This is a genomic window from Brevibacillus sp. AY1 (assembly GCF_029870785.1).
Lineage (GTDB): Bacteria > Bacillota > Bacilli > Brevibacillales > Brevibacillaceae > Brevibacillus > Brevibacillus invocatus.
The window spans coordinates 1-57671 of record NZ_JAFLPN010000021.1 but is presented as its reverse complement, the minus strand read 5'-3'; the positions used below and the strand labels follow the sequence as shown (position 1 = coordinate 57671).

60 protein-coding genes and 1 pseudogene (1 of these 61 running past the window's edge) are annotated in these 57671 nt (G+C 47.9%); 15 read left to right on the top strand and 46 right to left on the bottom strand.

Features of this window, described 5'->3' with window-relative positions:
* Positions 1 to 689, top strand: partial view of a DUF2515 family protein gene (locus JZI27_RS16510; RefSeq protein WP_280208319.1) — the 3' portion only. Its footprint begins 361 nt before the window's first position; only the last 689 of its 1050 coding nucleotides appear in the window; its start codon lies off the left edge, out of view; it ends in the stop codon at positions 687 to 689.
* A gap of 27 nt (positions 690 to 716) precedes the next feature.
* On the opposite strand, the gene JZI27_RS16505 is transcribed toward JZI27_RS16510, so the two are convergent.
* From JZI27_RS16505 to JZI27_RS16475, 7 genes are all read right to left on the bottom strand, one after another.
* Positions 717 to 1361 carry a hypothetical protein gene (locus JZI27_RS16505; protein ID WP_122909347.1) on the bottom strand — a complete coding sequence of 215 codons (645 nt, stop codon included), beginning with the start codon at positions 1359 to 1361 and terminating at the stop codon, positions 717 to 719.
* 123 nt (positions 1362 to 1484) lie between these two features.
* A complete protein-coding gene (locus tag JZI27_RS16500; protein ID WP_122909348.1) occupies positions 1485 to 1982 on the bottom strand; it encodes a DinB family protein in 498 nt (165 codons plus the stop codon).
* Positions 1983 to 2131: 149 nt separating this feature from the next.
* On the bottom strand, positions 2132 to 2764 hold the full coding sequence (locus JZI27_RS16495; RefSeq protein WP_280208317.1) for a DUF1444 family protein: 633 nt from the start codon (positions 2762 to 2764) through the stop codon (positions 2132 to 2134).
* Between the two features lie 26 nt (positions 2765 to 2790).
* Positions 2791 to 3912 (bottom strand): DUF3900 domain-containing protein, encoded by a 1122-nt coding sequence (locus tag JZI27_RS16490; protein ID WP_122909350.1) that lies wholly within the window; start codon positions 3910 to 3912, stop codon positions 2791 to 2793.
* A 169-nt stretch (positions 3913 to 4081) separates the two neighbouring features.
* Positions 4082 to 4237, bottom strand: coding sequence for a hypothetical protein (locus tag JZI27_RS16485; protein ID WP_183185058.1), 156 nt, complete (start codon positions 4235 to 4237; stop codon positions 4082 to 4084).
* Positions 4238 to 4300: 63 nt separating this feature from the next.
* Positions 4301 to 5584: a DEAD/DEAH box helicase gene (locus JZI27_RS16480; protein WP_280208315.1), complete on the bottom strand. Its 1284-nt coding sequence runs from the start codon at positions 5582 to 5584 to the stop codon at positions 4301 to 4303.
* 116 nt (positions 5585 to 5700) lie between these two features.
* Positions 5701 to 5844, bottom strand: coding sequence for a hypothetical protein (locus tag JZI27_RS16475; protein ID WP_183185060.1), 144 nt, complete (start codon positions 5842 to 5844; stop codon positions 5701 to 5703).
* 115 nt (positions 5845 to 5959) lie between these two features.
* Between JZI27_RS16475 and JZI27_RS16470 the strand changes: the two genes are divergently transcribed.
* The gene (locus JZI27_RS16470) at positions 5960 to 7045 is read left to right on the top strand and encodes a phosphodiester glycosidase family protein (RefSeq protein ID WP_280208313.1); all 1086 of its coding nucleotides are present in this window, start codon (positions 5960 to 5962) and stop codon (positions 7043 to 7045) included.
* A gap of 40 nt (positions 7046 to 7085) precedes the next feature.
* Here the strand turns inward: JZI27_RS16470 and JZI27_RS16465 are convergent.
* The 3 genes and pseudogenes from JZI27_RS16465 to JZI27_RS16455 all read right to left on the bottom strand — a co-directional run bounded on the left by JZI27_RS16465 (position 7086) and on the right by JZI27_RS16455 (position 10419).
* A pseudogene (locus JZI27_RS16465) lies at positions 7086 to 7827 on the bottom strand (VOC family protein).
* Positions 7828 to 7957: 130 nt separating this feature from the next.
* Complete coding sequence (locus tag JZI27_RS16460) at positions 7958 to 9529, bottom strand: ABC-F family ATP-binding cassette domain-containing protein (protein ID WP_122909353.1); 1572 nt, start codon at positions 9527 to 9529, stop codon at positions 7958 to 7960.
* Between the two features lie 26 nt (positions 9530 to 9555).
* Complete coding sequence (locus tag JZI27_RS16455; RefSeq protein WP_280208311.1) at positions 9556 to 10419, bottom strand: HEPN domain-containing protein; 864 nt, start codon at positions 10417 to 10419, stop codon at positions 9556 to 9558.
* A gap of 172 nt (positions 10420 to 10591) precedes the next feature.
* Between JZI27_RS16455 and JZI27_RS16450 the strand changes: the two genes are divergently transcribed.
* Positions 10592 to 10741 carry a small acid-soluble spore protein P gene (locus JZI27_RS16450; RefSeq protein WP_122909355.1) on the top strand — a complete coding sequence of 50 codons (150 nt, stop codon included), beginning with the start codon at positions 10592 to 10594 and terminating at the stop codon, positions 10739 to 10741.
* A 146-nt stretch (positions 10742 to 10887) separates the two neighbouring features.
* Positions 10888 to 11619: a hypothetical protein gene (locus JZI27_RS16445; protein WP_122909356.1), complete on the top strand. Its 732-nt coding sequence runs from the start codon at positions 10888 to 10890 to the stop codon at positions 11617 to 11619.
* A 15-nt stretch (positions 11620 to 11634) separates the two neighbouring features.
* Here JZI27_RS16445 and JZI27_RS16440 read toward each other — a convergent pair whose 3' ends face one another.
* The 5 genes from JZI27_RS16440 to pdhA all read right to left on the bottom strand — a co-directional run bounded on the left by JZI27_RS16440 (position 11635) and on the right by pdhA (position 16961).
* Entirely contained in the window at positions 11635 to 11799 is a 165-nt protein-coding gene (locus JZI27_RS16440) for an aspartyl-phosphate phosphatase Spo0E family protein (protein ID WP_251244910.1), read from the bottom strand.
* 161 nt (positions 11800 to 11960) lie between these two features.
* A complete protein-coding gene (gene lpdA / locus JZI27_RS16435; protein WP_122909358.1) occupies positions 11961 to 13370 on the bottom strand; it encodes a dihydrolipoyl dehydrogenase in 1410 nt (469 codons plus the stop codon).
* Positions 13371 to 13376: 6 nt separating this feature from the next.
* The gene (locus JZI27_RS16430; protein ID WP_280208308.1) at positions 13377 to 14786 is read right to left on the bottom strand and encodes a dihydrolipoamide acetyltransferase family protein; all 1410 of its coding nucleotides are present in this window, start codon (positions 14784 to 14786) and stop codon (positions 13377 to 13379) included.
* A 105-nt stretch (positions 14787 to 14891) separates the two neighbouring features.
* Positions 14892 to 15872, bottom strand: coding sequence for an alpha-ketoacid dehydrogenase subunit beta (locus JZI27_RS16425; RefSeq protein ID WP_122909360.1), 981 nt, complete (start codon positions 15870 to 15872; stop codon positions 14892 to 14894).
* Between the two features lie 3 nt (positions 15873 to 15875).
* Complete coding sequence (pdhA, locus tag JZI27_RS16420) at positions 15876 to 16961, bottom strand: pyruvate dehydrogenase (acetyl-transferring) E1 component subunit alpha (protein ID WP_122909361.1); 1086 nt, start codon at positions 16959 to 16961, stop codon at positions 15876 to 15878.
* Between the two features lie 326 nt (positions 16962 to 17287).
* Between pdhA and JZI27_RS16415 the strand changes: the two genes are divergently transcribed.
* Positions 17288 to 18022 (top strand): alpha/beta hydrolase, encoded by a 735-nt coding sequence (locus JZI27_RS16415; RefSeq protein ID WP_251244913.1) that lies wholly within the window; start codon positions 17288 to 17290, stop codon positions 18020 to 18022.
* A 12-nt stretch (positions 18023 to 18034) separates the two neighbouring features.
* Here the strand turns inward: JZI27_RS16415 and JZI27_RS16410 are convergent, their stop codons facing one another.
* Together JZI27_RS16410 and ltaE are read right to left on the bottom strand one after the other, a co-directional pair.
* On the bottom strand, positions 18035 to 18226 hold the full coding sequence (locus JZI27_RS16410) for a hypothetical protein (RefSeq protein WP_183185062.1): 192 nt from the start codon (positions 18224 to 18226) through the stop codon (positions 18035 to 18037).
* A gap of 109 nt (positions 18227 to 18335) precedes the next feature.
* Positions 18336 to 19376 (bottom strand): low-specificity L-threonine aldolase, encoded by a 1041-nt coding sequence (gene ltaE, locus JZI27_RS16405; RefSeq protein WP_276330115.1) that lies wholly within the window; start codon positions 19374 to 19376, stop codon positions 18336 to 18338.
* Between the two features lie 111 nt (positions 19377 to 19487).
* Here ltaE and JZI27_RS16400 point away from each other — a divergent pair, with 111 nt between their 5' ends.
* Positions 19488 to 19790 (top strand): HesB/IscA family protein, encoded by a 303-nt coding sequence (locus JZI27_RS16400; protein WP_122909364.1) that lies wholly within the window; start codon positions 19488 to 19490, stop codon positions 19788 to 19790.
* Between the two features lie 56 nt (positions 19791 to 19846).
* Here the strand turns inward: JZI27_RS16400 and JZI27_RS16395 are convergent, their stop codons facing one another.
* The 4 genes from JZI27_RS16395 to yneA form a co-directional block, all read right to left on the bottom strand.
* The gene (locus JZI27_RS16395) at positions 19847 to 22087 is read right to left on the bottom strand and encodes a HelD family protein (RefSeq protein ID WP_280208303.1); all 2241 of its coding nucleotides are present in this window, start codon (positions 22085 to 22087) and stop codon (positions 19847 to 19849) included.
* 36 nt (positions 22088 to 22123) lie between these two features.
* Positions 22124 to 22498 (bottom strand): fluoride efflux transporter CrcB, encoded by a 375-nt coding sequence (gene crcB, locus JZI27_RS16390; RefSeq protein WP_280208302.1) that lies wholly within the window; start codon positions 22496 to 22498, stop codon positions 22124 to 22126.
* 110 nt (positions 22499 to 22608) lie between these two features.
* Positions 22609 to 22806 carry a DUF896 domain-containing protein gene (locus JZI27_RS16385; RefSeq protein ID WP_122909367.1) on the bottom strand — a complete coding sequence of 66 codons (198 nt, stop codon included), beginning with the start codon at positions 22804 to 22806 and terminating at the stop codon, positions 22609 to 22611.
* Positions 22807 to 22882: 76 nt separating this feature from the next.
* Positions 22883 to 23266, bottom strand: coding sequence for a cell division suppressor protein YneA (gene yneA, locus JZI27_RS16380; RefSeq protein ID WP_280208300.1), 384 nt, complete (start codon positions 23264 to 23266; stop codon positions 22883 to 22885).
* Positions 23267 to 23454: 188 nt separating this feature from the next.
* On the opposite strand from yneA, the gene lexA reads away from it, so the two are divergent.
* Complete coding sequence (gene lexA, locus JZI27_RS16375; protein WP_122909369.1) at positions 23455 to 24078, top strand: transcriptional repressor LexA; 624 nt, start codon at positions 23455 to 23457, stop codon at positions 24076 to 24078.
* A gap of 167 nt (positions 24079 to 24245) precedes the next feature.
* Here lexA and JZI27_RS16370 read toward each other — a convergent pair whose 3' ends face one another.
* Entirely contained in the window at positions 24246 to 24728 is a 483-nt protein-coding gene (locus tag JZI27_RS16370; protein WP_122909370.1) for a DUF456 domain-containing protein, read from the bottom strand.
* 224 nt (positions 24729 to 24952) lie between these two features.
* On the opposite strand from JZI27_RS16370, the gene JZI27_RS16365 reads away from it, so the two are divergent.
* Positions 24953 to 25591, top strand: a complete 639-nt coding sequence (locus tag JZI27_RS16365; protein ID WP_251244918.1) for a LysE family translocator — start codon at positions 24953 to 24955, stop codon at positions 25589 to 25591.
* A 155-nt stretch (positions 25592 to 25746) separates the two neighbouring features.
* Here JZI27_RS16365 and JZI27_RS16360 read toward each other — a convergent pair whose 3' ends face one another.
* The 7 genes from JZI27_RS16360 to JZI27_RS16330 form a co-directional block, all read right to left on the bottom strand.
* The gene (locus tag JZI27_RS16360) at positions 25747 to 26424 is read right to left on the bottom strand and encodes an SOS response-associated peptidase (RefSeq protein ID WP_280208331.1); all 678 of its coding nucleotides are present in this window, start codon (positions 26422 to 26424) and stop codon (positions 25747 to 25749) included.
* 1100 nt (positions 26425 to 27524) lie between these two features.
* Positions 27525 to 27902 (bottom strand): PH domain-containing protein, encoded by a 378-nt coding sequence (locus JZI27_RS16355; RefSeq protein WP_122909406.1) that lies wholly within the window; start codon positions 27900 to 27902, stop codon positions 27525 to 27527.
* A 293-nt stretch (positions 27903 to 28195) separates the two neighbouring features.
* A complete protein-coding gene (gene glnA, locus JZI27_RS16350) occupies positions 28196 to 29530 on the bottom strand; it encodes a type I glutamate--ammonia ligase (RefSeq protein WP_122909372.1) in 1335 nt (444 codons plus the stop codon).
* Between the two features lie 34 nt (positions 29531 to 29564).
* Positions 29565 to 29975, bottom strand: a complete 411-nt coding sequence (locus JZI27_RS16345) for a MerR family transcriptional regulator (RefSeq protein ID WP_122909373.1) — start codon at positions 29973 to 29975, stop codon at positions 29565 to 29567.
* A gap of 190 nt (positions 29976 to 30165) precedes the next feature.
* On the bottom strand, positions 30166 to 31443 hold the full coding sequence (locus JZI27_RS16340; protein WP_251244919.1) for a methionine gamma-lyase family protein: 1278 nt from the start codon (positions 31441 to 31443) through the stop codon (positions 30166 to 30168).
* 7 nt (positions 31444 to 31450) lie between these two features.
* Positions 31451 to 32743, bottom strand: a complete 1293-nt coding sequence (gene hflX, locus JZI27_RS16335; RefSeq protein ID WP_251244930.1) for a GTPase HflX — start codon at positions 32741 to 32743, stop codon at positions 31451 to 31453.
* 49 nt (positions 32744 to 32792) lie between these two features.
* Entirely contained in the window at positions 32793 to 33755 is a 963-nt protein-coding gene (locus JZI27_RS16330; RefSeq protein ID WP_251244920.1) for an AAA family ATPase, read from the bottom strand.
* Between the two features lie 179 nt (positions 33756 to 33934).
* On the opposite strand from JZI27_RS16330, the gene JZI27_RS16325 reads away from it, so the two are divergent.
* Complete coding sequence (locus JZI27_RS16325) at positions 33935 to 34402, top strand: PH domain-containing protein (RefSeq protein ID WP_251244921.1); 468 nt, start codon at positions 33935 to 33937, stop codon at positions 34400 to 34402.
* Here the strand turns inward: JZI27_RS16325 and infC are convergent.
* Positions 34399 to 34887 carry a translation initiation factor IF-3 gene (infC, locus tag JZI27_RS16320; protein ID WP_251244922.1) on the bottom strand — a complete coding sequence of 163 codons (489 nt, stop codon included), beginning with the start codon at positions 34885 to 34887 and terminating at the stop codon, positions 34399 to 34401. The genes JZI27_RS16325 and infC overlap by 4 nt on opposite strands.
* Positions 34888 to 35068: 181 nt before the next feature.
* Between infC and JZI27_RS16315 the strand changes: the two genes are divergently transcribed.
* The gene (locus tag JZI27_RS16315) at positions 35069 to 35578 is read left to right on the top strand and encodes a MarR family winged helix-turn-helix transcriptional regulator (protein ID WP_251244923.1); all 510 of its coding nucleotides are present in this window, start codon (positions 35069 to 35071) and stop codon (positions 35576 to 35578) included.
* Positions 35553 to 36386 (top strand): multidrug effflux MFS transporter, encoded by an 834-nt coding sequence (locus JZI27_RS16310; protein ID WP_276531931.1) that lies wholly within the window; start codon positions 35553 to 35555, stop codon positions 36384 to 36386. Before JZI27_RS16315 ends, JZI27_RS16310 begins: the two co-directional genes overlap by 26 nt.
* Positions 36387 to 36523: 137 nt before the next feature.
* Here JZI27_RS16310 and hfq read toward each other — a convergent pair whose 3' ends face one another.
* The 12 genes from hfq to JZI27_RS16250 form a co-directional block, all read right to left on the bottom strand.
* Entirely contained in the window at positions 36524 to 36763 is a 240-nt protein-coding gene (gene hfq / locus JZI27_RS16305; RefSeq protein ID WP_007719110.1) for an RNA chaperone Hfq, read from the bottom strand.
* A gap of 29 nt (positions 36764 to 36792) precedes the next feature.
* On the bottom strand, positions 36793 to 37752 hold the full coding sequence (gene miaA / locus JZI27_RS16300) for a tRNA (adenosine(37)-N6)-dimethylallyltransferase MiaA (protein ID WP_280208297.1): 960 nt from the start codon (positions 37750 to 37752) through the stop codon (positions 36793 to 36795).
* On the bottom strand, positions 37749 to 38534 hold the full coding sequence (locus JZI27_RS16295) for a class I SAM-dependent methyltransferase (RefSeq protein ID WP_122909380.1): 786 nt from the start codon (positions 38532 to 38534) through the stop codon (positions 37749 to 37751). The genes miaA and JZI27_RS16295 overlap by 4 nt, the downstream gene beginning before the upstream one ends.
* 76 nt (positions 38535 to 38610) lie before the next feature.
* Positions 38611 to 40587 (bottom strand): DNA mismatch repair endonuclease MutL, encoded by a 1977-nt coding sequence (gene mutL, locus JZI27_RS16290; RefSeq protein WP_280208296.1) that lies wholly within the window; start codon positions 40585 to 40587, stop codon positions 38611 to 38613.
* Positions 40588 to 40612: 25 nt separating this feature from the next.
* On the bottom strand, positions 40613 to 43189 hold the full coding sequence (gene mutS / locus JZI27_RS16285) for a DNA mismatch repair protein MutS (protein WP_280208295.1): 2577 nt from the start codon (positions 43187 to 43189) through the stop codon (positions 40613 to 40615).
* Between the two features lie 76 nt (positions 43190 to 43265).
* Positions 43266 to 44555 carry a putative amidoligase domain-containing protein gene (locus tag JZI27_RS16280; RefSeq protein WP_280208294.1) on the bottom strand — a complete coding sequence of 430 codons (1290 nt, stop codon included), beginning with the start codon at positions 44553 to 44555 and terminating at the stop codon, positions 43266 to 43268.
* Between the two features lie 150 nt (positions 44556 to 44705).
* Positions 44706 to 45266, bottom strand: a complete 561-nt coding sequence (gene cotE, locus JZI27_RS16275) for an outer spore coat protein CotE (RefSeq protein ID WP_122909384.1) — start codon at positions 45264 to 45266, stop codon at positions 44706 to 44708.
* Positions 45267 to 45402: 136 nt separating this feature from the next.
* The gene (locus JZI27_RS16270) at positions 45403 to 45846 is read right to left on the bottom strand and encodes a YlbF/YmcA family competence regulator (protein ID WP_280208293.1); all 444 of its coding nucleotides are present in this window, start codon (positions 45844 to 45846) and stop codon (positions 45403 to 45405) included.
* A gap of 4 nt (positions 45847 to 45850) precedes the next feature.
* Complete coding sequence (gene miaB / locus JZI27_RS16265; protein ID WP_280208292.1) at positions 45851 to 47362, bottom strand: tRNA (N6-isopentenyl adenosine(37)-C2)-methylthiotransferase MiaB; 1512 nt, start codon at positions 47360 to 47362, stop codon at positions 45851 to 45853.
* 225 nt (positions 47363 to 47587) lie between these two features.
* A complete protein-coding gene (locus JZI27_RS25065; RefSeq protein ID WP_481752820.1) occupies positions 47588 to 47728 on the bottom strand; it encodes a hypothetical protein in 141 nt (46 codons plus the stop codon).
* 107 nt (positions 47729 to 47835) lie between these two features.
* A complete protein-coding gene (locus JZI27_RS16255; RefSeq protein ID WP_122909388.1) occupies positions 47836 to 48018 on the bottom strand; it encodes a hypothetical protein in 183 nt (60 codons plus the stop codon).
* A 23-nt stretch (positions 48019 to 48041) separates the two neighbouring features.
* Positions 48042 to 48719, bottom strand: coding sequence for an NTTRR-F1 domain (locus tag JZI27_RS16250; RefSeq protein ID WP_280208290.1), 678 nt, complete (start codon positions 48717 to 48719; stop codon positions 48042 to 48044).
* A gap of 290 nt (positions 48720 to 49009) precedes the next feature.
* Between JZI27_RS16250 and JZI27_RS16245 the strand changes: the two genes are divergently transcribed.
* The 3 genes from JZI27_RS16245 (at position 49010) to cbpB (ending at position 51946) form a co-directional block, all read left to right on the top strand.
* On the top strand, positions 49010 to 50260 hold the full coding sequence (locus JZI27_RS16245; protein ID WP_251244928.1) for an S-layer homology domain-containing protein: 1251 nt from the start codon (positions 49010 to 49012) through the stop codon (positions 50258 to 50260).
* Positions 50261 to 50405: 145 nt separating this feature from the next.
* Positions 50406 to 51248, top strand: a complete 843-nt coding sequence (locus JZI27_RS16240) for a lipoate--protein ligase family protein (RefSeq protein ID WP_280208289.1) — start codon at positions 50406 to 50408, stop codon at positions 51246 to 51248.
* A 227-nt stretch (positions 51249 to 51475) separates the two neighbouring features.
* Entirely contained in the window at positions 51476 to 51946 is a 471-nt protein-coding gene (gene cbpB / locus JZI27_RS16235; RefSeq protein ID WP_122909392.1) for a cyclic-di-AMP-binding protein CbpB, read from the top strand.
* A gap of 88 nt (positions 51947 to 52034) precedes the next feature.
* Here the strand turns inward: cbpB and ltrA are convergent, their stop codons facing one another.
* The 4 genes from ltrA to JZI27_RS16215 form a co-directional block, all read right to left on the bottom strand.
* A complete protein-coding gene (ltrA, locus tag JZI27_RS16230) occupies positions 52035 to 53453 on the bottom strand; it encodes a group II intron reverse transcriptase/maturase (protein ID WP_280208288.1) in 1419 nt (472 codons plus the stop codon).
* Between the two features lie 453 nt (positions 53454 to 53906).
* Complete coding sequence (locus tag JZI27_RS16225) at positions 53907 to 54986, bottom strand: YheC/YheD family endospore coat-associated protein (protein WP_122909393.1); 1080 nt, start codon at positions 54984 to 54986, stop codon at positions 53907 to 53909.
* Between the two features lie 163 nt (positions 54987 to 55149).
* Positions 55150 to 55710 carry a tRNA 5-(aminomethyl)-2-thiouridylate-methyltransferase MnmM gene (gene mnmM / locus JZI27_RS16220; RefSeq protein WP_280208287.1) on the bottom strand — a complete coding sequence of 187 codons (561 nt, stop codon included), beginning with the start codon at positions 55708 to 55710 and terminating at the stop codon, positions 55150 to 55152.
* 38 nt (positions 55711 to 55748) lie between these two features.
* Positions 55749 to 56498, bottom strand: a complete 750-nt coding sequence (locus JZI27_RS16215; RefSeq protein ID WP_280208286.1) for an MBL fold metallo-hydrolase — start codon at positions 56496 to 56498, stop codon at positions 55749 to 55751.
* 52 nt (positions 56499 to 56550) lie between these two features.
* Here JZI27_RS16215 and JZI27_RS16210 point away from each other — a divergent pair, with 52 nt between their 5' ends.
* On the top strand, positions 56551 to 57588 hold the full coding sequence (locus tag JZI27_RS16210; RefSeq protein WP_122909396.1) for a YkvI family membrane protein: 1038 nt from the start codon (positions 56551 to 56553) through the stop codon (positions 57586 to 57588).
* The last annotated feature ends 83 nt before the right edge of the window (positions 57589 to 57671 follow it).

Sequence of the window (57671 nt, the reverse complement as noted above, 5' to 3'; positions counted from 1 at the left end):
TCTCTACATTCATGCGTGTGTTCTGGCAAGCGTTTTTAACTACACAGGACAGCGCAAAGCTGACCAAAGCCTTGATTGTGAACGAACAACAGTACATTGAGCAGCGTGTGGTGCAAAAGCCAATCACTGTCCATCGCATCTTTTCAACGCTCACCTATTTCGCGCAGTCATGGTTCTCATTAACCCAGATCTTGTTTCCGTACAAAGAACACCCTACAGACAAACGTCTCCAGCTAGTCGGAATGACAGTCCATGACTTCCCTTCGCTCTCCGCACGTATCACGATCGGGAAGGCCTTGTACGAGCTTCTCTACAAAAATGCGGTCCGCCTAAACAGCATCCGTCAATTTGCATTCCGGATCCCCCACACGGGGTCTCGAGCCGATTATTGGCCACATCTTTTTACTCCGGTAAAACCATCCTCTGTGAACTATGAGCATGTTTATCGCCTCCGACTAAACGGAGATGAACGAAGAGAGGGAGCTTCAAAATTGTATAGCCCATCGTTAACGAAAGCGTGGCCTGATACTGCTCACTCTGCTGCAGATGGGATAGACTGGTTTCGTGATAATGACTGGCTCAAAGTGGTTGATGAGCCGGTTGATCTCCCCTCCATCGATACCGATACCTATAATCAGACGCTACGTTGGATGGAATACGGTGTGAAAGCTGTGTCCCTCTTTGATTAAAACTGAATGTCGAAAGCCGTATCACGATCAAGCCTCAACCATTTTTCCGTGAAGAAGCTGATCCACCCATCTGTAGCAGCGTTCGAGCTGCTCCGCGCTAATTTGCTCAGAGCGATGCTCGAAAACGATTTTAACAGTCGGATTTTCCGTCCGGATGATTTTCAAATACTCTTCAATCGGAGCCCATCCAGCTCCTGGCTGACAGTCTGGAAGGGCGGGAAAATGGTTGTATGCGACTTCATCCCCTGTAATTTTTGTGGTCCACAGATGAATCGTCTCTGCGTACCTCGCGTATTTCTTCAAAACTTTCTTGGCGTCAAAATACGGATCTATCCATTCCTGAAGGAACAATCTACCCGTATCCAGGCATAGCTTTACGCGGGGGTGCTTGAGCAGTAAGTCCTCAACGATCTGCGTATCATACACATAACGGTTGCATGCATCCAGTTCTAAAACAGGAGTGAAGAGATATTCTTCACTTTTTTTGTCTAGCCATGCAAACAGACAGGCACTCTTTTCTGCGAACTCTGCCAAGGAGTACTCGCTTTCATAGACGTATTCTCGCCGATCTGCAAACCTCCACTTCTCCCAATTCACCCTATTATCGAGAATGACCGGTTTTGGATAATGGAACAAGACATAGGCCGGCTTGAGCTCCTTTACGGATTCCAATTCTGCTTGGATCTCCTCAAACGCTGACGTGTGGCATCATCCTGATCCATGAAGAGTGCATCTCGCAAGGACTGTCCTCGTGCTCGAAGCGGATGAAAATGTATTCATAGGAAAAGATCCTCTCTATTTAGGCTGGATCAGCTCATTTAGGAAATGTTCGATCTGTGCTTTATGATGCTGGTCATGCTCGTAGAACTCGTGAACGAGGTATGAGAGCGTATAGGGCACCGCAGTACGAGGGCAATGAGCATCCCCATTTACCAGCACATGCTTGTTTCGGAAGTCAGCTGGCATTTCAAGCAGTTCCAATACCAGTCGATCCCTGACCAGGATCGCTTCCTCGATCAACTCGGTCTTGGATAAGCCGGACCGCACATAATCCGCAGCCCTTTGATTATAGGAATCAAAGGCCGGAAACGAAACCTCCTGCCCTTTCACAACGGATGGAAGAACATCTGAAATCAAATAGCGATCCCAAAACATCAGGTGGGATAAAATTTCGGCAATCGACCACTTCTCAGTCGCTGTCGGCTTTATCCAAATCTCATCGTCTACATCTCGCAATCCCTCTATCCAGTCCGCCATTCCTTGAAAGGAAAGCAGTGTACGATCGTGATCCATAGGCTCAACTCCCAGATATTGTATATTTTCATCCTACCACAATCATCTGTCGAATCTCAAACACCTATCTTGAACCCATAGCAAAAGAAAAACCTGGTATAAGAGGAACGCTTACACCAGGTACTTGAGCCTATATCTGCTCTGACTGCTTATCTTTTTTCGTTTTCAGGACTGCGCTTGATATGCGTCTCATTTCCATGCGACACCACGAGGAATGGAGTCAATTCCCCATCCTCCCAAAAGAATGGCAATACTGAAATCGGCACCTGTCCTTTCGACGCGAAATCATACGTCAATCTCGCAAGCAAGTGTGCGCCGGTATCTCCAACCAGATCGGCTACAATCAACACATCTTGATGAGGGATAGCAACTCCGAGCGTATCACCTGTTTTCTGCCGGTCAAAATCGCGCAAGAGCGGTTCGAGCAAAATTCGACTTGCTGCATATCCGTCAGCCGGACTGATAAAATGAATGCGATTTCCGCCAACCTCCTGTGTCTTTACCGTAAATGGAAGCTGCTGTAAATTGTCCATCGCCAGCCGATGCAGCTCTTCTTCTGACCATCCAGCCTCCTGAAGCATCCGCTGCTCGATCAACGAATATCCATCGCCCTGATCCAGCGCATAGAGCATGACCGTGTCTGCCGTATGGGGTTGGTATACCCAGCGCTCCCTCTCCTTTTGTACCAAACCTGCGTGACGCAAGACCGGATAGATACGTTCGTTCTGTCCGATGAGCGAGGTGTTGATACGCTGCTGCTTCTCATTCTTCCTTTCAGCCATCTATGCTTTCAACTCCCTTTTCGATCTTACTCCCAGGGGGGGCGCTCCTCATCGTCGCTCCGCTTCGTAGGGGGCTCCGGCTGTCTGCTAACAGGACCACGCGCTTCGATCTCCTGCACAATCTCAGACAATGCCTTTGGCTTGACGAATTCCACGGGAGATACTCCACGCTCGAACTGGAGCATTTCCCCCTCGAGCAATACCAAATAACGTCCATTTACCTTTGCGATGTGAAGGCTGCTACCGTAATCAGCCAGCAGCGTTCGTACCTGCATATGGTCCAGCTTGAATTTCAGCTCAACCTCAGGCTGACGATCCGTAATGATTTGCATCGCTTCCATGACGGTCTCGTGCTCCCACTTCTCCGCTAGCTCTCGCTTGGGACTGGCCGCCATGATTTCAATCGCTTCTTCTTCCCGCTGTCTTTCCTCTGTTTGCTCTGGATAAGAATATTCAATATGCTGCCTCGCCAGCGAGATCACCTCTTCGGAGACCATTTGCGTGATCGTCTGCGGGTATTCAATAAACCGCAGAAATTCCTCAAAATATTTGGCGTGCGAAAACTGATGAATCTTCACATGGTATGGATCATTCATCCCAGATTCGATCATGTAAGGGTACATCAGTGACTTCATGTTCTTCGCATTGATGGCCATCTGAACATTGGCGATCAGACTTTTTTCATCCGTGATCACCGCTGTTTTCTGTTCAAAATCACACTTGAGGATAAACAGATAGCGCTCATCCAACAGGTCCAATCGGGTTCTTACGATGATTAGAACGCCGCCTCTAACTTGCGAGGTGCGCAGATAGGATTGAACCAGCTCCTGACAAGGCTCCTTGCTCTCTCCTGTTGTTTCTGCACTCAGCATTCTGGACAAAAGGGCGTAGTTGGGATTGGACTCGAGCGGATGTCCAGGCTCGAGCACAAACTGTCCAAGCTTCGTAGGCGAACCTTCACTCTTCGGATTCAGTTCTACCTTCCTTTTTGCAATACGCGCGAATTCTCCGTCTAAAAAGTCGTGAAGCTCGCTTTTCTCGTAATCATCATGGCTCAGGTACCGAGTCATGCGCACCTGCTTGGGAGAATCCTCGTTCTCTGGCTGCTCGATCAAATAAAAGGATAACCAATCTATGTTAAATTTCATTGTCATTTCGCTCCTCACTTCATCGCAACGAAATGATTATAACAAAATGAGGTTAAACGGTCAGGCTTTTCGTGCAAATTGACTGCTTGACAATAGCAACCTTTTCCTGCGCAAAAAGAGCAGAACTTCTGTAGTGACAACGCACCACTTCCGCACTGCTCTTCTGCCTTTACTCAGAGATTGGCTCTTGTTTCGCCTTCTCCATCTTTTCCTTCAGCTCTCCAGCTTCACGCTTCAACACTTGCCGTTCTTGCTTGGACAGCACTTCTCCGCCAACCGGGCCATTTACCAGCAAATCTTCTTCATACAAGCGATCTTTGCGCATGAAAACCTCCATCATGACAAGAATGAGGTACTCATGTCCTACTTTGTTCCAAAGTCGCCCTTCTTATGTACGTGTCTTACCTGGCTTCCGATTCTTCAGAGCTTCTGGTCTACGCTGACCAGTCTTTGTTCCTTCCGGTTTACCGGGACTTCCTTGTCTGGTCGGCTTGATTTGCTCACTGCCGGCTTTTCCTCGTTGCTCTGGCTTTCGCTCGGCTTTTGGAGCTTCCAAAGCGCCATACGCCATTTGCTTCTCCGTGATGGAGATCCCGGTCTGTTTGGCGAACTTGCGAACGATAAACAGTTCCTGGTTGGTCAAAACAGAAAAGACAAGTCCTGCTCTTCCCATCCGTCCGGTACGTCCGCTTCTATGCACATAGGTATCAGCATCAGGTGCAGGATCGTAGTGGACAACACACTCTACACCGGGGATATCAATCCCTCTGGCGGAGACATCTGTCGTGATCAATACAGGAAAAACTCCGTCGCGAAATTGCTGAATGGTACGTGCACGCTCTTCTTTTGAAGCCTCCCGGTGAAGGAGACGGCATGGCAGATGGTGATAGTTGAGTTTGGATACGATCTCGTCAACCTTTTCAATCTGATTGACGAACACGATTGACGACCGTACATTTACCAGTCGAAGCAACCTTCGCAGTGTATCCACTTTTCTGCGCGGATCTGTCACCAGATACATATGAGCAACTCCTGCGGCTCCTTCTGGTGCAGCAGCGCGAATGACTACCGCATCACGAGATAGGTTCGAGGCTGCCTGAATCACTTCCGTCGGGATTGTAGCCGAAAAGAATAGGCGCTGTGTATCTCGCAGTGTTCGCTTCATTACGTCTGCAACAGGCTTGCCAAAGCCAGCGTCCATCATGCGATCTGCTTCATCGACTACGACGACTTTTACTTCGTGGACCTTTAGTTTGCGCTGATCAATCAACTCCAGCAATCTTCCTGGTGTAGCAACGATCAGAATGGGTTTCTTCTTTAGGCGCTCTATCTGACGTTTGACTTCTACTCCCCCAATCAAAGGGAGAACGGCTGAATCCTGAGACGGGAGCAGTCCTTCTGCTTCTCGGGCGATTTGCATGACTAGTTCATGCGTGGGTGCCAAAACGATCGCCTGTACATCCTTTTTATCGAGATCCATCCTGGACAGGATTGGCAGCAAATAAGCAAATGTCTTGCCTGTCCCCGTAGGTGATTCGATAAAGGCGTCTTTTCCTTCCAATATGACAGGAATCGCTTCCGCTTGAACTGGGGTAGGCGTTTCCATTTTGCGCTCATGTAAAATTTGCAGTAATGATGCTCCAATGTGTAAATCAGCAAACGTGGTACTCACAAGAACCCTCCTGGCTTGAAAATCTTGCATTGGGTAAGCTTACCACACTTTGCCCGGACGGAACAGTGGTCACAACGAAGAGGCGAAATCCAAATGCGGACCTCGCCAGCCATTCATTAACCGTTATTGGAATCCATACGGGTCTCTTGTTTTTCCATCTGGTCGTGTCGATCCCGGCTTGTCGTCTGATTCCGCGTCCCCTTTTCACTCTCCATGTACTCCTCTACTTCTTTTTGAAACTGGTCGTCATATCCACGCACACGCCTCACCTCCTGGAGTTAGCTTGCCCTGCATTCCTTTACGTTCATTCCCTGAAACTTTTTACCCATTTTTACGTCCTTACCTATAGACACAGTTAGGAAATGAGTGAACTCGATGCAGACGTTATCACGGGCCAGGACACATAAGCGAAAGAAAGGCTCTCGGCGACGACCCGTTCGCTGGGTTAAACGTTTTTTACTTGTAAGCACGCTTACTTTCACTTCTTTCGCCCTTATTGGGATGATCTTTCTTTTCGGAACCAAAGTGGGTGAAGAACTGCGCGAATGGGCCGCAGGTACACTTTTGACCACACAGCATGACTATTGGGCACCCTATACCTTTTTATCAGAAGAAAAGCTGAATGCCCTGCGGCAGCAAATCAAGAATCCAGAAGTGATCAATTCAGAGTCGGAGCCCGATCAGCCAGCAATGGCTCTTCCCACTCTCCCTCAGGTAGTGGACCCGGAACCTGAGAAACCCAAGGAACTCATTGAAATAGAAGACATCTATGTGACCAAGAGCAATTATTTCTTCAGGGGAAAAATCATGTACATTCATGACCCCAAACGAGTAGAACTGTTGATTACCAATCGGAAAGATCGCGGAGACCTCTTGGACGAATTCGTAAAGAAAACCAACGCCATCGGAATCGTAAACGCAAGTGGCTTCCACGATCCGGACGGCTATGGCAAGGGAGCGAAAGCGTACGGAGTGGTTATTAAAGACGGCAAGATCCTGCAAAGCTACAATTCCAAAACAGGCGAAACCGCACTGGGGATCACGTACGATGGGAAATTGGTGACAGGCAGCTACAGCGCCGAGCAACTGGTGAAAATGGGGGTTCGTGATGCCATGAGCTTCCGCCCGCAGCTGATCGTCAATGGTAAAAACCTGTTCGCAGACAAGCCCGCCAAGAGCTGGGGCATTCAACCGCGCACCGCGATCGGGCAAAAAGAAGACGGCACCATCGTTTTCGCCGTCATAGATGGACGTCAGCCCAGTCACTCCATCGGAGCCAGTATGAATGACATGGCCGAGTTATTGGCGGAGCGTGGTGTTGTTACGGCAATGGCGATGGATGGCGGGTCCAGCTCGATGATGCTTTATAAGGGTGAAGCTATCACCAGCACTTCCTCTCCCTACCACAGGGGCCGTTATTTGCCGAATGCATGGGCCGTTATGGCGGAGGGTGTGGAATAATATGACCCTAACACGCAGCAGCTCGCTTTCTGCCGCGTGTTTATTTTTCTTCAACAGAAAGTGGTATTTTCAATTTTCTCGGAATATCGGAGGAAAAATTCGGAGTGTACTGTACAGAAAATAAATACCCTTCTAAATAAAAGGATAGTTCACTTTCGCTAGATTCAAAGGGAATATTGCCATTTTCAAGTTTTTTCTGTATTCCCTGCAAAAATGAAAGATCAGGTGTTCCAAATGTGACCTGCATTTTGGGTGGAAGAGCTTTCATTGCAATGGGAATCCAAGGTCTTTCTCTCCAATTCGCAACAATATATGCGGTTCCACTGATCACGAAATTAAATATTTCTCTATCGGATAAGGTTTTCATGCCTAAATTGGTTTTTAACCACTCTCTAAAGGATGGAACACTCTCCACTGGACACATAGTCATGGGCGATGATTTCAAGAAGATTTCCATCCCCATCACGAAAATACAGATTCAATCTGCCATCCTCCTCATCAATTTCATGACCATCTGCCCATTTAGCAATGAGCAGACCAGACTCATGAATCCTTTTGGCGGATTCATAAAACCTTGAATATGGCACTTGAAAAGCAAAATGAGCCGGAGAGATTGGTTCACTTGCCTCTACGAAGGATAAAGAAACATGTGGCGTTACCTTGAAAGTAATCTCTCGATCCGTTTTTGATAAAACTGTGAAGCCGAGACGGTCTGCATACACTTGCTGAACTCCTTGAATAGATACTGTCTGTAATGTCAATTTTGAAAAATGTGTGATCATAAGGCTCACCTTTTCCTTTTGATAATTTTGGCAGTTTAACATTACCATATTCCGGTTGCCCCTTCACCTTAAAGTCCGCAACAAAAACAGGCACTCCCCTTCAGCCGGGAGTGCCTGTTATCTTTACATCCTAGAGTTTAATTGGAGCTTTGGCTTGAGCCTGGCTCCACTCCTCCACATTCCAAACCTGTGTTACCCAATCCTCGTAAAATTCAGGTTCGTGACATACCAGGAGGACGGTTCCCTTAAACTCCTTCAAGGAACGCTTCAGCTCTTCCTTGGCTACAACGTCCAAATGGTTCGTTGGCTCGTCAAAGACCAGCCAGTTGCTTTCCCGTTGAAGCAGTTTGCAGAGGCGGACCTTTGCCTGCTCGCCACCGGAGAGAGCGTTCATGTTCCGGTTAATGTGTTCATTTTTCAGTCCGCAGCGAGCAAGCGCTCCGCGAACCTCGTGGTTGTTCATCGCAGGGAATTCATTCCAGACTTCTTCCAAGGCGGTAAGGGGCTTCGCCTTCACTTCTTGTTCGAAGTAGGCTGGATGCAGGAAATCTCCTCGATCCAACTTGCCTCCTAGTGGTGGAATGATACCCAGCAGCGTTTTCAGCAAAGTAGATTTACCCACACCGTTCATACCGACGATCGCTACTTTTTCGCCTCGCTCCAGCTTGACAGTCAGCTTCGGTAAAAGCGTGTGGCTGTAGCCGATTTCCAGATCCTCTGCTTCAACCACAAAGCGGCTGCTGGCGCGGGATTCCTTAAAGATAAAGGTCGGCTTGGCTGCTGTCTCAGGTTTGTCGATGCGATCCATACGATCCAATTGCTTCTGGCGGCTTTTCGCGCGTCCGGTGGTAGACGCCCTAGCCTTGTTTCTCGCGATGAAGTCTTCCATTTTAGCAATCTCTTCCTGTTGCTTCTCGAATGCGTCAAAATGCTGGGTACGCTTCGTTTCTGACTGCGCCAGGAAAGACTCGTAGTTTCCGGTATACCGATTCAGCTTGGTGAATTCCAGATGGTAAATGACGTTAACTACCTCGTTCATGAAGGAGGTATCATGAGAAATCAGCATAAACGCATACGGATACTCTTTCAGATAGTTTTTGAGCCATACGATATGCTCTTCATCCAGGTAGTTTGTCGGCTCATCAAGCAGCAGAACCGTAGGACGTTCCAGTAGCAGTTTGGCCAGCAGAACTTTGGTTCTTTGTCCACCCGATAAAGAAGCGACATCTCGTTCCAGACCGATGGCGCTAAGCCCTAAAGCATTGGCAATCTCATCGACTTTGGCATCGATCAGATAAAAGCCGCTGGTTTCCAGACGATCCTGGATTTCACCCATGCGCTCCAGCAGTTCTTCCAGCTCTTCAGGAGATGCTTCTGCCATCTTCTCCCCTATCACCATCAGCTCTGCTTCCTGCTCCAGCAGTGGCAAGAATGCATCCTTCAGTACATCACGGATCGTTTTTCCTGCTTGAAGCTTGGTGTGTTGATCCAAGTATCCGTATTGGACCTTGGGCATCCATTCAATCCGGCCATGATCAGGCATGTTTTGACCGGTCAGAATACCCATCATCGTTGATTTTCCTGTACCGTTCGCACCGACGAGACCTACACGATCTCCGGGCTGCAGACGAAATGATACTTCGCGAAACAAAATACGATCCCCAAAGCCGTGGGACAAATTTTCCACAATCAATACACTCATAGGTTCCTCCTGGTTCGTAACCTCTCTTAGACGTTTAAAGTAATTCTTTCAAAGCGTTGCGGTGCATAGCGCTGTACATAATTCTCGCCTGACATGATCAATTCATCCAAGCGATTGCGTAAATCCTGAATCGTAATGCCTTCCATCGCTGTATTCAAAATGGCAGCCCGAGCCATCATCCTCAGCAAATTGACTTCATTGACAATCTTTTTGCCGAAAACTTTTCCACTATGAACGATCTCTGATCGATGATTATACGATTTTTTGATGAACTCCGCAATATTTTGCCGTTCCTCAAACGTTGCTCCAAAATAATACGCCATCCGAAGCCGTAATTTGTAGGTGATTTCGCCCTTTTTTCCATCAGGTACAAACAAGGATTCAAGCGCAATCCACAAATCGAGCAGTTGATCTTCGGGGCTCTTTTTTTCCAGAGAAAGCGTATAACGGCGAAAGGCAAGCGAGGGTAACTTTTGATCAAGCAACGACATGAATATAGTCTCGGCATCCTGATCAAATATATATTTGGGACCGTCTAGCGAACGTTTGAGATACGTAATCCCGTACATGTTTTTCTCGATGGTAATGACATACGGGATGGAGCAAATTCCATTAAGTACCGAGATGTTCAGCTTGCTTTCGATTTCTTCAATCCAATCCTGATCCTCTGTAATCCTCATGTCAGGATAATCTGCTACAAGGAACATGCTAGTCGGTTCAACTCGTTTATCGAATAGACGTTTGTTTTCGTCCATCTCATTGCGTAGATACTTGGATGCCAGCTCGTATGGCTTCTCGGCACCAGCTACGAGGTAGTAGGAATTAGGCAGCTCAATGCGGAACGGTTTTGTCGCAGTCGAATTGAAAACGGGTGCTATCAACAGTGGCATGTAATCGCTCCTTTCTGATCCCAGTGCTGTCCATTACTCCTTTATCAGTTAACATAATAATTATTATGTTATATATCGATGGTGCGTACAAGCTTCCTTATAGAATACCAGCATTTCCTATGTTTCGTCATCCTTCACTTGCATCAAACTATGCGAGAAGGAGTTGAATTCGATGAGAAACGATCCTAATTTTGAGGAAAACCCACATCAAGTGTACAACAACGAGGCACAACCACTAGAGCAGACTGGAGAACCGCTTCCAGGCTCAAAAAAAGTGAAACAGCAAAATCATTCCCGACAGATTAAAACAAGAGAAGGATAAGGACTATCTACTAAAGAGTTCAAACTACGACACCCGGCCCTGACAGCCGGGTGTTTTTCCTTTTATTTACAACAAAAAAGATTGAATTGTCCCATCTGGTTGAACTATGATTAATTTACCATTTTGATTGGAGGTTAAAGCTAAAGATGATTCTCATTCCTCTGTCGGGCAATAGCCCACTATCCAATCATGTCAGCTATCATGTCTCTCCGCTGTATGAATTAGCGGCGAGTCTACACGCGTTGGCACAGATCGAACCACCAGAGCCATATCAAGTATGGACGAACGAGGTCATCGAGAGGTTTCGTATGGAAGGTCTGTTCAATGATTGGGATTATCTTTGTCCCCTGTTTCGATACGGCATCCCAGATCTATTCGAAGCGGATCAAACCAAAGGAGTAATGAGCGTTTCTGAGCTGTACCAATATTTTGTCACACTCACAACAGATGCCTTTGCTCAAAGCTTGAAGCCGCTTATTGCCAGTTGGAACCACTATCATGAACGTCCTCCAGTCGCTGACGACATACAAAATGACCCTGACTTTGTCAAAGGCCGCTTCAACCTGTTTATGTCTTCGTACTGGCAGTTGCTTTTTGAAGCGACCTGGGAAAAAATAGCCCCGCTTTTTGTTACTGAAGCGGAAAGAATTCAGCAAGCTTGTGCAGACTTTCCGACTCTACAATCCTATCTATACAAACTTTTCCCATCATTCTCATTTCAAGAGGAAAGGAACATGCTTGCCTTACACACTTCTGACCCTGATGAACAAGTACAAAGCCTGATCTTGCAGCCCAGTTATTTTACCTGTTCCACTTCCCACTCAAAGAAAAAAACGAGCCTCTATCTGCTTTACCCACTCAGCTATTCAAGCCGTTAACCCAATAAAAACGCCCTACGATGGGCGTTTTTCGTATTGTCGCATGTGTGCAACAATGAGTTTATCCAGCTGTTGGCTAATTCTCACGATTTCTGGGTCACGAAAATTGTAACCTGCGTTTTTTGCAGCGCTTTCGAGCTTATGCCGCAAGTCATCAATCATCTTACTCGTAATCTCCATGCTGCCGACCCCCACCCGCACTAAGTCTCCCACTATTTTACATTATATACGATATACTGGAAAGGGTAATATGTGGAAGAAATAGCCTTGCACCGATTTTTTGGTACAAGGCTATTGATTTGTACGTTTATAGTTATGTCTGCACTCGTGGTGAATAGAGCCTACTTCATTACATGAATCGGATGACCCAATGCCAATTCGGCAGCTTCCATCGTAACTTCGCCCAAAGTTGGATGCGCATGGATGGTCAACTCGATATCCTCTAAGGTCGCACCCATTTCAATAGCCAATCCTACTTCAGCGATAATATTGGACGCTTCTGGTCCCACGATTTGCGCACCAAGAACGAGCTTAGATTCCTTATCGGCAATCAGTTTTACATAGCCTTCGCCTGCATTAACGGACAGCGCACGTCCGTTTGCTGCGAAAGGAAAACGACCGACAATATAATCGATACCCTGTTCTTTTGCTTCTCTTTCGTTGATTCCAACGCTTGCAATTTCCGGATCGCAGAAAACAACAGCAGGAATTGCCTTGTAATCTACTTCGGAAGGTTTGCCCGCGATTGCTTCAGCCGCCACTTTCGCCTCATATGAAGCTTTGTGAGCCAAAGCTGGTCCAGCTACGATATCACCGATCGCGTAGACATTCGGGATGTTCGTACGGCCTTGCTTATCGACAACGACCAGACCTCTGTCTGTCAGGTTCATTCCCACTTCACGTAGACCAAGCTCATCTGTATTTGGACGACGTCCTACGGTAACCAGGATGTATTCAGCTTCGATTTTCTGTTGTTCGCCCTTCACTTCAGCGGAAACAATGACGCCATTTTCGGTCTCTTCCATACCTTGAGCCAAAGCCTTGGTTTTGATTTCCACGCCCAGCTTTTTCAGCTTGCGCTCCACCAATCGCGGCATATCCGGCTCAAAGCCCGGCAGAATCTGATCAGAACCTTCGAGGATTGTCACTTTCGTACCGAATTTCGCAAACACGGTACCCAGCTCAATCCCGATATATCCACCACCGATGATCACGAGGCTTTTAGGCAGCTCCGTGAGGGAGAGTGCTTCTGTAGAAGACAGCACACGTTTGCCAAACGGGAATGCCGGCAGCTCGATTGGACGAGAGCCTGTCGCGATGATGCAATGCTCAAAGCGATAACGGTTTACATCGTAGCCGTGGAATACACGAACTTCATTTTCAGTTACGAACAAGGCTTCTCCAGGGATAACCTGGATTTTGTGTCCTTTAAACAGAGAAGCGACTCCACCTGTCAATTGTTTGACAATGCCGCCCTTCCATTCTTGTACTTTGGCAAAATCCACTCGTACGTTATCCATGGTAATCCCCATAGATGCGGTATGCTGCGTATGCTCATAGGTGTGAGCTGCATGGATCATCGCCTTGGAAGGGATGCAACCCACGTTTAGGCACACACCGCCTAGTTCTGCTTTTTCCACCACAGCAACTGTTTTCCCGAGTTGAGCCGCACGGATGGCTGCTACATATCCGCCGGGACCAGCGCCGATGACGAGGACGTCTACTTCTGTTGTAAATTCTCCTACTACCATAGTTGTTTATCCCTCCATGACGAGCAGCGTAGGGTTTTCCAGAAGCTGCTTCACGTAGTTGACAAAACGCTGTGCAGGCTCGCCATCCACCAAGCGATGGTCAAAGCTGAGCGAGAGAGACAGGACTTGACCCACTACGATTTCTCCGTTTTTCACCACTGGTTTTTCGGTGATGCGGCCGACTCCCAGAATGGCAACCTCTGGATAGTTGATAATTGGGGTAAAGAACATGCCACCGGCAGAACCAATATTGGTGATGCTGAATGTGGAACCTTTCAGATCATCCGCAGTTGCTTTGCGGTCACGAGCTTTTTTCGCAAGTTCACCGATCTCCGCCGAGATTTGGAAGATCGATTTGCTGTCAGCACCTTTCACGACTGGTACCAAGAGACCATCCTCGGTGGAAGTCGCGATCCCGATGTTATAGTATTTTTTGTAGATGATTTCTTGTTTTTCATCATCGATGGAAGCGTTCAGCTCAGGGAATTTCTTCAATCCTGCTACTACAGCCTTCACGATCATAGGCAGATACGTCAGTTTGATGCCGCGTTCTTCTGCCAAAGGCTTCGCTTCTTTGCGCATTTCAACAAGCGCTGTCACATCTACTTCGTCGAAGATGGTGACATGTGGTGCTGTATAAGCGGACTTGACCATCGCTTTGGCAATCGCTTTACGCATGCCTTTGAGTGGTACACGCTCTTCTATCTCTCCACCTTGGGTAGGAGTGTAATGAACGGTAGGGGTTGCAGCTGCTTGGGAAACACCTGTCGCTGCTTGCGCTTCGCTTGCTGGAGCCACAGCTGCCGCATTGGATTGCTCTGCTGCTGGAGCTGACGCTGCTACTGCACCGCCTGCTACAAAACGGTCTACGTCTTCACGAGTAATGCGTCCCAGCTTGCCGGTTCCCGGTACTGTGTTCAGGCTAACTCCTTTTTCACGTGCATATTTCCGCACAGATGGAGTGGCCAATACGTGCTTGCGATCAATCGGTGCAGCTACTGCTGTAGCTGTTGCCGCAGATGCCAAAGGCGTTTCCAAAGACTGGTTCGCGTTTGCACTCACTTGGGAGCCAATATCGCAGCCTGGCTCCATCTTTTCATCTGCTGCAGGCACTGGTGCTGCTTCTGTTGCTTGCGCTTCACCATGACCGTGGTCAGGCAGGTTCGGGATTTCCCCTTCCACTTCGAATTCAATCAATGGATCACCTACGACACTTACGGTGCCTTCTGTTACTTTCAGATCAATGACTTTTCCTTTTACAGGAGAAGGTACTTCTACTACTGCTTTATCATTTTGTACTTCCATGATCACTTGGTCTTCTTCTACGGAATCCCCCGGCTGGACGTGCCATTTGACGATCTCGCCTTCATGGATACCCTCACCAAGCTCTGGGAGTCTGAATGTAAAACGACTCACGCTATTCTCCTCCTTCATAAACACTTGCCGTATTTTCAACAGGTTTGTGCCAAAAGAAGGCGGAAAGCTCTCAACTTTTCCGCCAATTGTATCCTTGTTAAGCCATTAGAAGTCAAGCACTTGGGTCAGGCCGTCCACAACACGCTTCACGTCTGGGAGCCATACATCCTCTGCCTGTGCAAAAGGATATACGGTATCAGGAGCTGTTACGCGCAGGACAGGTGCTTCCAGGTGAAGAATGGCACGCTCATTGATTTGCGTGATGATTTCCGCTGCTACACCAGAAGTTTTTTGAGCTTCCTGTACAACAATGGCACGGTTGGTTTTCTTCACAGATTCCACGATCGTGTCGATATCGAGTGGGCTAATCGTTCTCAGGTCGATTACTTCTACTTTCGCTCCACGTGCTTTCTCGATTTCTTCAGCCGCTTTCAGGCTGGTATGCACCATCGCACCATACGTAATAATGGTAACGTCGCTACCTTCTTTGACGATGTTCGCCTTGCCCAGCGGAATGGTGTACTCACCCTCTGGAACTTCTTGGCGGAACGAACGATACAGCTTCATATGCTCCAGGAACACGACTGGATCGTTGTCGCGGATTGCAGAGATCAGCAAGCCTTTTGCATCGTATGGATTGGAAGGAATGACGACTTTCAGACCTGGGGTTTGCAGCATCAAGCCCTCGAGGGAGTCAGCATGCAGCTCAGGTGTTTTCACGCCTCCACCAAATGGAGAGCGGAATGTAACAGGACTGGAAAAACGTCCGCCGGAACGGTAACGCATACGAGTTGCTTGGGAAGCAATCGCGTCAAATGTCTCGAATACGAACCCGAAGAATTGGATCTCGGCTACAGGACGGAATCCGTTGATGGAAAGTCCTACTGCCAGTCCGCCGATTCCGGACTCAGCGAGCGGCGTATCAAATACGCGCTGCTCGCCGAATTCTGCTTGCAGTCCTTCAGTAGCGCGGAATACCCCGCCGTTGTTCCCTACGTCTTCCCCAAAGACGAGTACGGTTTCGTCGCGTTTCAACTCTACGCGCATTGCATCCGTAATGGCTTGAACCATTGTCATTTGTGCCATGGCTTACTTCGACTCCTTCGCCAGGTATTCTGCCTTTTGCTCTTCCAATGCAGGTGGCAGTGTCTCGAACATTACATCGATCAGCTCGGATACTTTCATTTTTGGTGTTTCATCTGCTTTTTTGATGGCGTCAGCTACCGCTTGTTTCGCTTCTTCAATGACAGCTTCCTCGTCTTTTTCGCTCCAGAGGCCTTTGCCTTCCAGGTATTTGCGGAAGCGAATCAATGGATCTTTCAGTTCCCACTCGCTTTGCTCTTCGCCTGTACGGTAGCGAGTTGGGTCGTCCCCTGCCATCGTATGAGGGCCATAGCGGTAAGTCAAAGCTTCGATCAGTGTTGCACCTTCGCCGTTAACACCGCGCTCTTTTGCTTTTTGTACAGCATAGTAAACCGCCATGATGTCCATACCGTCGATGCGCTCGCTTGCAATCCCTGCTGCAACCGCTTTTACAGCGATGTTTTCAGAAGCCGTTTGCTTTTCGAACGGAAGAGAAATCGCATAGCCGTTATTTTGAGAGAAGAAGATGACAGGCAGCTTGTACACGCCTGCAAAGTTCATGCCTTCGTAGAAGTCACCTTGCGAAGTTGCTCCATCACCGAAGTAGTTGATCGCAACGCGCTTTTCACCGCGCAGCTTGTAGCCCATTGCAACACCAGTTGCTTGCGTACATTGAGCTGCGATGATGATTTGCGGCATCAGAACATTGACGCCTTCTGGAATCCGTCCACCCTCGATATGTCCGCGGGAGTATAGGAATGCTTTATGCATCGGATAGCCGTGCCACACCATTTGTGGAATGTCACGGTAGCTAGGCAGGATGAAGTCTTCTTTGGAAAGAGCAGCCTCGGAACCGATCATGCTCGCTTCTTGTCCTGCTACAGGTGCGTAAAAGCCAAGACGACCTTGACGGTTCAAGCTGATCGCACGTTGGTCCCACACACGTGTGAATACCATTTTACGCATGAGTTCGCGCAATTCATCATCAGAAAGATTGGGCATCAAGTCAGGACGGACTACAGTCCCATCCGGTGCAAGAATTTGCAGCGGGGTGTTATTGCCTGTTTGTTCAACAGCAGTGGATACGCTCATCACATTTCACCTCGTCACTAGTTTAAGGGCTTTTCCTGTAACCTTCGCTCGCCGGACAAATGAACCAAGCGATTGCTCAGTCATTGGGCGATAGATGATCCAAAGGAAGAATCCCTGGGAAAGCAGAAGAAAAGTTGATCTGTGTAATCGGTTTTCAAGCACCTGTTACACTACCCTGTTATACCTCAGGGAAAAGTCTGTTCAATGTGTTATAGTATTGATATTACAGGGTTTATTTCCTCTCTGTTATCATTTACTATAAAAGCTGTATCAGTTTTTTTCAAGCCTTAGTTTTATATTTGATGAAAACAGGGGGGCCAAAAAACGTGTCTGATTATGTAAAACGCACGATTGTCAAAGAAGAAGTACCCAGTACTCACGTGGATTCACCACGTTTGGTCAAAGTTTATTTGCCACCTGGATATAATGAACTTCTCTCCTATCCCGTTGTCTACTGTCAGGATGGAAACGACTTTTTCACGATGGGACGAATTGCTACGATCGCCAACCAGCTTATTCTGGAGGAAGGCATTGAACCATTCCTGATCGTCGGCGTCTCGGTTGAGCGCAGCAAACGCACCAGTGAATATGCCGCTACTGGTTCACGCAACGAAGCGTACAAGCGTTTCTTTACAGAAGAATTGCTCCCCTATATCGAGGAGCGCTACCCTGTCCGCCGGGATTCCTCGGCACGAGTATTGGCTGGTGATTCGCTTGGAGGCACCGTATCGTTACATCTTGCACTGGATCGCCCTGACCTATTCGGACGGGTTCTCTCCTTATCAGGCGCCTTTTTCCAAACGACCCAAGACCAGCTTGCGCAAGCAGAAAGCCTTTCCTGGCTGAACATCTGGATGGTCGTCGGCCTGGATGAAACAGCCGTCGAAACACACACAGGCACGTATGACTTCGTCCACTGGAATCGACTCGCCAAAAATGTGCTGGAGCAAAAAGGTGCAGCTATCTCCTACCGTGAAAAACCAGGGGATCATGTCTGGGGTTTGTGGCAAAAGGAATTGCCTGATGGACTTCGTCACTTTTTCCCTGCTCTCCGCCTGTAGGCTTCACCCGGGCTACAAGCCGTTAATTTCCTGAATATCTTCATAGCTGTAATAGCGGCCATCTGCCAGGTAAATTCCTTGGTGGGTGGCTTTATCGATTTCTCCAGCCACTTGCGTATCATTGCCGAGCACGATATTGACTATTTTGCTTTCATCACGTTGCATCTGGTTTTGGATGCGTTCTCTGTCTTTTGCTGAAATCATGGTTATCCCTCATTTCCTAATGATTGGATACCCTTAGTATTTCTTTGGCTTTGATGATTTACACGCAAGATGGACGGATTCACTTGCAGCGCAAAAAAGAAGCCCCCACTTAACGGAGGGCCTTTGTCTCTTCCACGATGCCTTCCATGATCTCGAGCACGCGGGTAATATCCTGTTCTTCAATATGTCGGTGTGTCGTGAAGCGGGTTACGTACTGGTCGAAATCGTTGGCAAGTACTCCTTTTTCCCGCAGACGTGAAATAAATTGTTCTGCTGTAAGTTTCAGGGAATGCGTGTTCACCAGAACGATGTTTGTCTCTACAGGTTCTACTTCAATCTGCAATTTTTGAAGGCCAACCTCCAGCTGCTTGGCACGATCATGGTCTTCCTGCAAACGCTGGGTCATCTCTGTCAAGGCCAGAATACCCGGCGCGGCCAGATACCCCGCTTGCCGCATACCTCCGCCCAGCTTTTTGCGCCACCATCTCGCTTCTTCAATAAAGTCGCGATCACCCGCCAAAACAGAGCCTACCGGTGCACTCAAGCCTTTTGACAAACAGACTTGAACTGTATCGGTATAGCGAGTCAGCTCACGTACATCGATCCCTAAAGCTACGGCTGCATTATACAGACGAGCGCCATCTAAATGGACCGGAATATGCCTTGCAGATGCTACATCGTATACGGCTTTCATCTGGTCAGGGGTAAGGACAGCCCCACCCGCTCGATTATGTGTGTTTTCCAAACAGATCAATTTGGTACGAGGATAATGAATATTCACCCCGCGAATGGCCTTCTCGACATCTGTTGCTTGCATCGCCCCGCGGACCCCAGGCAAAGTACGTGTCTGCACGCCCGCTAAAGCCGCCATCGCCCCAGCTTCGTAATAGAACAGGTGGGACTCAGCTTCCAGAATCACTTCATCGCCATTTACACAATGGGTAAGCACGGCAACCTGATTCCCCTGCGTTCCACTGGTAACAAACAAGGCAGCTTCTTTTCCTAAATAATCAGCTGCGATTTCCTCCAAACGATTGATGGTTGGATCTTCTTTGTATACATCATCGCCGACTTCCGCTTGGGCCATCGCATCAATCATGGCTTCCGTCGGTTTTGTTACGGTATCACTGCGCAAATCTATCTTTTTCACAGCTCTATCCCCTCTCTTCCGTGACTCCCTCTAGAGTTTCAACATTGCATCTGCATTTACCTCTTTGCTAAAATGTAGAAGAGACTTTATCAAAGTTAGGAGACTTGCCTCATGAAAGTAAAAATCACGCGTAATGCGGCGAAGCAACTCAAGCCCATTTTGGATCAGGAAGAAGACAAAGAACTAAAGCTTCGCGCTTACATAACACATGCGCATGGCGACCATGCACATTATGGCCTAGCTTTGGACAAGCCTACTGAGGACGATGTTGTGATTTCGACGGACAAAGAAATTGACGTCGTTTTAAAAAAGGATGATCCTTTGCTCGATGGAATCACGATTGATTATCTATACCTGCCGCAAGAAGGCTTCGTGATTACCAATCCTTCCAAAGGTAACCACGGCGATCATTAATCTCTAACGAATGACAAAACCCCCAGCTCCTTTTTGCATTGCTGGGGGTCTTTTGGTTACTCATTTACATAGTAATCTACCGGCAGATCTGCCAATAACGGCGCGTTTTCTCCTTGCCTTACAGTCAACACCAAGCGATGGACAGGTCGCGTCATCGCTACGTAAAGCAGCTTCGCATCCCATTCATTTTCTTCGTATTGATGGACATCGAGCAGGATCACCGCATCAAATTGCAAGCCTTTGGTCAAAAAGGCCGGCATGACGGTAATGCCTCCGGGATATTGCTTGTCTTTACTGCCTAGCAAGGTTATATTTGGAAGCTTTTCTTTGAGTGCCTTGTGTGCTTTTTTACTTCCCTGAATGGTCTTTGCGACAATCGCAATCGATTGAAGTCCTTCCCGTACATACTGCTCTACGCGATCGGCAACCATTTTCCACTGCTCTATTTCGGCAGAAGATGTAAGTAGAGATGGCATTTCACCGTGTCTCAAGACAGGTTTCGCTAAAATGGTTTCCGGCAATTCAATGCGGCGCAAGATCTCATTGGCACAGCGCATAATTTCAACAGTAGAACGATAGCTTTGAGAGAGTGTGTAATAGCTTGCACGGGGTTGCTGAAAGATTCCCTGGGTTAGTTCATCCCAGGAATGAATGCCCCTATATGCGTGAATCCCCTGAGCAATATCTCCGACAACGGTTAACGAATGTCCCTTGGTCATAAGGGCAATGACCCCGATCTCCAAAGCACTCAGATCTTGCGCTTCATCAATCACCGTATGGTCAAAATGTCCCGCCTTATCCAGTCCTTCAATCAGATGCTGCAAGTACAGGAGCGAAGCAATATCCTCTACTTCCAGTCGTTCCTGTTCAAATAGCTCTATTGTTGACGTACTGACATCGTGTACGATCTCGTCTGAAATGTCTGCAGGTGCCAGCAAGCGCAGGAGCTGTTCGTCAGTCATCAGCTCACGGTATGAGGCAAACACTTCAAGTCGCGGAAACGAAGTCATGTACTGATCGAGAATTTGATCGAGCATTTTCTCAAATTTAGCCAAGCCCTGTTTATCCAGATCTACTTTTAATTCACGTAAATGCGCGTAAAACTTCTTATTCATTTCCTGCTTCAGGTGCTTGCGCAAGGCATCAAGCCGTCGCTGGTACGGCAGGTTGGAGAATAGCTCCAAAAAGCTCTGTTTAATAAACTCACCATCAATGGCAAAAACCTGTTTGGTCCTCGTGTAGACGAAGCTGAGCTTTTTAAAGGGGATTCTTGTCCCTACAATATGCCGTATATACTGTTCCAGAGTGTCACGGCATGCCAGCGAACCCTTGAATCTCAGACGGTTTCGCGCCATTTCCTGTTCTCTTGGATTCTGATCTTCCTCAAAGAATAGCGTCAACGGCTTATCCGGGCTCGTAATTCGCCAGCCTTTTGGCATGATGGGTTTGACCAGACGAGCAGCCCAATCTACAAAGGTAGACTGTTGGACGTCATCCACGCCGAGTTCTGGCAAAACCTCGGAGATATACGTCAAGAACATGCGGTTCGGTGCAAACACCATGAATTTTTTCGAAAGCATGGTGTCCTGGTAGTTATAGATCAAATAAGACAAACGGTGCAGGGCGATCGTCGTCTTTCCGCTACCGGCAACCCCCTGAACCACGATCGGCCTTTCTTTTTCAGCACGAATGATATCGTTTTGTTCCGATTGAATCGTAGCGACAATGTCCTTCAATCGACTGTCGTTCGTCTCATTCAAGTTCGCTGCAAGAAACTCGTCGATAAAACCCTCCTGCAAAAATTCGTCAGGATGTCCCATCTCCCGGTTGATCGTTTCTTTGACCGCTCCGTCATAGATCCCGGTTATTTTTCCATGCTCAATCGCAAAATTACGCTTCAGTCTCACTTCTCCACGAACAATCTCTCTACCCATTCGGTAAAAGGCATCCTTACTTTCACCGGAGTAATACAGACTGGCAATCGGTGCTCTCCAGTCCACCACGATGGAGTCAAATGTATCACTTCGCACAATGCCGCGCTTTCCTATGTAGACCGAGTCCAGTTCATAGACCTCATCCTTCAAGAAATCCACTCGACCAAAATAAGGCTTTTCTCGCCCCTGATCTTCCAAATAGCGCAGGTCCTTTGCTTTGGAGAAATTCACTACCTGCTTCACATAATCATCAGTAGCGTCCCGAATATCCTCGCGTAATTGAGCAATCTCATTATCGATGATGGAAACGGTCTCCTCTAGCTTCTTTTGCTCCTGATCATAATCACGATGCTGTATAGCCAACTGTCATCCTCCTCTCAAAGTTTGGTTGATGGACAGCTATACTGTCACTGAAAACTGTCGTGCCAGCCAAATCCCTGCACCGCACGCCAGTATACTCGCGACCACGCTGGTCAAACCATAGGTAATCCCTTTACTGTAGTGACCCTCCATCCAAAACGTGACAACCTCCAGTGAGAAAGTGGAAAACGTCGTAAACCCTCCCATCAAGCCAGTTGCGAACAAGAGGTACAATTCCGGAGAAAGCACTCCCCGTTCCTTTCCCCAGACCGCAAATACGCCTATACAAAATGATCCAACGATGTTTACGATCCAAGTTCCATACGGCCAACCGGGTTGATTGGCCACCAATGACAGTGCGTAACGCAACAACGAACCGACGGCACCGCCAACCGCTACTGCTAGCCACCCCATTGCTTCTCCTCCATTCGTGAAGAATCACAACCTTGCCCGATCCATTATTCATAGAAAAAGACACCCAAGCCTCATGCGTGGATGTCTGTTGAATATCGGTATCTGTTATCTTACTGTTTTGGACCGTTTTCTTCAAGGTCTTCTACGTAACGAATGGAATCCAAATTAGCTCGCAACGAAAGCTTAACAGCGTCGATATATTTTTGGCGAAGTGCTTTTTGCTCGCTTTTCTCTTCATCCGACAATCCCACTTCGCGAGATTTTTTGGAAAGCTCGTTAATACGTTTGATTTCTGCGTCAGTTACCACCGCTGGTTCCTCCCACTTTGCAGGTATGCCGCTCTATTATACCACACAGCCTATCCAGCGCAAATCTAAGAGCCGTCTAAGATTGAGGGATCGGAATCAGCAAGGTCTGGCCTGGATAGATCACGACATCTTCCAGTTCATTGATGACCTTGATCTCTTCTACTAATCGCTGCACATCCATGTTCGCTTCTTCCTGATATCGTACTGACAGCTTCCACAGGCTGTCCCCCTCACGTACTGTCACCTCTTGTACTATGAGAGAAGGAGCGCTCGCAACTACCGCTTCATTTTCTTTTCCTGCAGAGCCTTCTGCCACCGAAACAAACACCAGTTCGGTCAACAAGTAAAAAAAGAGAGAAAAAGTGATGAGAAAGAGAATAGCCTGTCCTCTCGTAACACCAAATCGCACTCGGCGTACTTCCTTTTTGGCAAATCGGTTATGTAAATGAGTAGCATGCATGATTAACCCTCCTGCAAACGTACGTTCTGTTTTCTTGATCTCATCATAAATGCGAACACTTGTTCATGTCAAGCGCATTTGACAAACTTTTTCTAGCAAATCGAGAAAAAAGTCGAACTTATGTTTGTCGAACGCAAGATCCCATGGTACAATATAGAAAACATGTTCGAGAAAACAGAGGTGTTTTCATGTCAAAACTATCCAATCGGCAACAAGCCATCATCGACTTCATTCGCAAGGAAGTTCGTGAAAAAGGGTATCCGCCGTCTGTCCGCGAAATTGGCGAAGCTGTCGGACTAGCCTCCAGCTCCACTGTACACGGCCATTTGGCACGACTGGAAAAAAAGGGCCTCATCCGTCGCGACCCTACCAAGCCAAGGGCGATTGAATTATTGTCCGAAGAGGATCGCTTTCAAGACGATTTTGAAGATTTTGTGGTTCGTGTTCCTGTCATCGGTAAAGTTACGGCTGGTCAGCCAATTACTGCGATCGAAGAGGTGGAAGAGTATTTTCCACTTCCAGAGAGCATCGTCACAGCGGACAAGGTCTATATGCTGCGAGTCTCTGGTAACAGTATGATTGAAGCGGGTATTCTGGACGGCGATTATGTGATTGTTCGCCAGCAAAGTGTTGCGAACAATGGCGATATCGTTGTTGCTATGACCGAAGAAGACGAAGCGACTGTAAAGCGATTCTTCAAAGAAAAAAATCACTTCCGCCTGCAACCGGAAAACTCGACGATGGAACCGATCATCCTGGACACTGTAACTATCTTGGGCAAAGTGATCGGTGTCTATCGATTGATGCATTAATTTCACATTAGAAAACTTGGCTACGGCCAAGCTTTTGGCGGAGCCTTAGTTGCACTTATACTATCTTCCGCTAATCTTTTTAGCGCTTTAGCGCACTTAAACTTTCCGATCGTACAAAAAAGACAGCCTCGGCTGTCTTTTTGCTTTCCTCCATTCGATTTGCATCCTCAGATCGCGAGGAAAAACCAGATGATCATTGCAATTTGAATGACCACTTTCACTACCGCACTGCTGAGAAATCCGATTAGGGATCCCACTCCTGCCTTTACTGCTCGCTCAATAGGCTGATTTTGCAAAAGCTCCACAACAACTACCAGTACAAACGGCAATATGATCATCCCAAATGGCGGAAAGATAAAGATCCCCAGAATGATCCCTACAACGGCAGCGAACGACGACCACTTCGATCCACCGTATCGTTTGACAAAATACATATTGGTCAAAAGATCCGCACCATACATCAGTATACTTAACACTACCATGCCCCACCAGAAGGATGCTGGCAATCCCTCTCCAGGTCCCGCCACAAAAAAGTGGTAAAGTAAAAATCCTCCCCACAACAGCACCGTATCAGGAAGCACAGGCAAGAATATTCCAGCGATGCTTAATAGGAAGAGAGCCACGATGATAACCCACAGCAGTATCTCCATGAATTGCACTCCTTTCTTCTAGTGGTATACGAACCAACCCTCTTCTTCGTTGCATGTTGTGCCTGCTTCTAGAAAAAGAACATCTATTTATTATGGAAGCCCTATGCGATAATACCACTTAGGATTCTGTGGTTTTCATGGGATAATGGTTCATTATTTCCTTTTACATCTGCAAAAATAGATTCAGAACATAAAACGAGAGTCGTTTTTTGGGGGAGATCAACATGTTTGAGCTTTCAACATTGGGAACATTCATCGCGTTCGTGATAGGCCTATTCTTAATCCCTGGCCCTGCTGTGCTGCTTACGATCACTCGTACCGTGCAGGGTGGACGTAGAGCTGGCATTCTGGCTGGACTGGGCATTGCCACAGGCGATTTGATCCATACGCTCTTTGCTGCATTGGGACTGTCCGCGATCCTGATGCACTCAGCACTTGCATTCAACATCGTCAAGTATGCCGGGGTCATTTACTTATGTTATCTGGGAATTCGCGCGATCATGGAGAAGCCGCAGGATGACAATCAGGAAGTCTCTGACTCCGGTACGAAGGATGTCACATCTTTTAAAGCCTACTGGCAGGCAATCGTAGCAGAGGTCCTTAATCCGAAAACAGCATTATTCTTTCTGGCCTTCATCCCACAGTTTGTTCATCCGGAGCGCGGAGCATCCTTTATCCAGTTCATGGTTTTAGGTCTGATCTTCGTCGGACTTAGTGTGCTGTATACATCCCTCATCGCATGCAGTATCCGCCCACTTGGCGTTTTGGTCAAAAAAATCAAATGGCTTGGCCCTTGGAAGAACAAAATTGTCGGCTTTATTTACATCAGTCTGGGCTTAAAGGTGGCGCTGGAGTCAAAGTGAGCTTGAAGTACAGAGGATAACCCTGATTTTTCGATACAGCAGCAAAAACCAGATTATCGATCGTGATAAGCTGGTTTTTTCAATTAATTATGGAAAAGGAAGAAATCCTATTCCATCTCACGCCCATGTAAAGGTGGGTTCTACTAAGTTGTCCTTTATACGGGATCGGTAATTGCTTGAATACACTCTGGCCCATCATTCTTGGGGCTGCCAACGCTAGCTGGCACTGCGTATGCTTTCATTTGTTCGGCTTCATATGGAACCATTAAGGACTGCAATAATTTCAAATCGTACATCTCGCGGTTTAACCAGATCTGCTCATCCTCTCGTCGCAAAATGACTGGCATCCGCTCATGAATCGTGGCAGCTACTGCATTCGGGCTTGTCGTAATAATGATACAGGTATGTACTTTCTCGCCATCCGGGCTTGTCCAGGTGTCGTAAAGACCAGCGAATGCGAACGGTTCACCGCTCTTCATCATGATTCGCATGGGCTGCTTGGATCGTCCTGTTTGTTTCCACTCATAAAAACCGTCTGCGGGAATGATACATCGCTTTCGCTCCAGCAAGCGTCGGAAAGCCGGCTTTTCATGCAAGGTTTCAGCGCGTGCATTAATCATTTTTCCACCAATCTTCTGATCCTGTGCCCAAGTCGGAATCAATCCCCAGCGGAGGTGCCCAATACGGCGCTTCCCTTTATCCTCGATTATAGCTGGTATGAGTTGTCCAGGTGCGATGTTGTATCGTGTCTGCCACACGAAGGGCATGTCATCCAGTTCAAAGCGTAGAACCAACTGATTCGGATCAGTCACAAGCGAAAAACGTCCACACATCCCCATCACCTCAACCATATCTTAACCGACTCCATATAGAAAATCACTTTTGTCTTGAATGAGCTCTCAATCGAGGCGGGTAAAACGTGCAAGTGAACATGACCTAAACAAGAATGACTCCTCCTCTTACACCTACAGAGAACAATTTGTCCCCCATTTCTCTGTAGAATTGTAGACCGTCCACTCTTCTAGTCAAAATACCAAAAATCGAAAATTGTGGGGATGCCCTTGTCCATCTCAGTACCGCCAGTTTTTCTCCGTTTTCGACGTTGAAAACGCAACAAATACTTCAGTACTTGTAAGAATCAACCGGGAACAAGCTCAGAGGCTCCTTCGCAATGGAGCACGGAGAATTCCCGTGATTAGGAGACCATTCTAATTGTCTCGGCTGGATTCTTTCAGCAACAGTAATAGAAACCCTGCGGAGAAGCTGCTGCAGGGTTATTGCTTTTACACATTGTGATAAAACCCTCTCTCCTTCGATCGCTGATATTTCCTCTGGCAAGGGTATCTTCCTCAAATAATGTCAATAGGTCGCTGCCAAATCAATTTCGCCGATGCCGGTGAATAGCGACAGCATCCTCGTTCGATTCACCGCCTATTTAACATCATTGAGGATGTTGTTTTGTAGCATGAGACAACATTATTGATTAAAGCGCGTCAAACAAATAACAACTTTTTCGAGGTGAATACCTTTGTGGATGAAGCTATCTGCTGTCGCTTTGAACATCCTCTTTGGAATCGCAGGAGTTTATGTTCTAATATTTGTCATAATGACCGGAGGTGCACTTGATGGTAGCCGATCTCCAAGTACTAGTCCCCTCGGGTATTTGGTTATCCTGATTTACTTATTCATTTGTTTGGGAAGCAATTTTCTATTTGCCCGAAAGTCATCTAGTATCTGGAGGTATTGCCTAACAAGTGTTGCAGTATGGCTCGTTTCATTTTTCTTTACCATTCTTTTATAGGGTCTACCTCACTATCACAATTGAGCTTGTGTCCCTACATCTGCTTACACTCATGATTACTTAGCGCATTACCGTCTTCGGGAAAAATCAACTAAAAGCAAAACCCGCCTAATTTTGAAGGCGGGTTTTTTTCTAATCCAAAACGTATTCGGCCAATACACTTTGTACTGCATAAATGTTCAGGTTTTTGTTAAACTGCTTCTGGATCGGCAATGCACTTCCTGAAACCCAAATTTTCAGTTCCGCATCCAAATCAAAATTCCCGGCTGTTTCAATGCTAAAATGATGGATACTTTTATATGGAATGGAGTGGTACTCGATCTTTCTTCCGGTAATCCCTTGCTTATCTACAAGTATTAATCGCTTGTTTGTGAAAATGAACATGTCACGGATTAATTTGTACGCTTTTTCAACATTCTCATTTTTCGTTAGGATTTTCGCGTACTCTTTTTGAACATCAGTTATGTTAACCTCAGAAGCGTTACCCATTAAACCGTCTAACAAACCCACAGTAATTCCCCCAATCGAATGTTTGATCATTCATATTCTCCAAATAGAACAATTCTCCTACTTTTTTGGTTGTTACTACTACTTTATGATCCGCACCGGCTTCCTTTGACCACTCAATCATAATAACGATTAGCTCTACAACCCTTTTGGTCATTCTGAATCACTCCCGTTTCCTCCGAGGACAAACTGGCGCTGTCAGCATCTGTTCAGATTTACCATTAATCGAACTTGTACAAACTTTTAACACCAAACCAAAAACCCCCTGCACCAACAGGCACAAGGGGTTCGAGGTATTAATACAGCGTCATGTACTGCGTGCGTTCCCATTCATGGACACGCGAGCGGAACATATCCCATTCGATTTCTTTTGCTTCGACGAAGTGGATCAGCGCGTGCTCACCCAGCGCTTCGCAAATAACGGAGTCTGCCTTGAGGCACTCGAGTGCTTCCTTCAAGCTAGCTGGCAGATTTGCAATGCCGTTTTCTTCACGCTCTTCTTCATTCATGACATAGATGTTGCGGTCAATGGCAGGAGGAGCTTGCAATTTGTTTTTAATGCCATCCAAACCTGCACGGAGCATGACTGCCAAAGCCAAGTAAGGGTTGGTAGCTGGGTCTGGACTGCGCACTTCAATACGAGTGCTCAAGCCGCGGGAAGCCGGAATCCGGATGAGCGGAGAACGGTTTTTCGCAGACCAAGCCACATAGCAAGGTGCTTCATATCCAGGAACGAGACGCTTGTAGGAGTTGACGAGCGGGTTGGTGATGGCAGTAAATCCGCGAGCATGCATCAGGATTCCAGCCAAGTACTGCTTCGCTGTTTCGCTCAATCCCATTTCGTCTTTCTCATCGTAGAATACATTTTCTTTGCCACGGAAGAGAGATTGGTTGGCGTGCATTCCGGAGCCCGCTACGCCGTACAGCGGTTTTGGCATAAATGTCGCATGCAGACCGTGCTTTTGAGCAATGGTTTTAACTACCAGCTTGAAGGTCAAAATTTGGTCAGCCGCTTGAAGGGCATTGGCATATTTAAAGTCGATCTCGTGTTGACCTGGAGCTACTTCATGGTGGGAAGCTTCTACTTCAAAGCCCATTTTTTCCAAGGTCAAAACGATATCGCGACGACAGTTTTCACCGGAGTCGAGTGGAGCAAAGTCAAAGTAACCGCCTTGGTCGTTCAGATCAAGGGTTGGTTCGCCTTTTTCATCCAGTTTGAACAGGAAGAATTCTGGTTCTGGACCTACGTTGAAAGCGGTAAAGCCCATATCCTCCGCTTCTTTCAGAGCGCGCTTCAGGATGTAGCGAGGATCCCCCTCGAACGGAGTTCCATCCGGCATGTAAATATCACAGATCAGACGCGCTACCTTGCCATGCTCGGTACCCCAAGGGAAGACAACCCAAGTATCCAGATCAGGAACCAGGTACATGTCAGATTCTTCGATACGAACAAAACCTTCAATGGACGAACCATCGAACATCATTTTGTTGTCCAATGCTTTTGGCAGCTGAGACAGTGGGATCTCTACGTTTTTAATCAATCCCATCAGGTCTGTAAACTGCAGGCGGATGTAACGTACATCCTCTTCTTGTGCTAGACGCATGATGTCTTCTTTTGTAAACTTGCTCACATTTCTCTCCTCCTGTCTCTATTTACAGCTTCTATCAGTGGAAAAAGCGTGAAAGCTCTCCACGTATCAATGCATTCTCGCCTGAGCGCGAAGCATTGCGATACATGATCTGTTGCTTCAACAACTGGTGCAGCTCCTTGTCGGACATCTCTTTCCGTTTTGTCTCGGACGTTGTTGTGATTTCTGTCTGTACCGGGGCGGGTTCATTCAACTGCAAGACCTGTTTGATTCCTGCGATGTTGAGTCCCTTCTCAATCAGTGCTTTAACCTCTAACAAACGGTCAACGTCATTAAAGGAAAAGAGGCGCTGTTTCCCTTCGGTGCGGGCAGGCTGGATAAGATCGTTTTGTTCGTAATAGCGAATTTGCCTCGCAGTAAGATCAGTCAACTTCATGACGATCCCAATGGGAAAGAGGGCCATATTCCGGCGAATGTCATCACTCATGACTTGTCCCTCCTCTATGGTATTTCTTATCACTCATTCTATGCAATCCATCAAATCCTGTCAATGGATGTTAGAAAATATTACGCAAACGCATTCATTAGCAAATCTGGAATTCAATTAAATGGTGCATGAACTAAAGAAAAAACAGCGACAGCCAACCAAATGTGGCCATCGCTATTGTCTTTACGTCTTATGCATGCGGAAGCTCAAGCAGCCCTTTTTCCAGCATGCCATTCAGAGCGGTTAGAATCCCTACTTTCACATGGGAGTAAGTCAATCCTCCCTGAACAAATCCGAGATATGGCGGTCGGATGGGGCCATCTGCCGAGAATTCGATACTGGCGCCCTGTATGAATGTACCCGCAGCCATAATGACGGGATCCGCGTAGCCAGGCATTTCACTTGGGTAAGGGGTCACATGCGCATCGACGGGTGCAGCTTTCTGAATCCCTTGGCAAAACGTAATCAAGCGTTCTGCCGTCCCGAATGCTACCGACTGGATCAAATCTGTACGAGGCTCGTGCCAGAGCGGATTGGTTTGAAAACCGAGCCGTTCCAACAGAGCTGAGGAAAAGACCGCTCCCTTCAAAGCCTCTCCCACGACGTGAGGAGCAAGGAAAAATCCTTGATACATCTCCAGCAAAGAGTACAGTGAAGCGCCCCCTTCTGCTCCGATCCCCGGTGCAGCCATGCGGTAGGAGGCTAGTTGAACCAGGTCCTGACGTCCGACGATGTACCCGCCTGTTTTCACGAGTCCGCCACCCGGATTTTTGATCAGCGATCCCGCCATGATGTCTGCACCAACCTGCAAGGGCTCGAGCAGTTCGGTAAATTCACCGTAGCAATTGTCTACGAAAACAATCAGCTTTGGATTGATTTCTTTCACGTAGCGGATCATTTCCTCGATCTTTTCGATGGTAAAGGAAGGTCGATCTGCATATCCACGTGAACGCTGTATCCCAATGACCTTGGTTTTTGGAGTAATCGCCTTTGCGACAGCGGAAAAATCAATGTGCCCGTCCTCTGTCAACGACACGTAGCTGTAGCCAATTCCGTAGTCCTTCAAAGACCCTTGCCCCTCACCACGCACACCGACGACTTCTTCCAGCGTATCGTACGGTTTACCTGTAATGTAGAGCAATTCATCTCCCGGACGCAGGATGCCAAACAGCGAAATAGCGATGGCATGGGTGCCGGAAATAATGTGATTTCGGACGAGTGCCGCCTCTCCCCCAAATACTTCCGCATAGATGGACTCCAATGTAGAGCGTCCGGAATCATCATATCCGTATCCGGTCGATGGAGCGAAATGGAATTCATTGACTCCATGTTTTTGAAAGGATCGCAGGACCTTCAATTGATTGCTGTCCACGACTTCTGCGATTTCTTTATGTCGACCTGCGATCATGGCTTCTACTTCTGCTACGAGGGGACGAAGCTGTTCCCCGTGAGAAAAATATTGAAACATGATAATCTTACCAACTCTCTTCTACAGTCTCTGGTGGATCCAGGAGGAACGGAGCAATGCGTCCGTAGATGGGATGATCCCGATTGACCCGGACCGTGATCCGATAGGACTCCTCTTCTTCCTGATACTCCTGCTCCATCTCCACACCTTCACGATGCAGCATAGATAAAATATCTCCACGACTTATCGGCACCTTGAGTGTAAATCGGTCGAAGGAAGACATGACAAAGTCCTCGATGCGATCCAGCAGCTTTTTCTGGTCCTCTTCACGTAAGGCGGATACGAGGATCGAAGCTTCTGCTGGCGGCAAATAAGTCCCTTCTGTCAGTAAGTCTGCTTTATTAAAGACGACTAGCTCCGGAATTTGCTCAGCTTTCAAATCCTTCAAGATCCGGTTCACAACCTCCATGTGAATACCCAGATCCGGGTGGCTGATGTCTACGACGTGCAGGATCAGATCGGCTTCCTTTACCCCTTCCAATGTGGAACGAAATGCCGCAACCAATGTCGTGGGCAGATCTTGAATAAAGCCTACTGTATCCGTCAGAAGGACTTCCATCCCGCTCGGCAGAGTAAGCTGGCGAGTTGTCGGATCCAAAGTAGCAAACAGCTTGTCTTCCTGGAGGGTTTCTGCAGCGGTCAGCTGATTGAGCAAGGTTGACTTCCCTGCGTTTGTATAGCCTACCAGTGCCACTTGGAAAACGTTGTTTTTCTTCCGACGCTCACGGTGCAGCTGCCGCGTGCGCACCGTATCTTCGAGCTGCTGCTTCAATTCGCTGATCCGCTTGCGAATATGGCGTCTGTCGCTTTCCAGCTTGGTTTCCCCGGGACCACGCGTACCGATCCCGCCGCCCAGACGAGAAAGCTGCTTCCCTTGCCCGGCGAGGCGGGGAAGCAGGTAGTTGTACTGTGCCAGCTCTACCTGAATCTTCCCTTCCCGCGATTGCGCCCGTCCTGCAAAAATGTCCAAGATCAGCTGCGTTCTGTCGATCACCTTGCAGTCAAATACCCGATCCAGATTGCGTGTCTGGCTGGGTGACAGTTCGTCGTTGAAAATGATGACATCCACATCCAACTCTTCTGCCCGTTGCGCGATTTCTTCAATTTTCCCGGTACCCAGGTACCAGGCGGAATCTACCCGCTCCCGGTTTTGGGTAATGACATCCAGTACCTCAACGCCAGCGGTATCCGCCAATTCATGGAGCTCCTCCATGGATAGCCGCATCCGCTCTGTGTCCCGATTATCTAATAGACAGCCAACCACTATCGCCGTCTCTTTTGTTTTGATCATATCGTTCACGGAATCCCGCCCTTTCTTCATCCTATCATACCACATTTTTCCCGAACCTCTACGTGGACGTGGACGACCAGACAAAATCCTCTGGCAGTAAAGTCATGATGTCCTCGCGCGTTAATTCCTGAACGGCAAGTAATCTCACCGCCTGCTTTCGTATTGCTTGCTCCAAGGCATTGCGTACATATCGTGCATTACTGAAGTTCGTTTCGAAAATATCGACACGCATCCGTGTTAAATGGTGTCTAAGCTTATCTTTGGCTCCAGATGACAACCGATATTCCTTTGCTTCCAGCAAACTGTCCGCAATCCTGAGCAATTCCTCTACACTGTAATCCGCGAACTTCAAGTGAATCGGAAAACGGGAAGGCATTCCGGGATTTAGTTCGAGAAAGGCTTCCATTTCATCTGTATACCCAGCAAGAATACAAATAAAGTCATTACTGTGATCTTCAAGGGCTTTCGTCAAGCAATCAATTGCCTCTTTACCGAAGTCCTTTTCGCCACCTCGCGCCAGTGAATAAGCCTCATCTATAAAAAGAATGCCGCCCAATGCTTTCTTTACCAACTCTCGTGTTTTCTGGGCCGTATGCCCAATAAATTCTCCGACTAGATCTGCTCGCTCTACCTCGATCAAATGGCCTTTACTCAAGATTCCCATTTCACGGAACATCCGGCCAAAAATTCGTGCAACAGTCGTTTTTCCAGTCCCCGGATTCCCTTTGAAGACCATATGGAATACCTGTTTTTCCAATTTTAAGTGGTGCTTTTCCCGTTCTTTATTCATTCTCAACAGAGCATGGATCTCGTACATCAGCTTTTTGGCTTCCTGCAAGCCGATCAGGCGTTCCAAATCCTCGAAGGCGGCAGCCACGTTTCCTGGCGCCGTAGTCCGAACCCGATCAGCCAACGTTTCTGGTTGCTTGACCCGCTCCGGTCGGTGAAATACCACCTGAATACGATGCGGTACCTTCTCATCCTGAGTTTCCGCTGAAGGTTGATAGCCGGTCGGTTTCACCTGTGATCACCTGCCTCATGGTCATACATTAGTATACTCATGAACAAGGTAAACCTGCCCTATTTTTTGATGTACCTTGCTGTTTAAAGCAAACAAGCAAGACAGCACTTCCCGACACCATTGCTGCTTGTGGTAAAATGGATAGGAATATTTAGGTAGCAAAGGAGCGAAATGTTACCATGCACTTCCAACCTAAAATCGATTCGTTCTTCGTCATCGTATTGTCGGTCATCATTGTGGTCATTTCTGCGGTTTTTCTGGTACCGCTCGGCCTCGACCTTTCAAGTGGCAGAATCTTTTCCACAGGGGAATGGACCATCATTCTATCGATTTATCTGGCTTCTGTTGGTTTTATGCTTTGGACTTTCTTTTGTATCAAGTACGCACTGTATGATGACCATCTTTACGTACAAGGAGGACCTTTCCGCAGCCACATCCGGTATTCCGACATCACCAGGGTTGCTTCCAGCCTGGATATGTACACGGGGTATAAACTCCTGACATCAAAGAGAGGAATCGAAATCCACTATCGGACAGCTTTTTTCGGCAGTGTCAAAATCTCACCCAAAGAAATCGACTTGTTTCTGGTGGAACTAAAAAAGCGTTGTCCAAATGCCATTTTCCAGATCGATCAAAAGACCTTCTAGTCTAGTGGCTTCATCACTGCAATCACTTGTTTGCCGCTCACCTGAATTCCTTTGTCCTGTTTTCCGCAATGCTTCAAATCGCGCACCAGCACTTCAATCAATTGCTTGGCTTCCTGGCTCTCCCTTTTCTCCAGCTTTACAATAAATTGCACGGCATCCCCGGCAGACAAAATCCGCTCCGCCTGCCTTTTCTTTGTATCGTAGTCATGCTCCTCGATATATGCACTCAGGCGGATCTCCTTTACTTTTGCCCCTTTTTCCAGCTTCTTGGTCATCGCCTTGTCTTTGATGGATTGTTCCTTCAGTACAGTGTGGCTTACCAACTGGCAAGGAGGCGGACTTGTTGAAAGAGACAGGCATACCAAATCTACACCCAGTTCCTTTGCTAAACGAAGAGCCTCTTTGGTCTCCACGATACCTAGATCTTCCCCATGTACACCGGTCAACAGCACTTCAAAAGCTTTAATTTTTTCATTTTTTATCATCGTTTTGTTCTCCTATATGCAAGTTGAAAAGGCATTTATCCATTTTATCCAATATACAAGGTATCTTCTACTGAAGCATCTAAAACCTGATGTTTTGTCATGCAGTCTGAGTATTGACACGCTTGCACGCTTCCATTATAGTTGCGATTAATTAGCATGCTAACTATCTGGAGGTAAATCCGTGGAAGATTATGATCATTCCCAAGCTTTGATGGTTTTGATGCGGCGCGTTTTAAAGCAGCATCGTCGTAACGTTGATACGCTCATTCAGCAATACGATGTTTTTCCAGGGCAGCCACCGATTTTACTGAGATTGGCCAAGACGGATGGACTTATACAGAAAGATTTAGCGGAGCATATCCTGATCAAACCTGCCAGCCTTACCACGATGCTTACCCGCATGGAAAAATCCGGAATGGTGACACGGCAGACTGATTCCCAAGACCAACGGATTTCACGCGTTTTTCTGACCGAGAAAGGACATCGAGCAGCACTTGCTGTCAAGGAAGTCATGCGGGATTTAGAAAAGAAGTGTTTTGAGAATTTTAGTGATGAGGAAAAAGAACTGTTTAAAAGCATGCTTCTGAAAATCCAAATCGAAATGGAGGATTACAATCGGGAATCCCTCTCCACTGAAATCGAGAATGAAAGGTATGACATTCTTCATGAATCTGACAACAAAGGAACTTGAATATGACCCACAGCCATTGAACCCAAAAAGACGACTATGGATGGCCTCCGTCCTGGGTTCACTGGTTGCTTTTGGCCCGCTTTCGCTCGATATGTATTTGCCTGCTTTGCCCCTGCTGTCCGAAGATATGCAGACCAGCACCTCGATGGTTCAGCTTAGCCTGACCGCTTGCCTGGTAGGCCTTTCTGTGGGACAGCTTTTTGCAGGACCGATCAGTGACGTTCGGGGAAGAAGAATTCCACTGTTGATCGGACTTCTGATTTACGCCGTATCGTCTATGTTATGTGCTGTGGCGCCTTCCATCTGGACGTTTGTATTGCTTCGGTTCGTTCAAGGACTGGCCGGTGCAGCCGGAATCGTCATTGCCCGAGCAATGGTAAGGGATATGTACGATGGTTCTGAGATGACCAAGTTTTTTGCCCTTTTAATGCTGGTAAATGGTGTAGCCCCAATCGCAGCACCTATTTTCGGAAGTCAGCTGCTTCATTTTACCACCTGGGAGGGTGTCTTCGTTGTTCTATGCTTGATCGGAGTCATGATGTTTTTCGTGGTTATGTTCGGTCTACCTGAGACTTTGCCTCTTGAGCGTCGTTCCAAAGCTGGGATTACCCATACGCTCAGCACGTTTGGCAGGTTGATCAAGGATCGCACTTTCATGGGCTACGCCATGGCTCAAGGATTGATTACAGCAGCCATGTTTGCTTATATTGCCGGATCTCCATTCGTTTTGCAAGATATTTTCGGCGTTTCACCGATTTGCGCTGTGCTCACGTATTTGTTATTGATTCGCACGCGAAGATCCTTATAGCTGAGAGGAAGACAAGGACGTTTCTAACGGAACGATCCCTTGTCTTCTTTTTTCTTTTAAACGATCTTCGTGGTGTTCGCGCCAGCTTTACCAAAAAAAGAACCCGGATTTTCATCCGGGCTTGGGGTCGTACTGCTTTACTGCTGGTTGTTTTCCTGAGACATCAGGGAAACGGGGCGTTGAGGGGTGAACGTAGAAATCGCATGCTTGTAAACGAGCTGTTGCTTGCCTTCGCTATCAATCACAATCGTGAAATTGTCGAATGCCTTAATATACCCGCGCAATTGAAATCCGTTCACCAGGTAAATGGTGACCGCGATGTTTTCTTTCCGCAAATGATTCAAAAACGTATCTTGAATATTGATCGTCTGTTTCATGTACACTACCCCCTAAAAGGACTTGTATGTTATATATTCGGCAATTGTTGAAACTTTCCTGCCAATATCTGCTTGATAGTTTGCTCGACGTGAGGCTTGTTTGCAGGATCCGTCATGTCAAACCATTCTATCTCCGTCATCCGTCTAAACCAAGAAAGCTGACGTTTTGCAAAATGGCGTGTTCGTTGCTTAATATCATTAATCGCTTTATCAAGCGTGATCTCGCCGTACAAATAAGGAACGAGCTCCTTGTAGCCCAGTCCTTGCATGGCAACGAGCGAAGGATCATACCCTTGATTCAGCAAGCCACGGACTTCTTCAATCAATCCCGCCTCGACCATTAGATCGACACGCTGATTGATTCGTTGATACAGCTTCTCGCGGTCCATCGTCAAACCAATCATGAGCAGATCATAGGGCGACTGCTTGGCACGCAGCTGAAAGTCAGACATTTTGTAGCCGCTGCTCTCATAAATCTCGATAGCTCTAATAACACGCTTTACGTCATTGGCATGAAGACGTTCCGCAGTAATGGGATCGATAGCAGCCAATCGTGCGTGTAGAGCTTCTACCCCTTCCGTATCTGCCAGGCGCTGCAGACGATCTCGCAGCTCAGGATCATGCGATGTTTGAGAGAATTGAAAACGATGCGTTACCGACTCTATGTAGAGGCCTGTTCCACCGACGATAAATGGAATGCGATTGCGCTGGTTGATCTCTGTAATGAGCCGCGTGGCACTTTCCTGAAATTGAGCCACAGAGTATTCGTCATCCGGATTGATGACATCGATCAGATGATGAGGAACACGGGCAAGCTCGGCTGCTGATGCTTTGGCCGTTCCAATATCCATCCCTCGGTACACCTGCATGGAGTCTCCAGAAATAATCTCTCCATCAAACTGTTCGGCCAACTCCAGACTAAGCTCTGTCTTGCCTACGGCTGTAGGGCCTATAATGACGACAAGCTTTTCTCTCTGCTCCAAGGTCACTCCCCTCCATCTATCTCTTTGTAGCTGAACACGACGTGCTGACCACGTACGCGTACGGGAGTAAAGCCGAACCGTTCATGCAATCTGCTCGTTTTTCCCTCTTTGATCACGACGCGTTTGCTGGCGACACGCATCGCTTCTCGTACCGCATCCTCGTGCAACGAGTTCGGGTTGGCAAGCTCACGTATTCCTGCAATGCCTGTAGAGCTTTGTACGGTCACTTCAAACATCGGATCAAAATAGACGACATCGAAAGCGTGATCCGGCAGTTCCCTCAGAACATCCAGATGGTTGGCACAACGTACTTCGACTCGCCGCATGGCTTCACACAGCTCAGTCGCATCTGATGTCCAATGACGCAAACCATCTTCGACCAGGATCGCAATGAGACGCTCTGACTCTATGCCGACGACTCGTCCATTGACGCCAGCAGCATGGGAAAAAACGATCGCGTCAGCTCCCAAACCCATAGTAGCATCCAATATACGATACCCTGGTTGAATTTGGCAAGCGACAAGCATAGTATCAGTATCACCGCGCATCAGTCGCTTTATACGAAATGCGGCTGTATTCGGATGAAAAAAGAACGGTTTTTTTCCCGGCACTTCCAGTCTTGCTCCCAGCGCAGACACCACCAGAACTTCTTCTTCCTGATGTCTTCTACGCATCGCCTGCAAGGACATTTCTCCCCGCTCTACCACACGCAAACCAAAGCGCTCGGCCAATTCCGAGGCATGATCCAGCGTTTCCCTACCGGGCTCAAGTCCGGTGGTGATGATCATCGATGCTTTCCACTCCTCCATGTACGTCTGGGACGGACACTTCAAATTCTAGTATACATGATTGTCCACTGAATCGTTACATCACTCTCTTAAACATTTTCTCCAAATCGTAAGCAGAGAAATGAATAATAATGGGCCTTCCATGTGGACAGGTAAAAGGACTTGAGGTCAAACGCAGCTGATTCAGCAAACTCTCCATTTCAGCGTTGGTCAGGAAGCGGTTTGCCTTGATAGAAGCTTTGCAAGACATCATGATCGCTGCCTTCTCCCGCATTTGGCGAACGTCTGCTTGTACACTTTCACCTGCTTCCAGGACGAATTGCATCAATTCCTCAATCACTTCCAGCTCTGCGCCTTCAGGGAACCAGTGTGGGTGCGCCCGAATGATAAATGTGCGACTCCCAAAAGACTCAATCTCCAATCCAAAGGACTGAAGCAGCGGAAGCCGCTTCTCCAGACGTGCAGCCTCAGCTGCTGTACACTCCACCGTATGAGGAAAAAGCATCAGTTGGCTCGCAATGCTGTCTTGCCGGAGCTTTTCCATGAAATACTCATAAAAAATTCGTTCCTGAGCAGCATGCTGGTCAATCAAATACATCCCCGTGTCATTCTGGGCAACGATGTAGGTACCGTGTACCTGCCCGACCGGATAGAGAACAGGAACGGCGGACTCCTCACTCGTAGGAGATTCGTTTACCGGTTGTTCGACATTATCTTGCTCTTGCAAGGTAACTCGCTCTGCCAGATCGCTCTCGACAGGTTCCCGTTCTTCACGGACCGGCTCTGACTCCATTTGAACATTGAAGACATCCAGATCGGACTCCACATTACTTGTGGGTCTATCGTTTATACGTTGATCGATGGCTGGAGGTTCCGCATAGCGGATCTTTGCTTCCTTTACAGCTGGTTCAATGGCTTCCTTCACACTTACCACGGGAGATTCAGCAACACGCTCTTGTGAATGGCTGACAGAACGAACAGGAATCTGCAAATCAAACTGCGGCTGCTCCACCTGTAAAACGACCTTAGCCTTGGGTTGTGTCGTCATCGGACGAACGATTCCCAAGCCTTGGCGCAGGGTTTCCTTGACGGATTGCTCGATCGCCTGGCATAGCTCATCTTCTTTGCTGAATCTCGCTTCCAGCTTGGCTGGATGAACATTGACATCCACCAATGTCGGGTCCATCTCAATCTGAATAGCGACGATCGGATATCTTCCAATCGGCAACAGGGTATGATATCCGCGCATGATGGCATTGTTCAAGGCGTAGCTACGAATGTATCGCCCATTTACGAGAGTTGAAAGGTAAGAGCGATTGGCACGAGTCACTTCGGTCTTGGATATCAAGCCGCTCCAGCGAAAATCGAGCGTTTCTCCGGAGATGGGCAATAGGAGCTTGGCCATTTGTACCCCGTAGATAGCAGCCATGACATGCAGAAGCTTTCCGTCACCTGAGGTTTGCAGCAAGTTTTTTTGATTATGCGTCAAGATGAAGGAGATATCAGGATGAGTCAGCGCCAGTCTGTTCACATAATCAGATATATGACTAATCTCCGTTGCGATCGATTTCATGTACTTCAGGCGGGCTGGTGTATTGTAAAACAAGCTGCGGACACATACTTCGGTTCCTTTTACAGTAGCAACATCCCGCTCTTCTACGATTTGACCGCCTTCGATCCCGAGGCGTGTGCCTACTTGGCTGCTGGATGGACTGCTGGTCAGCTCGACTCGAGAAACCGCTGCGATACTTGGCAGTGCCTCTCCGCGAAAGCCAAGGGTGCGGATACGGAACAGATCACGGGTGGAACCGATTTTACTTGTGGCGTGGCGCTCAAAAGCGAGTCGGCAGTCTTCCCTGTCCATGCCTTGCCCGTCATCCACGATCCGAATCAGCTCCAAGCCTCCTTCTTCAACATGGACTTCAACCTTCGATGCACCTGCATCAATGGCATTTTCCACCAGCTCTTTCACTACAGAAGCAGGTCGTTCAACTACTTCTCCCGCAGCAATCATATTCGCAAGATGCTCGTCTAGTAGCTTGATTTTTCCCACGGCGGTTTCTCACCTCCTGCTTGCTTCATCCCTGTTTCAATCGCTTTTTCCACTCGAACAGCTTCATCATGGCATCCATTGGGGTCGTCTGATTCAGATCCAAATCCCGAAGCTCCTCTATGATAGCCAATTCTTCAGGATGGGCTGGTGGTGACGGTTCTTCGCTCACAGCAGCGACTGGGGCTGTCCACAACGCCTCGAAGGACATCTGCATATCCGTGCTTGTAGCAGATGAGCCCGCTTCCAACCCCGTTAATATGCTTCTTGCCCTTTCAATGACCCAATGAGGCATTTGCGCAAGCTCAGCCACGTGAATACCATAGCTCTTATCCGCTCTTCCCTCTTCGATTCTGTGCAGAAACAATAGCTTCCCATCCCGTTCTTCACAACGGGCATTTACATTTACTACCCCATGCATGGTATCAGCCAAGCCTGTCAATTCGTGATAATGTGTGGAGAAAAGCGTTTTTGCTCCGATTTTTTCCCCGATGTATTCAATAACAGCCTGAGCCAAAGCCATCCCGTCATACGTAGACGTTCCTCTGCCTATTTCGTCGAGCAAAATCAGGCTTTGGGAGGTCGCCTTTTGCAGCGCATGCTTCGTCTCGAGCATTTCCACCATGAAGGTACTGTGTCCGCCAACCAGATCATCGGCAGCTCCAATGCGGGTAAAGATCTGATCGACCAGCGTCAGTGATGCTTGCTTCGCCGGTACAAAACAACCGATCTGTGCCATGACCGTAATCAGCGCAATCTGCCGCATATACGTACTTTTCCCTGCCATGTTCGGGCCGGTAATCAAGAGAATCTGCCGCTTGTCCTGGTCCATGGCAACGTCATTGGCCACGTACTTTTCCTGCTCTAGAACCGCCTCTACAACGGGATGACGACCATCCTGGATCACGTACTCGCCACTTTCCGAAAACTGCGGTCGTACATAACCGCGTTCGTCACTGACGGTCGCAAATGCCTGAAGAACATCGACGGTCGAGATCCGTTCTGCAAGCTCCTGAATACGCGGGATCTGTTTCGCCATCTCGTTTCGTACCGCAGTAAACAACTGGTACTCCAGTTCGATCATTTTGTCTTCCGCTTCCAGAATCAAGGCTTCCTGCTCTTTCAATTCTGGAGTGATGTAGCGCTCCGCATTGGTAAGGGTCTGCTTTCTCTCAAAGCGTCCCGCAGGAACGTTTGGGATATTTGCCTTCGAGACCTCGATGTAATAGCCAAATACCTTATTGAAACCAACCTTTAGGGAACGTATTCCGGTTGCTTCCCGTTCCCGCTGCTCCAGCTGGGCAATCCAGGTCTTGCCTTCCCGACTCGCTGTATGCAGCTTGTCCAGATAAGCATCGTAGCCGGTACGGATGATTCCTCCTTCGCGAATCGAGAGAGGAGGATCGTCCACCAGCGCTTCACGCAGAAAATCAACCAGATCTGTGCAAGCATCCATTTCATTTGCCATCTGCAGCAAAACGGATGAGTCTGTTTGAAGCAACAGCTGTTTTAATTCAGGGACGGCTTCGAGCGACAGGCGCAATTGCACCAGATCGCGAGCATTGGCATTACCATACGCGATGCGGCCTGCCAAACGTTCCAGGTCATACACCCGATCCAGACAAGTACGCACATCAGAGCGCAGCAGCATATCCCCTTTGAGTGCCTCAACAGCCTCCAGACGCGAAGTCAGCTCTTGCCGATTGCGTAGTGGACGCTCGATCCATCTGCGAAGCAGCCTGCCGCCCATTGCGGTTTCCGAGCGATCCAATAACCATAGGAGCGAGCCCTTTTTGGTCTTATCGCGTATCGTCTCGATCAACTCGAGATTTCGGCGAGAAAAGCCATCCATCTGCAGATATTGTCTCGCATCATAGCGCTTGATCTGTCTCATGTGGGCAAGACTTCGTTTTTGTGTCGTTCCTATGTAGTACAAAAGAACATTTACAGCCGTCCGCATAGCCATATCCAGGTCTTTCGCCTGACTCTGGTATTGCTCGTCGACTGCGAATTCATGCAGCTGGCCGCTCGCGATCGCTGCACTTGGGATGGAGGTTTTGGGAAGGGTATCAAAGCCGTAAAAGACCAGCTCTTTTGGTCTGTACTGCAGCGCTTCATCCAGCACCAGCTGCCCTGTACCGGTCAAGGAGGTGACGTACATTTCACCCGTACTCATGTCACAGGCAGCTATCCCGCTGCGGCCATCCACCTCTGCGATCGCGGCCATGTAATTGTTTTCCTTATCCGTCAGCCATTTGCCTTCCATCATCGTTCCTGGCGTAATTACGCGCGTCACTTCACGACGGACGACACCCTTTGCTTCCTTCGGGTCCTCGACTTGCTCACAGACTGCTACCTTGTAGCCTTTTTTCAGCAATTCCGCGATGTAGCCGTCCGCCGCATGGTGAGGAACCCCGCACATCGGAATACGCTCATCCGTGCCGCCTTCCCGACCAGTCAAGGTAATCTCCAGCTCCCGCGACGCAAGCATGGCATCTTCAAAAAAGAGTTCGTAAAAATCTCCCAAACGGAAAAATAAGAAAGTATCCGGATAATCTTTCTTGATCGCCAGATACTGTTGAATCATCGGGGTATATTGAGCCATTGTTTTCTTCTCCTACCTGTAAATCTCGTATGCTATTATAGCATGTTTTGCATCGAATGTTGAACGGCACTCGCACTCATCCTAGCAGATTCCATGCCTTGCGCAAATTATCTTGAGCGGGCCACGTTTGGCCGGAGAGCAGGATCGTAAAATACCGATCCAAATGAAACTGGGAAAGTTGATACCCGGGCATTTGGCGCAATTCTCTCCAAATGGTTTCCACATAAGGTTTCAGTACCAATTTTTCGCCACGGTAGTAGGCTTTTATCAAAGCTGGCTGAAGATGAGGTGCAGCTTGAAGAAGAGAATGGTTGTTGGCGATCAGTCGCGAGAGATGCAGGACACCTCGTGTCACAGTTGGATGCACCAGCCAGCTCGGCATCGTCCTATATTCAAACCCGTATGTTTTTTCGCGAACATCGCCTAAAAATCCGTAGCGTTCCCTGCGCTGCTGGCAGCTCTGATCCTCAATCAAGACAAGAGGCAGCGCAAGGTAGGCATCCAGCTTTCGACGCAATGAAAACGTAGGCGTGATTCCACTGAAATGAATATGTCCACCAATGGGGTAACCTGGAAACGGCATGCCTCCAGCCAGCCACTCGAGCTGCGGGTTATTCATCTTCTGGTTTGCCAGCTTCAAAGCATCCCAGATATGCGCAAACAATTCTTCCGGATCCTCTACGGGCTCCGGTCGCAGCTCGGCTACAGGATGCTGATGCATCGCCAATTCTTCCCGATAACGCGTCGTATCGCAGCCGACAATACCTGCAATCTTCAGGTAGTCAGAGGCAAGCGCCATGCTTCCGTCTTCTTTTCGCAACGCGAATTCCGGATCAGCACCCAGCTTCAAAAGTCTTTGCGGGTGCATGCTCTGTCTTTTTTCCCACCATTCGCTTGCAAGCTGCATATACTGATCAGCTAGCTCAACCGGCCAGTCTGGAATCACTTGTACCACCTTGGCTCGATGTGCAGAAACGGCATAGATCAGCACTTGACCAGCGTCAATACCCGATGCATACAAGCTTCTTGCGGCTAGTGTTTTCACCAGATTTACTTCCGGGTCTTGGCTCGGCAAGCTTACAGACTCATAGGAAGGTAAGTCCCACGATTGCAGCAGCCACTGCTCCTGCTCTGCCATCCGTGACATGTGCAGGATTTGATCTTGATACAAGCTCACCAGGTAAGTCCGCCAGCCGGGTTGCGGTCTTTTCTTCGCAGTCACCGGAAGTCGACTGAGCCGCAGAAGCCATCTGCCCGCTTCAGGTCGTTTTAAAAATTCTACGGCTTCCTTCGCATTTGACGTCATTTGTTGTCCGCTTATTCCCCCGAATGTGTGAGCGGTATTTCCCTGTGCGCGCAAGATCATGTCCACCACACTCCTTAACATTTCTGCTATAGCTTATGATAGCGCCCAAAAATGTGTGGCAGGAAAAAACTTCTTCCTCTTTTGCCCAATGAGAACGTTGGTGAATGAGTGTTTGAAAAAAGAAAAAAAGAGGAGATAGGCTTCTCCTCTTTAGTCCAGTTCGTCGAGCAATGTAGACGAATCGAAGTCATCAAATTCGTCGCTGTTCTCTTCAAAATCACCCAACAGATGGAAATCTTTATCGTCGCAACTATTGCAGACTACTACGCAGACTTTTGTTTCGCCAATCACTTCTACAGCAAATTCACTTTCGACTCTGACTGTGATTGTGCCTCCGCCACTCAACTCGGCTTTTACGCACTTCGGCTGTTCGACTGCTCGAGCGACGATTTCCAGATCGCCTCGGCAGTTCCTGTCAAAGAACGTTAGCGGAACGAGTACGGAGAACTTGACAGTTTCCCGCTTGACTTCAGTCTGCGTGTTATTTGCAAACGAGAACCACAGGTTGACGTCATACGTTCCAGATACTTCAACCGCGTCTCCGACTTTCTCAGCCTGGAAATTGGTGTTGATAATCCAGCATCCCAGGATCGTCGAAGGAGTTTGCGACGGTATGATGGTGTGGGTGGTCGAAGAAAATTTATGGCCTTTACCGCAAACAGCTTTCGCGATGAGTTCTCGGCACTGTAGATCTTTGTCTGAACCCGACATTTCGTTACCTCCTCCATACAACGTTTCTGTACATTTGTATGCAGGGCATTCGACTAGGGTGCAAACACCCACCTTCATTTTGGTGAGAAGTTGATCGAAGGCTTCATGTAAAGCTGTCGCGGTACTTTATTGTTCTCTATGAGCAGCAGCTGTCTCCATGCTTCTTTTCAGGTCCTCCGCCGGTTTCCCCAGTCAACGGGTTTCCGCCGGTATCCAGAATGATACGCTCCGAAACGGTATTGGTGATGACATTGGTCACCATTTGCAGCAGATCGTTTACGTCAACCTGAGATTGCTTGAATTCGGTGACGAGTGGAATGGCGTCCAGTTCTTCCTGAAGCTGGTTGAACTCCCCCTCCAGCTTTGCCACAAGATCTGGTTTGTTGATGGATTCAAACATGACCATTTGCTTCTGCTTTTGCTTCAACTGATCGATCAGCTCTTGTACGCGGTCATGATGCTTGATCTGAAGCTCCGCACGTTTGAAAAAATCCACTTCGTTCGTTTGGGAAATCATTTGAGCAAGCTCACGTGCTTTATCTAAAATTTCTTTTTGTGTGTAGAGATTTGTTTGTTCCATTTGCTTACACCTCGACTGTAGTTGCGAGTTCTCCGTGGAGTGTCCACGTTTTCGCATCTGTAATATTTACATGTACATACTGACCAATCAGGGAAGAATCTCCTTTAAAATGAACCAGCTTGTTGGTACGAGTGCGTCCAGCCAATACTTCATCATTGGTTCTCGATACACCCTCGACCAGCACTTCGAGCACTTTGCCTTCCAGCTTTTTATTCTGCTCCAGACCGATGCGGCCCAAAACCTCGTTCAGGCGATGCAGACGCGCTTTTTTGACCTCCATCGGTACATTGTCTTCCATAACAGCAGCAGGCGTACCTTCACGCGGAGAATAGATGAACGTGTAGGCGAAATCATAACGGACCTCTTCCACCAGTGAGATGGTTTCTTCAAACTGCTCATCGGTTTCCCCTGGGAAGCCTACGATAATGTCCGAGGACAAGGAGACGTCCGGGATAGCCGCTTTAATTTTACGCACCAATTCCAAATAATGTTCACGTGTATATTTGCGCGCCATCCGCTTCAAGATTTCGCTTGACCCGGATTGTACGGGAAGATGGATCTGTTCGACCAGATTTCCGCCATGACTCAGGACCTCGATCAAGTGGTCATCGAAATCACGTGGATGGCTGGTGGTGAAACGAATGCGTGGAATATCGATTTTTCGAATTTCATCGAGCAAATCGCCAAAGCCATACGTCATGTCATCGAAATCTTTTCCGTAGGCGTTCACATTTTGACCGAGCAGCATGATCTCTTTAAAGCCCTGACGAGCCAGGTCACGCACTTCTGCGATGACGTCCTCAGGCCTGCGGCTCCGTTCCTTCCCACGTGTATAGGGAACGATACAGTACGTACAGAATTTGTCGCAGCCGTACATGATATTGACCCAGGCCTTGGTGTTTCCTTCTCGCAGCTTTGGCATGTTCTCGACGATGTCGCCTTCCTTGGACCACACCTCGATGACCATTTCCTTGCTGAACATCGCATCGCGCAAAAGCTCTGGAAGCCGGTGAATATTATGCGTACCAAAAATCAGGTCAACCTGCTGATAGCTTTTTAAAATTTTGTTGACGACCTTTTCCTCTTGGGACATACATCCGCAGACACCCAGAATCAGATTGGGGTTGTTGTGCTTGAGCCGCTTCATGTGGCCCAATTCACCAAACACCTTGTCTTCGGCATTTTCCCGAATCGCACAGGTATTGAACAAAATGACATCCGCTTGCTCGATCTCTTCGGAGGAGGTATACCCCATTTGCTCCAAAATGCCGGAGATCGTTTCTGAGTCATGTTCATTCATCTGGCAGCCATAGGTCCGCACATGGTAGCGCTTCCCTTTGCCGATCTGCTTCATATCGTCATCAATCGTAAAATCGTAGTGGACCTTGATTTCCTCTTTACCGCGCTGCTTCGCGTCTTTCAGTGAAGGAGCTTGAAAGTACTTGGCGAAATCAGCCGCCGTCTTGGGAGACTTGCCGGATTTTAAGTCCACAGTCGCCTCTTTCGTTTCTTTCATGATGTATCACCTCAACTGGAATAGTTATCTGACTAGTAGCCAATATAGAATTATACCATTCCAGGTGAAGCAAAAGCGAATGTGTTTAAGGCAAAATATGTACAAAACGGTCAGGACCGTCTTGTTTGACCACAAGCGAATATTTCTGAGTATCGAATAGCGACGAGCGCTGTCTTATAGAAAAAAGAGCACTTTCCAAGCGCTCTCGCCATTTTTTGTATGCGGTTAGTAAAATGAAAAACTGATAACGGTACTAAACACCACATGCAGCTCCGTGTTTTCATCAATCCTGACAGTAACAAGTCCGCTCTCCACACCAGTCAAGGTCCCTTCAATTTCTCCTTGTACGGTCTGCAGACTAATCATTGACCCTATTCCCGCGGTAAGCTTTAAAAATAATGGGGTACCCGGAAAAGGGAGGTGCTGAACAGGTGAAATATACGCCACAGTAAATCCCCTCTTCCTTCTGAATTCTAGGGCAATTCTTCAATATAGAGAATATTGGCAAATGGTACGCGGAAGGGAGCCATGTACAAGTAATCATTTCCCACTCTATCCAGGGTACCAGTGATTACATATCCGCCAACTCCTACATTCAATGTGGTTCCCAACTGAAGATTTTGAATCAAGTCTCCTGACAAGGTTGTAGTAGCCAATTATCTTCCCCCCTTCCGCCGTGTTAGACCGTTTCAATATTCGTTATGTGTTCGTAAGGAATAGACATGGTCGAACCAGCCAATGTCGTCAATGTCACCAGAGTGGCTCCGACGCTCGTGACCTTAGCTGCTGCTCCTGTTTGCTGGCCTGATGTCATGATGACAATCGTCGTGTTGGATGCCTGGTAAGAGGTAAGCAGATCGCGAATCTCCGTATAATCCACGCCCGAACTCCCTCCTCCGCCAGTCAAATACAAGCCAATGTCATCCACAAGCACCGCTGAGCTTGCTTGTTGCGGCGCTTTTAGAATACAAAGCAATGCATACGCTGCATTCGGCGGCGATTCGGTGGTGCTTTCCACAATCGTTTTCCATGCTCCTGTTTCACTTTGCTGATTTCGAATGCGCATACTGTTGGCAAATCCAACGGAAGCCGTTTGATAAAAATGGTCCAAATAGAGAAGAAACATAGACATTAAAGGAGCCCCTGAGATTTGAGACTTTGCGATTGACATTGAAAACAGATAGGATACATGAGGCTCCACGGGTACTATTTGCTGGATGGAAGCCTTTATCATGCCACCTGCAAGTTCAGCACAAAAATAGCCGGTCTGTAGATGCATGGAATGGATAGAAGCGTTCATCCCCTGCCAGGGCCATAGGGAACCTGTTTCAAATCCGCCGTTATTAATCAGATTCATCGTCTCCTGGTCCCACCTCCCCTGTTAACCCCTTTTTATAGCACGTTTATCATAGGATATGACCAAAAGTTCCAGCTCGTCTGTACGTTTGGTAATAGTTATGTCTCCAATTTCCAATCCTTCGTACCGAATTTCTTTAGGGTCTCTTCTCCTCCTTTTTTCCCTTGTCACTTCCAACTTTTTTCTTAATTTCACCAAAATAGGTCCCGTTCCTTGCAACATAAACTTGTCCCGCGGCGTCTGAATAACTGCCAGGCGAAAATATTAGAAAATTTTTTGAGGAGGTCACCATGAAACGAGCGATAAGCTTTTTATTGGCTGTTATGATGGTCTTCACGATTGTTCCCTTCGTGAGTGCTGCGACTCCTTCCTTCTCCGATGTCCCACGTAACCACTGGGCATACAAAGCAATCACGGAGATGGCGGAAAAAGGGATCATTGTGGGATACAATGACAAAAAGTTTCGACCCAACAACCTAGTCACTCGCGCCGAATTTGCCAAAATTATGATTGCAGCAGCAGATGTCGACATCGACAAACGCAACATCACGCAGACATTCCAGGACGTCCCTAGGTCTCACTGGTCGTTCTACTACGTGGAATACGCGAAGCCTTACCTGACCGGCTACAAATCCGGAAACCGCTATACGTATAAGCCTGACCAGCCAGCTGTTCGCGAAGACATTGCAGTAGCCATGGTTCGTCTCCTGGGCTATGACAAAAAAGAAAAAGCGGATTTGAACGTATTGAAAAAGTACCGCGACGATGACAAGATTTCAACGAATCTGCGCTCTTACATTGCCATTGCCATCCAAACCAATTTGATGCAGGGCTCTGACAATCGTTTCCGTCCACTTGACGCCATTACACGTGCGGAGGCAGCTTCCCTGCTGCACCGTGCGCTGATCGAAAAGAAAGACAATGAAGAAACCAAAGTAGTCTTCCCGAACCCGGTACCAGAACCACCGAAGCCCGAAAAGCCTGAGCTTCCAGCGAGCGTATCGGATAACTTCTCCAATACTGAGCTGAAGAACTGGCAATCCGACAAGGCAACAGGTGTCTGGGGAGTCATCAACAAGCAAGTAACAGCGATTACTACAGACGACGACATCGAACATTTCTTCCTGCCGCTCATCTGGAAAGAGTCCACGAAGCCTGAGAAATATGAATTGACTGTAGATGTCAATCCTTCTGGAACGAACGGATTGGGTGGACTGTTCTTCAACGGCAAAGATGACAAGGCACATGTCGTCTACGTGCAAAAAGATCGTGTTGTCTTGGGTAAAGTAAACGATGTAGAAGATGATGAGGTAGATGTCATCGCTTCCGGCAACTACAAGCTGAAATCTACAAACCGCTTGAAGGTCGTTGTCAACAAAACAACTGTCTCCATCTACATGAACGATCAGTTCCTGTTCTCTCAACAACAAGTGAAACAAGAAGGTACAAAGCTCGGCTTGTACTTGCAAGCAGAAGCGACGAAAGGTGCTCCACGCAACATGACGTACCTGGATAACTTTAACTTCAAAGCAGTCGAGTAATAGAAGGAATGAAAAGACCCGGCACCTTTCTACGGTGTCGGGTCTTTCTTTGTTCTCCTCATTACCCAATAGAACAAGCGTAGAATTGAACATACGTCCATTGTATAATGGTAGCTAGTCATGTCCGTGAAGGAGCTTTTCGTCTATGTCTATTACCATACTTCAACCATTTCGCTGGATGGACTCCGGCGTTTATCAGGATAGTCCGTTAGAGCCGTTGATCAAAGATGAAGCTCTGACTGCCAGCCTGCAAACCCCTGGTGCGGCGCCAATTATTCATCTGTGGGTGTACGACCGCGCTCTGTATTTGGGCAGGCGCGATGCCAAGCTGCCTCGTCTAGAACAAGCTTTACGACATTTTGGTCAGCAGGGCTTCGGCAGTGTGCTTCGCTCCTCAGGCGGTGCGTGCGTCCCACTGGATGCCGGAGTCCTTAATCTGGCTTGTTTATTGCCAGATACCTCGATCTCTATTGATTCGTTCTTTTCTTTTGTCTCCTCGCTCCTTGAAGTGGGCCTGGGAGAATACGGCACTCTGGAATTCGGAGAGGTTGCAGGCTCTTATTGTGCTGGCGAGTATGATTTTTCTATTCAAGGCAAGAAAATTGGAGGCATGGCACAGCGTCGCACCCGATTTGGTTCGATTCTGCAATTATGCATCAATGTCGAAGAAATGCCTCGCGGTGAATGGATGGAAGCATTTTACCGGGAAGCCGGTCTAGATGACATGGAGAGCCATAAGCCCATCCCTCTTATCGATGGCAGCACAGTAGGGAGCATTGCAGGTTTGACAGGTCGTGCAGTTACCGTAGATGATGTGAAAAAGCAGCTGCTTACTGCCATTGAGCAGCGTTGGCCTGTGGAGCCCGTTCCTTTCCATGTGCCAGATACCTTGCTGCAGGATTCGAGGCACCATCTCGCAGAACGGCTACGCCTGTTTTCGTACACGGCGAAGCAATTAGCTGCAGGCGATTGGCATTTACCTGAGTAGGGGAAGCGATTCTTTCCTCCAAACTCCTAATGTAAAAGAATTGTCGTTCTTGCATACTACATGTAGGGACTATTGTTCCACACCTCGATTACTTGCCTGGCGCACGGTCGCCGGGCTTTTTTCTTGTAGACCTACCGCTTCGCGCGGGCTTCATGTATCATAGAGGAGAAACGTAATTTGCAGTGTAAACTACCTGCCCTAGACGAAAGAAAAGGTGGTGGATCCACATGAATCAAGAACCTTCCTTGCTACATACACCCATCAAAGATCTCATCATTGCTTCCACAAAAGTCGCACACGTACAGCTAGGCAATTCACTTGAACATGCTCTGCTCGTCTTGATCAAATGCGGCTATTCCGCTATTCCGGTTTTGGATCATCAGTATCGACTGCACGGTCAGATCAGTACGAATCACATCATGAACAAATCCCTCGGCCTGGAACGATTTGAGTATGAAAAAATGTCTGAACATATTGTGGATGATGTCATGGACACCAAAATACCCCGTTTGAAAGATACAGATGAATTCATGAAGGCCTTAGAAGTCTCCATTAATCACCCATTTGTATGTATCGAGAACGAAGAGCAAATTTTCCAAGGGATATTGACCCGAAAATCGATCCTTGCGCTTGTCTATCGGCATTTTCGAAACTTGCCTTACCCGCTTGCGGAAAACCAGCCAAGCACACAACCTTAACCAATCAAATCGGGTAGGAGGCTACCCATTATTTGAGTAGCCGACCTCCCACACCACCGTACGTACCGTTCGGTATACGGCGGTTCCATTAGGAATGCGCAGTAACTTGTCGATAATAATCAGAAAAGAAAAGGAATCCGAGGTTCTTCAGCCTATTGTTACCGAGGGACTTCGAGAGGATTGGGCTATTGGAGATTCTCCAATAGCCCTTTCTTGTGTTTGCGTATTCCCACGCCTTCTGTTCATGAATTCCGAGCGATATAAGCCTTTCGAGTTTCGTCCTCACTCGTTTCCATTGCTTCCAGAAGACCATTCGGATACGCCTTCTCATCCATTTATCAGTGGTTTGGAGTAGTTGTTTCATGTCAGCAAGCTTGAAATAATTTATCCATCCCATGATGTAACGCCTAAGCTTCAGCGCCCGGTCGGTGTTTCCCATTCCGTTGCTTCTCGACGTTAGCTCTCTCACTTTAGCTTTCATCTTGGATACGGATTTGGGATGGATTCTGACCCGCGTTTCCCCTTTGCTCTGGTAGAATGAGAAGCCAAGAAATTTAACTTTTGTCGCATCGTCCACGATCGTTTTCTCCCGGTTTACCTTGAGAAACAACTTCTTCTCGATGTAAGGGAGAATTTTCGTCAGGGTACGCTCCGCACTCCTCCTGCTCCGGCAGAATATGAGCATATCGTCTGCGTATCGCACGAATCGATGTCCTCTTGCTTCCAGTTCCTTGTCCAATTCATTCAGCATGATATTGCTGAGAATCGGACTTAGGTTCCCTCCCTGCGGTACGCCGATTTCCGTGTCCTCAAACTTATGCTTCACGACAACTCCCGCCCGGAGATACTTATGGATGAGCGAGATCACTCGTCCGTCTTTGATCGTTCTTGAGAGCACCTCGATGAGCTTGCTTTGGTTGACGGTGTCAAAGTATTTCTCCAAGTCCATATCCACCACGTAACGATATCCCTCTTGCACGTATTGTTGGCTTCGTTTCATCGCGTGGTGTGCGCTCCGTTTGGGTCGGAATCCGTAGCTGTTGTCTGAAAACTGCCTCTCATAAATTGGCGTAAGCACTTGGGCGATTGCCTGCTGGATGACTCGGTCAACCACTGTTGGAATGCCAAGGTTTCTCTTCTTTCCGTTCTCTTTGGGAATCTCTACCCTTCGAACGGGATTCGGGCGGTACTTGCCGCCCAAGATCAGTTGCTTGATGGTCTCGCCGTTGTCTCTGAGATATTGTAGAAGTTCATCTACTCCCATCCCGTCGATTCCGTGCGATCCCTTGTTCGCTTTGACTCTCTTGAATGCTTCGTTCAAGTTGTCCCTGCTAACGATTTTCTCAAGCAACCGGTCCTTCGACTCGGTTGCGTTGGTGTCGTCGGTTTCGGTTATCCTCGCAGGACTGTGCACTCCCGCATATCCTTCGTGTTCCGCACTATTCTTTTGCAGAGAGTCTTCCGTTAGAAGTTGGCTGCCCTTGGCTCCTGTTTCGGTAACTTTCATTGACTTCACCTCCTAAGGTTCAGCCCTTCCCTCGAACCGTCGACTGTTCGCGGTACTATGGCGTCTGCTGACTTCTCATGATAAATCTTGTTTCAACCGTGATTCGAAGTGCATCTCCTCACGTCCATGAGACCTCCCACGGTAAGACGATTCACTTTCCTTCCATATACCCACATCATTTACATTGGTACGTCCGTGTAGTTAATTGGACTTCGTCTTGTTTGGCAGACTCATCCCGTATCCTATGCCTGATGATGTTCGTGTTCCTTGGGCCGGAAGTTTGCCTCCAGCTTCCTTTGGATTCCACCTCGCGGTGGACACCCTTGCTCTTGGCTAGTGGTTGGTAACTACAAACCCCCACAGTGGACTTTCACCACCTAGTTAATCGCCATGCGTGGCACACCATGAGAAAGACGGAGGCCTATGCCACCGTCTTTTTTTCTGGAACGCTACCTAAGCCTTCCCTTTTTGTTTGTGATCCATTTCCCGTATCAAGGTTCGAGCATATTCCAGAGGATGGCGATACGTCTGTTTGAACATTCCCCTCTCCCCTGCCTTGAAAAAGGAGTAGCGTTGATCCCTGACGTTCACTTCGATCAAGAAAGGGTGTCCGTTTTGATCAATCCCCATGTCCATGCCCAAATCAGCCAGAGACGGGAATTGATGACCATACGTCTTCGCGATCTCGATCGCGGCCTCTTCGATTCGTCCAAAAATTTGAACTTGCTCCTCGACCGTAAACGCTTTTTGCATGACTGTATTCAAGGGATAGGCTCTTCCTCCCCGGGACAAGTTGCTTAATTTGTTCTTTTGATTAGCTACCTTAGCCACCATGCCACTTACCGTCCATTCACGCTCCCCATTTTTTTGTACGGATACACGAATATCGTACGTCTTTCCTTCAAAGCGAGCTAATGGAATCCCTTGCTGAATCAGAAAACGCTTGTTGCCTACCCACTTTTTTACGACCTGCAGCAATCGTGAGCGTGTTAGTATTTTTCGCATTTTCGAAGAAATAAAGTGGTATTCGTTCCCATATTTCTCGATTCGCGCGACCCCAATTCCTACCGAACCGATCGCAGGTTTTACATAAATGACTTTATACGCATTCAAAAACTGCTGAAGCGCTTGGCTTGAGTAGGGTGTGGTATTCGGGAGATAGGCGCGGATAAGCTGGTTTTTCCAGAGCATTTGGTGCACCTTCCGTTTATCTCGCACCACCAGTCCATTGAATACTTTTTTCTTTTTGCTCAGTCGTGAAATGACGCCCCGAGATCTCAAATCTCCGGTCAGCACACGGTTATGAATAACACGTGGGACATGGACCAGACGGGGGATCAGTCTGCTGCCATTCCAAAAGTATCCTTGGACTCTCCCTTCTCCGGCAAGCACATGTCGCGGGTGGAAAAAAACCGGCTCCAGACCTAGCTCTTTGCCGATCTCCACATAGTAAGGCAGACGTTCATAAGACTTGTCTCCTCGTATCCCTTTCTGAATGATACCCCAGTCCAACATAATGCCAACTCTATCCACATCGATCCCCCTTGCGTACGTTTCATCTCCATAGGGTATGTGTCTATATTGACAGGGGCGTGCCTATTTTCAAGGGATACCAACCCAAAGCTTACTGACAAACTTCTCCAGCCTTCGTCCTCCCTGTCGGAACTTGCGCTTGCCCGGGAAAACCTGTTGCACTCTATTGCGCTCTGCGCTCAATCGCTAATAAAAATGGGGCCTGATTTTGCTGATTGATGTATTGGTATTTCAAGACGAGAAATCTGCGCTGATCCAAGGTTTGGCAAAAGCTCTCCAGCTCATGCTTTTCAATTTCACCCGCCGCATGCCCCCAATACACCATGATCGTCATAATTCCACCCTTGCGCAGCAGGGCAAGTCCAGCCTCTATCGCACGTATCGTACTGGTAGCCTGTGTGGTGATATCCTTATCCCCTCCAGGTAAATACCCCAGATTGAACATGATGGCACTCACACACTCCTGCTCGCTCGCCATTTCCTCGTGACTGGCTAGACGCAATTCCACGTGCTGGGCAACACCTTCCTTCTCTAGCCGCGCCTTTGTCTTCTCAATCGCCTGACTCTGCACATCATAGGCAATCACTTTCCCCTTGTCCTTGACCAATTGGGCAAGAAACAACGTATCATTCCCATTGCCCATTGTCGCATCTATGACAGTCTCGCTTTCTGTTACCCGTTCTCGTATCAGTTGACGTGCTACCTCCAGCACATTTGGAAACATGATTTTTTCTCCTTCAGCCATGGTGGAATGATTCAGTCTTACAGCGTAATTTGCAAGCCGATACTTGCTACGTAGCAAGTTCCAGACGTATATGCCTCCGCTTGCTGCTGCACGACCTCGGGTTCATACAGATGGTATAAATGTGTGATCAACAAAGCCCGGCATTTCAGCGCTTCAGCCAACTGTGCCGTTTCCCGTACAGATAAATGGCCATTGGATTCCTTTGGCTTGTTGTGATCCAGATAAGTACCTTCGCAAATAAACAAATCAACGTCACTCGCAAAGCCTTCCCAATTCGTTCCCGGTCCACTGTCCGCTCCGTATACCAGGACCTTCCCTTGTGATTCCAGGCGCATCGCGTAGCACGGATCACCATTTCCATGATCGGTTCGCAAAAAACGGATCTGAATGTCCCCAATCGCCAAATGCGTCTGCTCATCTACAGGATGAAAGGAGGTCGCCTGTCTGTACAGTAGCGACTGCGCATCGACAATGGGCTGAGCGGGTGCATAGATCGGAAGCGGTCTGTTCTTCTCCCTTTCCTGAAACAACTGATGTACCATGAGTCCGTACTGCAATACGCCCACATCGGCTATGTGATCGTGATGGTAATGGGATAAGAGCAGCGCATCCAGCTGATGGATCGGAACGTACTTCCCCAGCTGAGACAATACCCCGCTGCCACAATCGAGCAGTAAGCGTTTGGAGTCTGTTTCGATCAAGTATCCTGGAGTCGCTCCATTTGGGCCAGGGTACGGGGACTGGAATCCTAATACAGTAACGCGCATATTCGGATCACTTCCTTTCATATGATGAATAAAGTGGGACAGGAGGTCTGAGATGCAAGGATCTTGGAAAACGGCATGGCAGATTGCTTTTACCTATATCGGTACCGTTGTAGGAGCTGGATTTGCCTCCGGAAAAGAAATCATCGAATTCTTTGTTCAATACGGCCTGCAAGGTTTGATCGGTATCCTTCTTGCTACTTGCTTATTTGTATGGGCTGGTGTTCGTGTCATGCTGATATCCTATCGTATTCAAGCAGATTCGTATCAAGCCGTAAGCACCTATCTTTTCGGACATCCATTCGGCATTGTCTTCAATACGCTTTTACTCACCGTTCTTTTGGGGATGACGTCTGTCATGCTGGCGGCTACAGGCTCGATTTTTTGGGAGTCCTTTCACTTGTCCCCCCAAATTGGCATCTGGTTTAGTATGATCGTCATCTTTATCGTCACCAGAAAAGGACTTTTTGCCATACACCATGTGAATAGTATTTTTGTTCCATCCTTGATCGCATTTACGGTACTTGTTTTTTTATATGTACAACCTTGGGAGAACCAGATCATCCAGGTAGAATCACTGCGTCCTTGGGCGTGGATCAGTTCTCCATTGTATTATGTTGCCTTAAATGTGTCGCTTACACAAGCTGTCCTTGTTCCAATTGGCCGTCATAGCCAAAGTGAAAAGCCCTTGATCGCAGGGGGTATCATAGGTGGACTCGGAATCGGGCTGCTTCTTTTGCTTGCCTTTGCCTCCCTTTCCGTCAAAATGCCCGGCATTTCACATGCGGAAATGCCCATGATCACACTTTTACATGGCTTGGGACATACGATTCCGCTACTCTTTTCTTTCCTGGTGTACGCGGAAATTTTCTCCACGCTGGTCGCCAACGTATTTGGACTTTCAGAGCAACTGAGACGAGTGACCCGGCTTCGCACTCCTACCATTCTGTTCGGGATTCTTCTAGTTAGTTATATCATCAGTTTCGTAGGGTTTAGTTCGCTTTTGCGCGTGCTATATCCTCTTTTCGGCCAGCTCGTGCTGTTCTTCCTTGTCATGCTGTTCTATCGGCAATGGCGAAGTCGAACACCATAGACTCAAAACGTAATCGGGTAGGAGGCTACCCATTATTTGAGTAGCCGACCTCCCACACCACCGTACGTACCGTTCGGTATACG

Excerpts from the sequence above, each read along its gene's own strand:
- JZI27_RS16370 (WP_122909370.1), bottom strand. The coding sequence starts at position 24,728 with ATGGAGATACTGCTGTGGGTTATCATCGTGGCTCTCTTCCTATTAAGC.
- pdhA (WP_122909361.1), bottom strand. The coding sequence starts at position 16,961 with ATGAGCGTATCCACTGCTGTTGAACAAACAGGCAATAACACCCCGCTG.
- JZI27_RS16295 (WP_122909380.1), bottom strand. The coding sequence starts at position 38,534 with ATGATCATCACCACCGGACTTGAGCCCGGTAGGGAAACGCTGGATCAT.
- lpdA (WP_122909358.1), bottom strand. The coding sequence starts at position 13,370 with ATGGTAGTAGGAGAATTTACAACAGAAGTAGACGTCCTCGTCATCGGC.
- JZI27_RS16460 (WP_122909353.1), bottom strand. The coding sequence starts at position 9,529 with ATGAGTGTATTGATTGTGGAAAATTTGTCCCACGGCTTTGGGGATCGT.
- JZI27_RS16240 (WP_280208289.1), top strand. The coding sequence starts at position 50,406 with ATGTCTATTACCATACTTCAACCATTTCGCTGGATGGACTCCGGCGTT.
- JZI27_RS16445 (WP_122909356.1), top strand. The coding sequence starts at position 10,888 with ATGATTCTCATTCCTCTGTCGGGCAATAGCCCACTATCCAATCATGTC.
- JZI27_RS16455 (WP_280208311.1), bottom strand. The coding sequence starts at position 10,419 with ATGCCACTGTTGATAGCACCCGTTTTCAATTCGACTGCGACAAAACCG.
- ltrA (WP_280208288.1), bottom strand. The coding sequence starts at position 53,453 with ATGAAAGTTACCGAAACAGGAGCCAAGGGCAGCCAACTTCTAACGGAA.
- JZI27_RS25065 (WP_481752820.1), bottom strand. The coding sequence starts at position 47,728 with ATGATTAGTCTGCAGACCGTACAAGGAGAAATTGAAGGGACCTTGACT.
- JZI27_RS16485 (WP_183185058.1), bottom strand. The coding sequence starts at position 4,237 with ATGCGCAAAGATCGCTTGTATGAAGAAGATTTGCTGGTAAATGGCCCG.
- JZI27_RS16360 (WP_280208331.1), bottom strand. The coding sequence starts at position 26,424 with ATGTGTGGACGTTTTTCGCTTGTGACTGATCCGAATCAGTTGGTTCTA.
- JZI27_RS16340 (WP_251244919.1), bottom strand. The coding sequence starts at position 31,443 with ATGTTTCAATATTTTTCTCACGGGGAACAGCTTCGTCCCCTCGTAGCA.
- JZI27_RS16410 (WP_183185062.1), bottom strand. The coding sequence starts at position 18,226 with ATGATTTCAGCAAAAGACAGAGAACGCATCCAAAACCAGATGCAACGT.
- JZI27_RS16250 (WP_280208290.1), bottom strand. The coding sequence starts at position 48,719 with ATGAATCTGATTAATAACGGCGGATTTGAAACAGGTTCCCTATGGCCC.
- mutS (WP_280208295.1), bottom strand. The coding sequence starts at position 43,189 with ATGGCTCAATATACCCCGATGATTCAACAGTATCTGGCGATCAAGAAA.
- JZI27_RS16400 (WP_122909364.1), top strand. The coding sequence starts at position 19,488 with ATGAAAGTAAAAATCACGCGTAATGCGGCGAAGCAACTCAAGCCCATT.
- cotE (WP_122909384.1), bottom strand. The coding sequence starts at position 45,266 with ATGTCGGGTTCAGACAAAGATCTACAGTGCCGAGAACTCATCGCGAAA.
- JZI27_RS16450 (WP_122909355.1), top strand. The coding sequence starts at position 10,592 with ATGAGAAACGATCCTAATTTTGAGGAAAACCCACATCAAGTGTACAAC.
- JZI27_RS16490 (WP_122909350.1), bottom strand. The coding sequence starts at position 3,912 with ATGAAATTTAACATAGATTGGTTATCCTTTTATTTGATCGAGCAGCCA.
- lexA (WP_122909369.1), top strand. The coding sequence starts at position 23,455 with ATGTCAAAACTATCCAATCGGCAACAAGCCATCATCGACTTCATTCGC.
- miaB (WP_280208292.1), bottom strand. The coding sequence starts at position 47,362 with ATGAAAGAAACGAAAGAGGCGACTGTGGACTTAAAATCCGGCAAGTCT.
- JZI27_RS16440 (WP_251244910.1), bottom strand. The coding sequence starts at position 11,799 with ATGGAGATTACGAGTAAGATGATTGATGACTTGCGGCATAAGCTCGAA.
- JZI27_RS16495 (WP_280208317.1), bottom strand. The coding sequence starts at position 2,764 with ATGGCTGAAAGGAAGAATGAGAAGCAGCAGCGTATCAACACCTCGCTC.
- JZI27_RS16245 (WP_251244928.1), top strand. The coding sequence starts at position 49,010 with ATGAAACGAGCGATAAGCTTTTTATTGGCTGTTATGATGGTCTTCACG.
- JZI27_RS16345 (WP_122909373.1), bottom strand. The coding sequence starts at position 29,975 with ATGAGTGATGACATTCGCCGGAATATGGCCCTCTTTCCCATTGGGATC.
- JZI27_RS16270 (WP_280208293.1), bottom strand. The coding sequence starts at position 45,846 with ATGGAACAAACAAATCTCTACACACAAAAAGAAATTTTAGATAAAGCA.
- JZI27_RS16470 (WP_280208313.1), top strand. The coding sequence starts at position 5,960 with ATGCAGACGTTATCACGGGCCAGGACACATAAGCGAAAGAAAGGCTCT.
- infC (WP_251244922.1), bottom strand. The coding sequence starts at position 34,887 with ATGATAAAAAATGAAAAAATTAAAGCTTTTGAAGTGCTGTTGACCGGT.
- JZI27_RS16500 (WP_122909348.1), bottom strand. The coding sequence starts at position 1,982 with ATGGATCACGATCGTACACTGCTTTCCTTTCAAGGAATGGCGGACTGG.
- crcB (WP_280208302.1), bottom strand. The coding sequence starts at position 22,498 with ATGGGGTGGCTAGCAGTAGCGGTTGGCGGTGCCGTCGGTTCGTTGTTG.
- JZI27_RS16325 (WP_251244921.1), top strand. The coding sequence starts at position 33,935 with ATGCACTTCCAACCTAAAATCGATTCGTTCTTCGTCATCGTATTGTCG.
- JZI27_RS16280 (WP_280208294.1), bottom strand. The coding sequence starts at position 44,555 with ATGATCTTGCGCGCACAGGGAAATACCGCTCACACATTCGGGGGAATA.
- yneA (WP_280208300.1), bottom strand. The coding sequence starts at position 23,266 with ATGCATGCTACTCATTTACATAACCGATTTGCCAAAAAGGAAGTACGC.
- JZI27_RS16365 (WP_251244918.1), top strand. The coding sequence starts at position 24,953 with ATGTTTGAGCTTTCAACATTGGGAACATTCATCGCGTTCGTGATAGGC.
- JZI27_RS16425 (WP_122909360.1), bottom strand. The coding sequence starts at position 15,872 with ATGGCACAAATGACAATGGTTCAAGCCATTACGGATGCAATGCGCGTA.
- mnmM (WP_280208287.1), bottom strand. The coding sequence starts at position 55,710 with ATGTTTCCAAATGTGCTGGAGGTAGCACGTCAACTGATACGAGAACGG.
- cbpB (WP_122909392.1), top strand. The coding sequence starts at position 51,476 with ATGAATCAAGAACCTTCCTTGCTACATACACCCATCAAAGATCTCATC.
- hfq (WP_007719110.1), bottom strand. The coding sequence starts at position 36,763 with ATGAAACAGACGATCAATATTCAAGATACGTTTTTGAATCATTTGCGG.
- JZI27_RS16215 (WP_280208286.1), bottom strand. The coding sequence starts at position 56,498 with ATGCGCGTTACTGTATTAGGATTCCAGTCCCCGTACCCTGGCCCAAAT.
- JZI27_RS16210 (WP_122909396.1), top strand. The coding sequence starts at position 56,551 with ATGCAAGGATCTTGGAAAACGGCATGGCAGATTGCTTTTACCTATATC.
- JZI27_RS16310 (WP_276531931.1), top strand. The coding sequence starts at position 35,553 with ATGAATCTGACAACAAAGGAACTTGAATATGACCCACAGCCATTGAAC.